Origin of the sequence: Bradyrhizobium sp. SRL28, from assembly GCF_018596315.1 — a bacterium.
Lineage (GTDB): Bacteria > Pseudomonadota > Alphaproteobacteria > Rhizobiales > Xanthobacteraceae > Bradyrhizobium.
This window is the reverse complement of the sequence record NZ_JAHEAG010000042.1, coordinates 1-48,371: the sequence shown is the minus strand read 5'-3', so window position 1 is coordinate 48,371 and position 48,371 is coordinate 1. Positions and strand designations below refer to the sequence as shown.

Genomic DNA, 48,371 nt, shown 5'->3' with positions numbered 1-48,371 from the left:
TGTGCAGTGCTCTGCGTCGAGTGCCGCTCCGTTGCTGTTTAGAACCGCGTCGGCCGTCGAGAGGAATGCCGGAAAAACGTCCGCGATGAAGGTTCCCAACAGACGCACCCGCCCGTTCTCACCCATGAGGATTTCCCTCATGGCTGGTTCGAACGTGCTCGCCTGCGGCTCAATCATGAGCTGCGCGAGAGCGATCCGCGATTGCAGATACATGCACTTCGTATTAAGTGCCCAGCCGGTATGCAGCCGTAGTGCGGCCTCTTCGGCCTTCCGCATCTCGGGCGTAGTGCTTGGCAAGTTGGCAGTGGCCGCGCAGACGGACTGCATCCGTTCCGAGCGCAATGCCTTCTTTCCCCACCACTCCATGCAGGCCAGGTAGTGCTTCGCCACGCTGGAAACCGCTCGGCTCAGCTGGCCGGGCGGCGCGTTGGATTGGCGCATCTGGTCGAGCACGGCTGCTGCTTTCTTCCTGCTCGCCTCCAAGTCGTGGATAGTCCAGGTGGCCACGGCGTTGCATTCGTCCGCCGCATCGAGCGTCTCGTCGCGGAGTCGGCGAGCCTGCTTGTCGGACAGAATGCTACGCGCCATACCTCGGGGCAGGCCCGCGTAGTAGTCCAGAACTGCTGAGCCTGCCTTGACGACTTGATCGATCAGCTCTTGCGCCTCCGACGGGTTCCGGGCTTGCGTGGCCACATTACGACAAGCATCAAGGTCCTCAAGCAGGCTGCGCATTTTTCGCTTTGCTGCCTTGTTCTCGTCGCCTCTTGGGGCTGCCACACCCGAAGTTGGTGGCTGGCTGGCGACCGGCGCCGTTCTATCTTGAGGCCCGGAGCGCATCCGCTCCACGACGGAGTCGAATGATTGCCTGCCTTGCCCGGGGGCGGGACCGGGCTCCGGGCTCAAACTGCTCGATCCCCACGTGCTGTCGGCTCCTGCAGCCCCAACGTGCGATTTGCCAGGTCGGTCAATGCCCGTCATATTCCATCTCCGATATGGGCGAGAATGCGCAGCTTGTCTGGATAGACAGGCTGGCTGACGAGTAGCTGACGAAGGGCGTTTTTCCGGATGCACAAGAAAACCCAGGTACCGTCGGTTGCAATTCCATGGGGTCTGGCGTGCTACTGGAGGCAACGGGGATGACCGCGTCATGTAGGATAGTCAGCTGCAGTGCATCACCGCGACCTGGTGCTGCCTCGCCGTGACCGCCATAAGGATCCGCGCTGTCAGGCTGCGACAGAATCGGCCGTGACGGCGATCCTTGAGACTCCGCCCTATGCCGGCTGCTTTGTCTATAGGGACTTGGCAAAGACCATCCCGAATACCGGAGCGCCGCCACGAGAATGCTCGCGTCCTGAAACGGACTGGTGGATTGTGGTGAGGCAAAAATACCCGGCGAATATCGATTGGCAGACCTTCGGCTGCCGCACGTCCTGTTCTCCGGGAAGGAGATGCGAGTCCGAAGAGCTTACTGATCCAGCGGTGATGCACCAATCCTGACCAGACGCAGAACGTCGGTCAAAACAACATTTTCTTGCCCCACGTCCGAATTCGATGTTGCGCAGCTCTTTTCCAAAGCACAATCTTGCCGAAGCTGCCGCCCATCCCAGCCCAGTCAGAAGCGGCGCGGGATCGCCTCCAATGTCCTGGTTACATCCTCGCCCAGCTTCGACAACCGCGCCCCGCCACAGCAGGCGCAGGTGGTCGGGGGTATAGAGCGGCAATCTGGGTGCGAAGAGCGCGACAACCCGATTGACGCACTTCCACACTGTTTGCCGCGCGGCACGGGGGGATCGATGACGACGCGCTCGCGTTCGATGTCATCCGGCCAGGCCTTGCGTACCGGCCGCTTGCGCGTGAACGCGCGCACGGTCTGGGTTTTCGCCGCCGCGGCCCGAGCTGCAAGCTCATCCTCGGTCGCCGACATTACCAGATCTTTCAACTGCTCGATCAGCCGCGCCGTGGGTTCGGAGCGCGACCCATGCAACTCGCGTTTCAGCTTTTCGATCCTGAGCTGCAGATGAGCGATCAGCGCTTCGGTGTCGGACAGCTTTGCCTTCGCGCTGGCGGCTTCAGCCACGGCCGCATCACGCTCAGCCTCGACCCTTTGCCGCGCTTCACGCTCGACCAGCAGCGCCGCCTGGGCTCTCGCGAGGTCCGAAGGAAGATCATCCGACTTCAAATTCATGAAGCGAGTGAAATCAGATTGGCTGGCAAGTTCAATCACAAAATGCTTATCCAACTCGCGTTGGACGCCACGTTCCTTGAGGATTGCGCCAGTCGATTCCAGACAAGAGATAGCTCAATTGCGCCGGAGAGATCGTCACTGCTTCCCCTGCAACCGAAGGCGAGATGAACCTTCATCTCTCAAGTCTTTTTGTAAACAGGCATGCCCCCTGGCCATCATGCCAAATACCTTCAAAAGATCGCCGCGTTTTCCCCTGAAGCAAAAAAGATTTCCGCCAAGAGGATCTTGCTTGAGCACTTCCTGCACGCGGAGAGCCAAACTCGGAAAGCCGCACCGCATGTCGGTGTAGCCGGTCGCAAGCCACACACGAACGCCCGTCGGAATTGGGATCATCGTCCCTCCAGCACTCTTAAGACCCGCGATAGAGCGGCGATGTCGACATCCACTCCAACGATCAGACGAACACCGCTGCCGAGCACGATCTCTATCCGTCCAACAACCTGCTCGCAGCGAGCGGCGTCACGGCTCCCATTTCTCGTTGGATCCGGCTCAATCAGAGTCGCAATAAACCCGTGTTCGCCATCTTTGGGTTAAGCGCTCCAAGAGCGCCCTGTCGCGCCAGGCGTCGCCATCCGAACAGTTGGCCAGGAAAAAGTCCGTGGCGGCGAGTAACAGGATCGCCACAGCAATAACTCTCCTCCACAATCCGCTGCTTCGCTTCAATACTGAACCGCCGCCGTCCTGTGTCGACAACCTCCATAACTGTCGCGGCCGCCCTCGGATGCGTACCTACCGACCGTGCTGCTGGCTGAATATTTCCCACCTCTCGCGTGCGATCTCGCGAATGGGCCGCCGAAGGTGCTCTCCCGCGATATCCTCCGGCGTCCCCCATGTGCTGCGGACTCTTGAGGATTCCCTTGAGGCGGCAAATCAGATCCAAGGCCGGTTTTTCGGCAGACAGTCTCGGTGTGTGGGCCGTCATTCCCAACAACCCGTCACCGGCGCTCAAATATCCGCTCGAAGCATCCAATGCCGAGGAACATCTTGTGGAATGCTGCTTGCAAGCTCAAGCAGTTCCGACGCGTAGCAACCCACTTCGAAAAAAATGCCCGAAGCTATTGCGCCTTCGCAACTCTCGCAGCCATCATGCTATGGATGCGATAAGTGTCCACACGACCTTGGCCGGAATGGCAGCAAGTTACATCAACGCGACGTCTGTGCCGCGATCACCAACTGAACCTTTGGCGGGCAGCAAGCAGCGGCTCTCCGGCTTGAGCCAGATGCGTCAGTGCGACCACGAGGTGTTACGGATATTGGTGACCAGTGGCCAGTTGCGCGGCGATGGCGGTCTGCCAACGCGTATCAGCATCATCTCGCGCCCTGTATCTGTGTTGCCGATAACCGAGCGCCGGGGAGTCCGGCAAAAAGCCCGGCATCGGCGGGTCGATACAGCGGTTGATCACGCGTCGCCCCGTGCTCTCCTTCGATAAAAACAACTGATCGAAATGACGATAAGAAGCAGCTTGCCGAAGCTGCCGCTTTTTTGAGCGTGGCTTTACAAGGCACCAACTCTGCGATCAATACTGAACGTACCGAACCGGTTGCTAATTCTGTGATAAACAAAGCGCCATCTTGACCCAAGGCAACGCTCGTACACGTCGAGCCAGCGCAGGACTGATGCGGAGCGATGCACTCGCCATCCGATGCTAGGACGAAGACGTGGCCCAGCTATGCATGAGCTACGAACAGCGTCTGGCGTCCATTGCCAGCACGTCCGGACCGCTCGTCCCGAAGAATGAGCTAAACCTGCCGATCTTACGGCACACCCCAGACGTTGTCGGACGCGAGAATGCTGCCAGGCCATTCCGCCAACCGTTATTGACGATCAAGGACCAGGAGCCACCGGGTGCAAGCCTGAAGATGCGGCCAAGGAAATGTCGATCAGATAGAGATTTCCCTACGCGTCGAACGACGGCCCTCGATGAAGCAGTCAGCCGGCTTGCCTCCACGGTTGACGTCCGCCCAATCCGAGCGGACTCCGGGCCGACGCAATTTGGCGGGCATGGCCGAAAAGACGCGCGTTCGGTGAGCTGCGGTGGTCCCTCAAGGTACATCATGGCGCTTCCTTCAGGCTGCGCTTTGGCTGCCCCTGATATTTGTAGGCGAACTGCTTGGGCATCGGCCCTTTATTGCGGTCCTTGCGTCCGGTCTGCTCCCATGCATGGGCCAGGATGCCTACCGCGCGTGACAAGCAGAAGATGCCGCGAGCTAGGGGTGCAGCAAAGCCCAGCTCCCCGTAGACGACTGCAGTGGCTCCATCGATGTTCATCGGGATGAGCTTGCCTTTGCGCTCGCGCATGACGCGCTCGATCGCGCGCGCAGCGCTGGCATAGCAACCGCTGACGACATCGCCACTGACCGCTGCATCGACTAGTGCGAGCAGCGGGTCAACGCGCGGGTCGACGGGATGAAACCGGTGACCGAAGCCGGGCAGATATTTGCTGCGCGTGGCGGTGAAATGGTCGATCGCCTCAGCGGCAGCCTCATCGATATCCTTGGTCTCGCTGCGGCGCAGGACCTCGTCATAGAGCTCAATCGCCTGCTCCCCCGCTCCGCCATGCAGGTCGTCGAGCGTGTTGATCGCGGAAGCCATCGCGCCGTTGAGCGGCACCCCACAACTGACAGCCATCTGCGCGATGGCGATGGAAGGTGCATGCGGGCCATGATCTACTGATGCAACCAGCGCAGCCTGCAACAGCCGCTCCTGCGCCGGTGTGGGTAGCTCGCCGCGCAGCATCAGCCAGATTATCGCGGTGAAGGAAATATGACCAATTAATTCCTCGATCGTGTATCCGCGGTAGGCGATCCGCCCGGGCGCAATGTCGCAGATGGAGGTCCGCCACCAATGGGCGGCCTGCTCTCGCAGCTCCGTTTCGCTCATTCTGTTTTCCAATCTCGTCAGCCTATGTCCTGCCGAAGCTTGCTTGCGTGCAACTCCTGCCCGTTACGCTGCTCCATCCGTCGCCGGGCGGACCCGCGAAAAATGTGCTCCTCCTTGACGTGGCGCTCCGGCGGCACCGCTTGCGATAAGGTGCTCAATTTCTGGATAGGTATGACCGAGCCGAGCCAGCCATCGCTCTGTGTCCGCACCGAGCAAGGGGGGGAGCGCGGGGACAGGAAACGCCTCATCCAGCCGAAAGCCGGGGCGCGTAATGCGTAATGGTGGTTCGCCAGCCCTGTCGAGCGGCAGCGTCTCGACAAAGCCGCGCTCCAGCAACTGCGGCTCGCGCAAAACTTGCGGAACGGTCAGCACACAGCCGGCAGGGACGCCGGCGGCATTCAACAGCGCCTCCCACTCGTCCGCAGGCCTGCAGCTCAACGCCGCATTCAACTCATCGCTAAGCGCCCAGCGGTTCAATTTACGTGCTTCGCGCTTTGCGAAGCGCGGATCTGTCTTCAGATCCGGCCGGCCGACCAGATCGCAAAGGGTCCGGTACTGCTTCTGCTCGTTGGCGGCTATATTCAGCGGGCCGGTCGCGGTGCGGAACGTGCCGGAGGGTGCAGCCGTGAAATTCTCGTTCCCCATCGGCTGCGGCTCGACTCCGCCGTTCAGATGATTGGAAACCACCCATCCCATGGCCGCGATTGTCGCCTCGAGCAGCGACACGTCGATGAACCGACCCCTGCCAATTTGCTGCTGCTCGACGAGCGCCGCGGAGATGGCAAAGGCGGCTGTTAGCCCGGCAATGGTGTCGGAGATCGGGAAGCCGGTCCGCAGCGGAGCCGTGGCTGCATCACCGGTAACACTCATCGCGCCGGAAAGGCCCTGGACGATCTGGTCGTAGGCCGGGCGGGCGGACCAAGGACCGTTTTGCCCAAAGCCTGAGATCGCGCAATAGATGAGGCGCGGGTTGCGCTTGCACAACGCGTCAAAACCGAGACCAAGCCGCTCCATGACCTTGGGCCGGAAGTTTTCGAGAAGGACGTCGGCCTCGGACACCAGCCTGAAAAACACTTCCCTTCCCGCTTCAGACTTCAGATCGAGCGCCACCGACTGCTTACCGGCGTTCACGGCGACGAAGGAGAGGCCCTGAAGCCGCTCTGCCCTTTGCGGATCGGCGCCAAGGCGCCGCGCGAGATCGCCTCCGTTGGGGTTTTCGATCTTGATAACCTCCGCGCCCAGGCGCGCGAGATGGTAGCCGCAGAACGGGCCGGCCAACACGTTCGACAGGTCGAGGACACGGATACCGGTTAGCGGCAGGGACATCTGACGAAGCCTTCTTTGCGGTATCTTCGGCCGCTGCGGTTGAAGGTTTTGCTGAGGTCGATGTTGACGGTGGCGATCCTAGGGTCGAAATCGCTCAACACAGCCAGCGGTACCTTGGCCGCCTCGGCGTCCATCAGGCCGCTCTGGGAAAACAGCGCTTTCGACGCTTTCAGGACATCGATGTTCACCTCGCGATTATCGGTCTTGTATCGGGCCGGGACAACGAGCTGCTCCGTTGATACCGAGTTGATCCAGGAGCCGTGATGCCGAGCCTCAGGCCCTTGAGGTCGGCGCCGCTCTTCACCTTGTCGGCGAGATCGCTGCGCCGAGAAGAATGCCGGGTATGTCGTTGAGCACGAAGACGCAGGAGATCTCCTCGCCCTGCGCCTGCATCTGGATCGTGTGATCATAGAACCGCACGACGCCGTCCACCGAGCCACCAATCAGCGCTTGCAGCGCCTTGGAGCCGCCGGCCTGGAAATTCTCGAACAGTGACGTCGAGTCCTTCTTCTTTGAAGGTACCGAGCTTTACGCCCAATTCAGCAGGCATGTAATTGAGAATGTGGGAGCCGACGACGATCTTCAGTTTCGCCCTTTCAGGTTCGCCGGCGTCAGCCGATAAGAGGCAGAGGCCAACGGCCGCCGCAACACCAAAGATCAGTCGGATTAAACCGCGCATATACACCTCCATCATTGGCCAAGTACATGTTCAAGCTGCATGAGCCGGCGCTGGCCGACAGACCAACAACCTCTTTTCGGCACGATCGACGAGCGTGTCGAGCGCAACCACGAATGCGGACAGCACGATGATTCCAGCGAACACGCCCGTCGCATCGAGCACCCCTTCCTGCGCGATCAGGTGCCCCAACCCGGCGGATGAGCCGAGATACTCCGTAACCGCGGCGCCCACGACCGCCATGCCGACGGACACTCGCAGGCTCGACAGGATCCAGGTGGTGGCAGAGGGCAGATAGACGTGGCGCAACAGCGAGGATTTCGAATCGCGTAGCAGTCGCGCGCTCGCCAGGACGACTGGATTGACCTCGCGCACGCCTTGGAAAGTGTTGAAGAACGCAACGAACAGCACGAGGGTCACGCCGAGCGCAACCTTCGAGGTCAGCCCCAGACCGAACCAGATGACGAAGATCGGCCCCAGCAGGATACGCGGGATCGCGTTGAACATGATGAAGCGCTGAACGACATCAGCGGCAAACGGGCTTAATCCCACCCAGATCCCAAGCGCAGTGCCGATCGCAATCCCGACGACGAATGATAGGATCGTCTCGACCAGCGTTATGCCAACATCGCCCCAGAAATCCGCGGTCGACGTCCAGTTCCTAATCCTGCCGACCAGGGTCGACGGCGCCGGAAAGAAGAAGGCGTCGATGAGGCCTAATCGCACCCCCAGCTCCCAGATCAGGACAAGAGCGAGAACGATCGCGACTTGCGTGACAACGACCTTATTTCTGCGCGGCATAGCTCCTCTCCACTTCAGCGCCCAAGCAGCGACCAGATTTCGCGATAGAGCGCGACGAACTCGTCCTGGTCTGCAGCGCGGAGACGTCCCGGGGACGAGGCAGCGTGATCCTGACCTCGCCGACCATCCGGCTGGCAGGGCCTGCGGACATCACGGCGACGCGGGTCGGCCAGCGTAATCGCCTCGTCGAAATGATGGGTGATGAAGATCAAGGAGCGGCGCTCGGCCTGCCAGAGATCGGGCAGGATGCGGTGCGTCAGCCGGCGCGTGTGAACGTCGAGCGTCGAGAAGGGCTCGTCCATCAGAACGATTCTCGGCTCCATGATGAGCGTCTGCGCCATCGCCGCGCGCTTGCGTTGCCCGCCTGATAGCTGATGCGGATAACGCTGCTCAAATCCCGTCAGGCCGACTTTGGCGGGCCACTGCCGAACCTCGGCGCGCGTCTCCTCGAGTGACTTGCCCAGAAAGGCGAGCCCGAGCCCAACGTTGTCCTGCGCGGTCTTCCACGGCAGTAGGACCCCCTGTTGGAGCATGTAGCCGGACTGATCATTCAGTCCCGTGAGCGGCTTGCCGAAAATCTGAACGTCTCCCGAGGCGGGTTTTGAGAGACCTGTGGCAGTGCTCAGGATGGTGGACTTGCCGCAACCGGTTGGTCCCATGACCGCAACGAACTCCGCGTCGCCTACTTGGAGGTTCACGCTTTTGACTGCGATGAATGCGCCGAAGGGGATCATTACCTCGCGCAAGTCAACGACCAGCGTTGGCTGCCCTTCGCGCTTCAGAACTCGTTCTGTTATATGCAATCCATAGTCATGTGTGTGAGAAGAGTCAATCTATTCTGCCGTACAGAACCGTTTACCTCCTTCTGTAATGGATTCTGGCGCCTTAATCTGGCAGTGGTTCTATTCTACAGAACTGGAGCAGAGATGAGCAAGACAGGAGTTGACGCGGTCAGGAGAGCGCTCGCGATCCTGAAAAGTTTCAACGCGGAGCGGTCTGCGATCACGCTGACGCAGATTGCGGAGATGACGGACCTCTACAAGAGCACAGTACTCCGATTGGCCTCTTCGTTGGAGGCTGACGGCTTTCTCGTCCGCGGCGCGGACCGGTTGTTTCGACCGGGACCGGAGTTGTGGCGTCTTGGGGCGCTCTATCAGCGCGGTCTGGATCTTGGCGAAGTCATCCGGCCATCGCTTCGTCGCCTGGTTGAGGCAACGGGGGAAACTGCATCCTTTTATGTTGCAGATGGCGACGAACGCATCTGTCTTTACCGCGTCAATTCTCCACGTTCAGTTCGACATCATCTCGAAGAAGGCCAGCGATTGCCGATTGATCGCGGCGCCGCCGGGCGAATTCTTACTGCATACCGCGAGCCAACGAACGTAGAAGGGAAGAAGATCCGCGATAAAGGCTTTTATGTTTCGATCGGAGAGCGGGATCCGGAGGTCGCCGCGGCGGCCGTGCCGTTGATGGACGTCCACGGCAAACTGAGGGGCGCCCTTTCGCTATCAGCGATCAGGACGCGCTTCGATGCCGACGCCCGCAAGTCGGCAATCGATGCTCTCAAATCGGAAGCCAAAGCCTTAGCGGGGTTGCTGCCTGCGAGCGAATGCTGATCATTGAGGGCGTCCGCTTTGCGCCATTTGTAAAGAAGTCGACGCGGCTTCGGCAAAGGCTGGCGGTGTCTTATGGCGCAGCATGAGGCAATCAGGCAGTTCACGACTGTTCAGAGGCAGAGCAGCCACGTTGAACGATCGAGTACAGAGATGATGGACGCGAACGACATTCACATTCGATTCGATGCGCCCGCCATGCTTCGCAAATGGCCCTCCATAAACAATGAGCGCCGTGCAGACAGAAGCACCTATCTGCTGGCGGAAGGCACGCTGGACGACTGCATACGAAAGTTTATGACCAGGCCTGAGGCCACACGTCATCTTTACGAAATCCACACAGCGCCACAGCCTCCGCTCGTAACGGAAGTCTTGTCAGCCGATCACATCACGGAGCTCGCCAGATTCCGAAGTTTCCTCTGATCGGGATGTTCCTGTCGGCACTTCTGGGTCAGGCGAAGGTCAGCCTCAAAATCGATGTTCGGAGGACACGCAGCGCGCAACGCACGCCGAATGAATTAGTCTCAGATCAAGGACAACAATTCCGCTTCGCCCTCGAAGGCAGAGCTGAGCGTAGGTGCCGCTTTCGTCCTTGAGACCGGCTGCCCGGAGCATAGGCTCTTATTCAATCAGAAGCGATCATGCAGCTGCCGGCTGCGCGTCTTGTCGCCGACCGTCTCAGCCACGAACTGTCCCGGTCCTCGCGGCGGGCCCTCGGGCTGCCGTCGCCCCATCGCCATGATGGCGGTGCCCATCGCGCTGGAGCTGAGGGTGATGATGAAGCCGAACAGGAGCAGCCCGAGCGCGATGCCGGGGGTGTTATCGGCCAGGATGAGGTCTCGTATGTTGCCGGGATTGAGCAGCATGAGGCCACCGACCAGGAGCACCGCCAGCGACACGCCCGCGGCAAAGTTGATCGCGAGCAGCCGGACCAGCGGCGCTTCGAAAACAAGGGACCTGGGCGGCGACGGCGCCTCTTCCTGCATGTCGTCTTCCATCGCAAGAAAGCTATCGCATTTTTCGACCGATCGACCGCCGGCTCGGCTGGTGAAAGAATCCGCTCGCGGCGTTCACACCATGCGACAATAAGCATCAGGCGGCCGACCGCCACCTCGCCGTCCTCGAAATTGCTTCTCCGAACGTCTGCACGGCCACCACACGCGCCGCTGCCAGATTGCCTCGTGGTCGCGTCCATCGAACCCGAATAGGGCCGCAGTGATCGCTTCCAGCGCTGTGCTCGGAATCAATCAAGGGTTGCTTGGTTGATGACCTCGGAGTTCTCGCAGAGTTTGGGCCTGACTGACGTCTATGCATCGACAATGCTTCTGTAATGGTACTCAGTCGCGCCGTAACAATCAGTGCCTTCAAATAGACGCTGGACCAAATCGGGAGAATTGAAAACGAAAACTTGGCGACCGCCAGCTCCGTACCTGTGCGTCGATGTGGCTTACTCCCAACATAAAGGCAGCAAAGTCCACTCGGTCCCGTATTCTGGGGAGCTCTAATTTATGATATGAGACGGTCAATTTCCCACCCGCGCATTCACTCTTAAGCAAGGCCCATGAGCAACCGCACACGTTTGCAAGCTGCCCCCCGAGCGATTCAACGATCAGGCGCTCCTCGCCCTGCCCTCAGACGGCAAGGCGAGGTAAGCGGTACTGAACTTTCGCTCCTACTCAGTAGCCGGTAGTGCCGTGCGATTCTTCAAGGACCCTCGGCCGTTCTAGCCGCAACTATCGCATGCTGCGGTATGCTCCCAAACCGCATCGAAGAGTCGCGAATTTCTTTGGCCTTAGTCTCTCCCCTTGGCATCGGCGCTTTTTATCCGTAAGCCCAAGATCCTGTCGTGCGGCTCATGTTCAGCTCCTTCAAATTGGCCCCCTATTGCCCTATGGCGGGAAAGAGCAAGGGCGGTGCCAGCACGTCTCGCGCGCATTAAGCGCCTGATTGCGCGTTGAAACAGTTCGCGATGCGCAAATGGCGCGCGGTGTTGTGAAGCTCACAGGTTTTGTGTGCCCCTGTCAGAAACCGGACAAGGATCGAGAGGCTGGCGCAGCTGGACCTTGCCCACGGCCTTAATCCAGGTTGAAGTTCGCTCTGGCCCAAAACAAGGACCATGAAGCGTAACCGCTTTCGGAAGAGCAGATCATCGGGATTTAAAAGGAGCACGAGGCTGGCGTTTCGGCCGCGGATCTGTGTTGGAAGCACGGCGTCAGTGACGCCAATATCTACAAATGGAAAGCCAAGCTCGGCAGGATGGAGGTCTCGGAGGCCAAACGCCTGAAGAGGTTGGAGGACGAAAACACGTGGCTGAGGCGGCTGCTGTGGGATGCGACCGTGTTCTGCAAGAACCGGGATCGGCTGCTGGACGGCGATATCGCGGCCAAGTTCTTGTCACTGTGCTGAACCTGCCGCACGTGCGTGTGGCTCTTGTCCAGCGAGCACTTCTCGGTCGATGACACGCTGATCGAGGTCTCGGCCTCCGTGAAGAGCATCAAGCCGAAGGGCGGTTCGGGGAAGCCGACAGCGCAAGGCGGGGCTCAATGCTAAAGCCCCTCACTTGGATAAGCAACACTAAGCCCGCGGGGATGCGGCCAATCATGCTTAGCGGTTTATGCCGCACGTGGCGTAAGGCCGTATCGATCAGGGACGCGATGACGGCCGATGCTCGGCGCTGCCGTCCGAAGCGACGCAATAGTGCTCGGAGCCTGGGTATGCGATCGAAGCCTTCTACCCATTTCACCTTCTTCGCGAAAGTGTTTAGCTGAAGCCATTCAGGCTTTGAGGTTTCACGGTATGAGAGCATCGATCTGAGACATCGGCCAGCCCCGCGCGTCCGGTTCGAAAGTTTGTGTGAACCAGGCATGCGGATCGACGTCATTCATCTTCGCGCGTCTGCAGAACCGTGGCGATGGTCGCCCAGGTCCGGCCGCCACCATGGCTGTCCGCCGAGAGCGCATTTTCTTCATGACGAAGGAGTCGTTCAGCGTGTTCTTTGCAGAGCGTCAGATCGTTTGCCGTTGTGGGATCGCGGCGCGACTTCACCTGGAAGATCGCTTCCGCCGCAATTCGGCCGGAGGTCATCGCAAGATTCGGACTTCCGACATGCGCAAACCATCAAACACTGTGCTGCATGAAGCCTACTTGCCGACGGCCCGCCGGAGAAATGGACGAATTCGGCAGTAAAGCAAGTTCCGATTATCACCCCTTTTCCCGTTTTCTCCTCCGGCGGCTGCGCTTTGACAGTTTCGGGGACTTGTTTTCCGGAGCCGCACAAAAAGCCCCGTAACAAACCTTCTCACCCTTGTAGTTGGCCAAGGCCTGGAGCAACAACGACAGAACGTGCTGTTTCAGTTCGTCCGGGATAGGCTCCGGACCGTCCAGCGACTTCAGTGCCAGCTCGATCAACTCGATCGCGCGATCCTTGTTGCCGCTCTCGTAATAATACTGAGCAAGCGCCCCATACGAGAGGAACTTGGGGCCGTCGCCGCGGTGCGGAGGGTTCAGTGCCAGGATGTGTTCGGACAGCTCCTTGCCCATCGCCAAGCGCTCGGCAGGCGGAAAGTAGGAGTTGTCGTTCGTCGGATCGAACAGTTGGCGCATCGCCCCGGCCATCCACACCTCGGATTTTTTGTCGATTGCGTTACGAACCAATTGGCGCAGAACCGGCAAGCCGGTCCGCATGTCGTGCATTTTGTGAAGCAACAGATCCGCATGAAGCACGCGGAAGTTGATGTCGTCCGGCATCATAGCGACGGCCTCTTCGACCGCCGAAAGCGCCGTCGCCCAATCCTCGGCCTTCATCGCCGGCGCGAGTATGGCGAAGATCGGCTTGGTCAACGCTCGCTCGCGCGTCGTTTCGCGCGTTCTGCGTTCGCCTTCGGCGATCCGCTCGATATCGGCGGCTTTAGCTTCTTCGCTGGTGCGCCAGGTGCCGTTAAGAACTTTCGGCAAAACGTCATCGAGTTGCGTCGGACGACCGATAAAGGCAATGTGGCCGTCACGGTCGACAACGAACGAGGTGGGAATCTCGCCGGAAAAACTGGCGTCCATCCAAAGCTTGTTCATTTCGCCTGTGTAGTCGAACCCGATCCTATAGTTCAGATTCGAGAACTTTTCGGTCAACCACGCGTCCAACTTGGTTCGGACCTCGTCCGCCGTTCGAGCTCGTTCGTGAGCTGCGACTCCGAGGACCTCAAGTCCGCTGTCTTTGTATTTCTCTTGCAGTTGCACCAGATGGGGCATCGCCGCCACACATGATCCGCACCAAGTTGCCCAAAATTCGACGATGTATACTTTCCCGGACTGTAAGTTTGTGAGGGGCTGGCCACGAAGCCAATTCTCCACCTTGATCGGAGGAGCTGGGGACTCCATACGCAGTACCATGTTGCTCTCCAAAGCTAATTGCCAAAGGTTGCGCGACTTTATGCGCGAGCTTGTTTCTCTCTCGGAAACGGGCCACACGGATTCAAGGAGAGCACCGCTCGTCTTGCGCGTCGGTGTGCACAGCCTTCACTCAGTGTTCCTGCATCTCAATAGCAACGGCCGTGCCAGTACCGTCAACGCGCGTTAAGCGCCTGATTACGCTTTGAAAAACTCCAACGCCCCAAGACGACCGGTGTTTTGAACCTGGCGGGCTTTGTGCCGCTGTCAGAAATTGGACACGAAGCGCGCTTCGCGCCGCCGGAAAAGCTTGTTTGGTGCTGTGACGGAACTTGCTAATCCCACTCCCCGCCAGGCAGGATTAGGGGCGAGCGACGATGCAGATCGGAGTCGAAACAGCCAAAGCCGTCGACGTGGATCGACCCGCGAGGACGGCTCGCGCAATGGAGCGGAATCGACGGACGCGGCCCTGCCATCGCGAGGCAACCCTGGGCGCGATCCGCCGCGGTGCCGCGCTATGCTCGCGTCATCACCGAGCCCGACAAGGTCATGCCTCGGTTGAGGTGCATTGAACGTCAGGGGAGGCGAAACTCAGCGAACGAGTTGGAGGCCGGGGCGCGGATATGACGTGGCGAGCGAACCGGTAGCGACCTTAACGCGCGGCCACATAAACCAGGCCCAAGCTGCGATTTGAAGAACTCCACAGCCAAATGCGATCTGAGGGGCGATGATTGGATCGTGCGCGCGCCTTAAAACGACCAGTGCTCGTCATCGCGCCAGTCAGTTCCTGCACCACACACTGGTACTCCATATCAGTTCTGCTGTCCGGCCAGTAGCACCCGGGGTGCCTGACAATTATCCCATTCTGGTCCATCCGCCCGCGGCTTTGCCCCCTCGCGATCGCGCCGTTGCGCTTCGCTAACGGTTCGCTGTCATGCGGCTGGATAGAGGTCTTCCACCCTCAAGCTGTTGTTCATACTCGGCGCTCATAAAACCGCTCGGCAAAACCGGGCGATTTTCTCCTCGTCTTGTGGAGCCGCCTTTTCAGACGTTATTCCGGGCGCTCGCGAAAGCGAGCCGGCAATCCAGAGGTCGCGGCGAGAGATTCCAGGTTCCAAATCCAAGTCGGCTGCCGACTTGGACGACTAAGACTCGCGAATTCGGGTACACCCGAATTCGACGCCCCCCCGGAATGACGGAGAAATGGAGCCGCCTACCCCGTCGTGTTCGCGGCCTCGACGTCAGCGGGATCGATTTTCTGGTTGAGCCGCGCATGCAGGGTGGCCTGGTCGAGTTCGCCTTCCCACCAGGACACGAACACCGCGGCAAGACCGTTGCCGGTGATGTTGGTATCCGAAGCTTCATCGAGGAGGATAAACGTTCAACCCGAAACTGAGGGAAGCCCGCGCTCATCGCCTGCTCTACCGGTGTCCCGCTTTAATCGGAAGAGGGGCTCGCGGTCATGAGCATGCCGGCGTCGACCGCTGCACTCGGTGCCCCGTGCCGGCTTCGGCTCACCATGTCACGCTCCCACGAGTGCATTCTTCGGTTGAGGCGATGCGCCCTAGCCCACGGCGGATCGGGGCGGCCCCAAGTCGTCGCAGCCAAGCACATGAAGAATTGGCGGAAAGCGGCGGCGGCGTACTCGCCGCGGGGGCTACGGCCCGCCATCCGTCGTTTTCCGGCGTGATGGCTCAACCCCGCAACAAGGCGCGTCATTTTGGTTGCATTCGCAACCGATAGACGCGGGAACCATGAAAGCCACTGTCCATCAGAAGATCACGGACCAGATCGTCAGTGACCTGCAACGACAATGGCCATTTCGATGAAAGCCGAGCATCGAGAAAGGCGCCATCTCGCGTCCTTGCGCCGCAACGGACTCGGTATCGGGCACCAATATCGTGGTACCGTGGTCAGCGGTCGGCCGAAAAAGGAGACGCCGCCCGATCGCAGCGCGGAATTTCGTCGTGGCGTGTTTTCTAACCGAGATGCTGAAGCGAGCTACTGCAAGGAATGGAACGATGCGGCCAATTGTAGAACGCAAACCCGTTATCCCGAAGGACGAAGGGACGACGGACTTGCGAAGGTATCGGTCTGAGGATCGATCAGCTCCCACAAAGCTCGCCGCGGGATCAGACGTCGATCGCGATGGTGATCTATAGCACCATCGCTTCAGTGAAGCAGGTCGATCCGCTTTTGATCAAGTCGGCGCGGACAATGGGAGCAACGCCGCAGCAATTCTTCCGCAAGGTCATCGTTCCTGCCGCGCTTCCGAGCATCTTTGTCGGCATTCGACTCGCCAGCGCGTCCGCAATGCTGGTGGGTTGCGTCCGAGATGGTCGGCGTGACGGCTGGTCTCGGCTATCTCATCATCAACAGCCAGTACAGCTTCCTGACCCCGCAAATGTATTTCGGCATCATTGGCATCACTGTGATCGGGCTTGCCTTCAATGCCGTTCTCGAGGCGCTGGAGCGGCGCTTTATGCGACGGAAGGCGCCGGTGACGACATAGGGCGGTACGAGCGGCTCCGATGCAACGACGTTGTCGCGATTTGCAACATGGGGTAATTCCGGGATCGAGCCAGACAAAGGCAAGGGAATCAGCTCTCCAGGAACGTATGAGGCCGGCCTCATGTGGCCTCGCAACGATGGAGAGCGGCAATGGAGTATTATGTCGGACTGGACGTGTCGTTGAAGCAAACATCGATCTGCGTGGTGGACCAGTCGGGATCGGTCGTGCGAGAGGGCGTCGTCGATTCAGATCCTGAGGCGATCTCCGTTTACGTGCGGTCAAAGGCGCCGGGCGCGGTACGTATCGGCCTCGAGACCGGACCGACATCCACGTGGCTTTGGACTGAGCTTAAGCGACTTGGCCTGCCAGTGATCTGCATTGACGCGCGCCATGCCAAGGCGGTGCTCAAGGTGCAGATCAACAAGAGCGACCGCAACGATGCTATCGGGATCGCCCGCATCATGCAGACCGGTTGGTTCAAGGAGGTGCACGTCAAGGATATCGACAGCCACTCGGTCAGAGCACTGCTGGCCAGCCGGGCGATGCTGGTCAAGATCAAGCGCGATCTCGAGAACTATGTTCGCGGCCTTCTCAAGAACCTCGGTCTCGTCATCGGCCGCGCCAAGTTCAATGTCTTCGCCGTGCGCGCCGAGGAGTTGATCGAGGGCCGTCCTGAGCTGATAGCTGCGGTCAGACCGCTGCTCGAAGCGCGCAAGGTCGTCGAGCAACAGGTCAGCGAGCTTGACCGCAAGGTTGTGAAGCTGGTGCGCCGTGACGCCCAGGTCCGCCGGTTTATGACCGTCCCTGGAGTCGGTCCGATCACCGCGCTCGCCTTCAAGGCAACGATTGACGATCCGGCACGGTTTGCGCGATCGAGAAGCGTGGGTGCTTATGTTGGGTTAACCAGTAGACGCCATGCGTCAGGAGAGGTCGATTGGACAGGTCGCATCTCGAAGTGCGGCGACGCGATGCTGCGAAGTTATCTATTTGAAGCAGCCGGGGTTCTGCTGACCCGCGTCCCAAAATGGTCCGCCGTGAAGGCCTGGGGGGCAAAGCTCGCCAAGCGCAACGGGCTCCGCAAGGCCAAGGTAGCGGTCGCTCGTAAGCTCGCGGTCATTCTGCATCGCATGTGGATCGAAGGGACCGAGTTTAACTGGTCGAGGAAGGAGATTGCTGCTTAGCAAGAAAAATACTGAAGATCCTGCCAAACGGCGGGAAACGACGTCCCTGCCGGGACGATGGCGATGGTGAGTTCGTCCGATTTTTTGCGAGCGCCGAAAGGGCGACCGCGATTGCAACATTGAACCGCCAGCGTCACCTTACGCCATCATGCGGAGGGCTTACCCCTACCGCGGAGAGAACAGTGGGCCCGGCAAGGATGATGGTTGGAGAACTTGACACCCAGACCCGGAATTAGAGAACCTCATCGGCTAACGCTCAAGAAAAGCGCAACCGTCGGATCGCCGCGCTTTCTTTAGGAAGCAGGAACACCGAGTAGGAGGAGCGCAATTGGACGGGCAGAGCGAGCGAGGCTCGTATTAACAGCTATTTGCCGGTTCTGCGCGACGGCGGTTACGGCAGCAATCATCAAAACATCAGGTGCGCGATCGTCATGATGGGCGGGGCACAAAACCTCACGGCCCGAAGCGCACGACCCGCGTCCGATGTCTGACATCGAACAAGGCCGCCAGCTACAAACGCACCGCCGTGTTGAGCCGCCGAGGCAATCTTAGGCCGAATCAGGTGCGTATGTGCGTTGGTAGTGCTGGCACGGTCGTTGCTACGGGAGCAACACGGTGTCAGGCGGAGTGCATGCAGACGCGCTCTCGTTCATTGAACTCGTGCCCCGTTTCTTAGAGACAAACGAGCTCGCGCATACGGTCGCGCGAAGGTTTGGGAATAGCTTTGGAGAACAACGTGATCCTTCGTATCGACTCGCCAGCTCCTCCGATGAGGGTGGAAAGCTGGGTGCGTGGCGAGCCCCTCACCAACTTTAAGCTGGGAACGCTGTATATTGTCGAGTTTTGGGCGACTTGGTGCCGCGGATGTGTGGCGGTGATGCCCCATCTCGCGGAACTGCAAAAAAAATACAAAAATAGCGCAGTTGAGGTCATCGCAGTTGCAGCTTCCGAGCGAGGCTCAACGGCCGAGGAGGCGCGAACGAACTTGGACGCGTGGTTGACCGAAAAAGGCTCCAAGCTGAATTTTCGGATCGCGTTCGATTACGCGGGAAAAATGAAGAAGCTTTGGATGGCGCCCAGTTTTTCTGCCACTATCCCTACGTCATTCGTCATCGACCGTGACGATCACGTCGCCTTTATCGGTCACCCGATGCAACTGTATGACGTGTTTACAAAAATGTTAAACGGCACCTGGCGCACCAGCGATGAAGCCACGGATGCGGAGCGAATCGCTGAAGCAGAATCTAGAATGCGCGAGAAAGCCCAGATGCAAGCGTTCTGGGCCAAACTTGGGCCGGCGCTGAAGGCGCAGGATTGGTCGACGGCGCTTTCGGCCGCTAAAGAGGGCGTTGCAGTGACGCCGGACGACATCAGGGTTCGCGTAGTTCATGCGGATCTGCTCCTGCACAAAATCCATGACATGCAGACGGGGTTAACCGTTATGCGTCAATTGGCTCGCGATGCGATCGACAAAAAATCTGAGGACTGGATGGTCGGGGCGATCCGCCAACTCTTCGATCCAGCGGAGGACAACTCTGATTTCCCGCATTCTGATCGCTTTGCGATGGGCAAGGAGTTGGCCGAACACATCCTCGCGCTGAATTCTCCAGAAGGCAGCGCCCTCCCCAAGTTTCTGTCCTATGGGGCGGTCGCTCAGTATTATTACGAAAGCGGCAACAAGGATCGTGCGGTCGAGTTAGTCGAGTCGGCGGTGAAGTCGCTGGATAGCCCGGGGCGGCCAATGGGGGCTGAAGAGAAGGCGCACTACCTGCGGCTGTTGCTTAAGGCCTTGGCCAAGTACAAGGATGAGGAGGCAAAGCCGTTCTGGGGGACGAAGAACGCCTTGGCCTGAATTTAAGAAAATGCGGCTCGCAAGGACGAGCGGTGGCCCAAGAGCGGGTGCCGCGGAACGCCCAAGGTGCGCCGAAGATGGCGGTGAGGCAGCTTGCCGCATGGAGAGGACGAGGACATGAACGGGTCGCAATTCGATCGCGCAAACATCGTGGCAGAAGAGCTGTCGGCGACCGTCGCCTCGAAAACGACTGATCCGATTCAGGAACACAATTCGCGTCCGCCGGCCGAAGGCCTCTACGATCCGAGCCTGGAGAAGGATTCCTGCGGCGTCGGCTTCATCGCCAACATCAAGGGCAAGAAGTCGCACGAGATCGTCTCGGACGCGCTCAACATCCTTTGCAATCTCGAGCACCGCGGCGCGGTCGGCGCCGACCCGCGCGCCGGCGACGGCGCCGGCATTTTGGTGCAGATCCCGCACGCCTTCTTCAGCCGCAAGGCCGGGGAGCTCGGCTTTACGCTGCCGGCTCCGGGCGAATACGCCATCGGCGCGCTGTTCATGCCGCGCGACACCGCCTGGCGCAACGTCATCAAGAGCATCATCGCCGACCAGATCAAGGCGGAAGGCCTGACCCTGCTCGGCTGGCGCGACGTGCCGACCGACAACTCCTCGCTCGGCGTCACCGTGAAGCCGACCGAGCCCGCCTGCATGCAGGTGTTCATCGGCCGCAATGGCACCGCCAAGACCGAGGACGATTTCGAGCGCCATCTCTACATTCTGCGCAAGTCGATCTCGCAGGCGATCTACCAGCGCCGTGACCGCGGCCTCGCGGACTATTACCCATGCTCGATGTCCTGCCGTACCGTGATCTACAAGGGCATGTTCCTCGCCGACCAGCTCGGCAAGTGCTATCCCGACCTGCATGAGGCGGACTTCGAGAGCGCCCTGGCGCTGGTGCATCAGCGGTTCTCGACCAACACCTTGCCGGCATGGTCGCTGGCGCATCCCTATCGGATGATCGCGCATAACGGCGAGATCAACACGCTGCGCGGCAACACCAACTGGATGGCGGCGCGTCAGGCGTCCGTAAGCTCGGAGCTCTACGGCAAGGACATCAACCGGCTCTGGCCCATCTCTTATGAAGGCCAGTCGGACACCGCCTGCTTCGACAACGCCCTCGAATTCCTGGTGCAGGGCGGCTACTCGCTGCCGCACGCCGTCATGATGATGATTCCGGAGGCGTGGGCCGGCAATCCCTTGATGGATGAGAAGCGCCGCGCCTTCTACGAATATCACGCAGCCCTGATGGAGCCGTGGGACGGCCCGGCAGCGATCGCCTTCACGGACGGACGCCAGATCGGCGCCACGCTCGACCGCAACGGCCTGCGGCCGGCGCGCTATCTCGTGACCAAGGACGACCGCATCGTGATGGCGTCCGAGATGGGCGTGCTGACGATCCCCGAGGACCAGATCATCACCAAGTGGCGGCTGCAGCCCGGCAAGATGCTGCTGGTCGACCTCGAACAAGGACACCTGATTCCCGACGACGAGATCAAGGCGACGCTGGCCAAGAGCCATCCCTACAAGGAATGGCTCGAGCGGACCCAGATCGTGCTGGAGGAACTGCCGAAGGTGCCGACCACCGGCGTGCGCTCCAACCTGTCGCTGCTCGATCGCCAACAGGCGTTCGGCTACAGCCAGGAAGACATCACCATCCTGATGACGCCGATGGCCTCCATTGGCGAGGAAGCCGCGGGCTCGATGGGCAACGACACGCCAATCTCGGCGTTGTCGGACAAGGCCAAGCCGCTGTTCACCTACTTTAAGCAGAACTTTGCGCAGGTCACCAACCCGCCGATCGACCCGATCCGCGAGGAGCTGGTGATGAGCCTGGTCTCGATCATTGGACCGCGGCCGAACCTGTTCGACCTCCAGGGCCTTGCCACCACCAAGCGTCTTGAAGCGCGGCAGCCGATCCTGACCGACGCGGATCTGGAAAAGATCCGTTCGATCTCGGACGTGGCCGAATCCCACTTCAAGTCGCGCACGCTCGACACCACCTTCCACGCCGGTCTCGGTGCGGCCGGCATGGACCAGGTGCTCGACGAGCTCTGCGCACGCGCCGAAAGCGCGGTGCGCGAGGGCGTCAACATCATCATACTGTCCGACCGCATGGTCGGCTCCGACCGCGTGCCGATTCCGTCGCTGCTCGCCTGCGCCGCCGTGCATCATCATTTGATCCGCACCGGCCTGCGCACCTCGGTCGGCCTCGTCGTCGAATCCGGCGAGCCGCGCGAAGTGCATCACTTCGCCTGCCTTGCCGGCTACGGCGCAGAGGCGATCAACCCCTACCTCGCGTTCGAGACCATCATCGCGATGAAGGACCGCCTGCCCGGCTCGCTCGACGACTATGAGATCGTCAAGCGCTACATCAAATCGATCGGCAAGGGCCTGCTCAAGGTGATGTCCAAGATGGGCATCTCGACCTACCAGTCCTATTGCGGCGCCCAGATCTTCGATGCCGTCGGCCTCAAGGCCGACTTCGTCGCGAAATTCTTCGCCGGCACCCATACCCGCGTCGAGGGCGTGGGTCTCGCTGAGATCGCCGAAGAGGCCGTGCGCCGCCATGCCGACGCGTTCGGCGAGGCGCTGGTCTACAAGACCGCGCTCGACGTCGGCGGCGAATATGCCTATCGCAGCCGCGGCGAGGACCATGCCTGGACCGCGGAATCGGTGGGCCTGCTCCAGCATGCCGCGCGCGGCAATTCGCTGGAGTGCTATCGCGCCTTCGCCAAGATCCTGAACGAGCAGTCCGAGCGGCTGCTGACGCTGCGCGGCCTGTTCCGGCTCAAGACCGCCGAGGACGAGAAGCGCAAGCCGGTGCCGCTCGACCAGGTCGAGCCGGCCAAGGACATCGTCAGGCGTTTCGCCACGGGCGCGATGAGCTTCGGCTCGATCTCGCGCGAGGCGCACACCACGCTCGCGATCGCCATGAACCGAATCGGCGGCAAGTCCAATACCGGCGAAGGCGGCGAAGAGGCCGATCGCTTCAAGCCGATGCCGAACGGAGATTCCATGCGCTCGGCGATCAAGCAGGTCGCCTCGGGCCGCTTCGGCGTGACCACGGAGTATCTCGTCAACTCCGACATGATGCAGATCAAGATGGCGCAGGGCGCCAAGCCCGGCGAAGGCGGCCAGCTGCCCGGCCACAAGGTCGACGCGACCATCGCAAAGGTCCGGCATTCGACGCCCGGCGTCGGCCTGATCTCGCCGCCGCCGCACCACGACATCTACTCGATCGAGGATTTGGCGCAGCTCATCTACGACCTCAAGAACGTCAACCCGACGGGCGACGTCTCGGTCAAGCTCGTCTCCGAGATCGGCGTCGGCACGGTCGCCGCAGGCGTCGCCAAGGCACGCGCCGACCATGTCACCATCGCCGGCTTCGAGGGCGGCACCGGCGCGTCGCCGCTGACCTCGATCAAGCACGCCGGCAGCCCCTGGGAAATTGGTCTCGCCGAAACCCACCAGACGCTGGTGCGCGAGCGGCTGCGCAGCCGCATCGTGGTCCAGGTCGACGGCGGCTTCCGCACCGGGCGTGACGTCGTGATCGGCGCGCTGCTTGGCGCGGACGAGTTCGGCTTCGCCACCGCGCCGCTGATCGCGGCCGGCTGCATCATGATGCGCAAGTGCCATCTCAACACCTGCCCGGTCGGCGTCGCGACCCAGGACCCGGTCCTGCGCAAGCGCTTCGCCGGCCAGCCCGAGCACGTCATCAACTACTTCTTCTTCGTCGCCGAGGAAGTCCGCGAGATCATGGCGTCGCTCGGCTTCCGCACCTTCAACGAGATGATCGGCCAGACTCAGCTGCTCGACCAGACCAAGCTGGTCGCGCACTGGAAGGCCAAGGGCCTCGACTTCTCGAAGCTGTTCGTGCGGCAGAAGGAAGAGAAGGGCCAGAAGATCTACCATTCCGAGCGCCAGAACCATCATCTGGAAGCGGTGCTGGATCGCGCGCTGATCGAGAAGGCCACGCCCGCGCTCGACCGCGGCGCGCCGGTCAAGATCGAGGCAGGGATCAGCAGCACCAACCGTTCCGCCGGCGCGATGCTGTCGGGCGCGGTCGCCAAGATCTACGGCCATGCCGGGCTGCCGCATAACACCATCCATGTCAGCCTCAAGGGCACCGCGGGCCAGGCCTTCGGCGCCTGGCTGGCGCAAGGCGTCACTTTCGAGCTCGAAGGCGAAGCCAACGACTATGTCGGCAAGGGCCTCTCCGGCGGCAAGATCATCGTCAAGCCGCCGAAGAACAGCAGCATCGTGCCGGAAGAAAGCATCATCGTCGGCAACACCGTGATGTACGGCGCCATTCAAGGCGAGTGCTACTTCCGCGGCGTCGCCGGCGAACGGTTTGCCGTGCGCAACTCGGGCGCGGTCGCCGTGGTCGAAGGCGCGGGCGATCATTGCTGCGAATATATGACCGGCGGCATCGTGGTCGTGCTCGGCAAGACCGGACGCAACTTCGCGGCCGGCATGTCCGGCGGCATCGCCTATGTGCTCGACGAGAGCGGCAATTTCGACAGATTGTGCAACCTCCCGATGGCCGAGCCCGAGCCGGTGCTGTCGGAAGAGCTGATCAACGCCGGCACCTATCATCACTCCGGTGACCTCGAGGCGCATGGCCGGGTCGACGTGTTCAAGAACCTGCTCGACTCCGACGTCGAGCGGCTGCACGTCCTGATCTCGCGCCACGCCAAGGCGACCGGCTCCAGGCGCGCTGCCGACATCCTTGCCAATTGGAAGGGCTGGCTGCCCAAATTCCGCAAGCTGATGCCGGACGAGTACCGGCGTGCGCTGCGCGAAATGGCCGCCAACGCGGACGCCGAGCCGAAAATCGCGATCAGGGCGTAGGCAATCACACCCCATCATTGCAAGCGCAGCGAAGAGAGTGGATAGCGATCAGATCTGGCCAGACTGAAGTTGCGAGAAACCACCCAACATCGAGACGACGATGTTGCTCGATCATCCTTCCGACGGACCGACCGCTATCAGGACGCAGTTTGGCGCAATTTTTGTGTTTTGGAACTGAGCCGTTCGACGTGGCTGGTCACGTCGCCTTCGCCCGGGAAGGGCGAGAAGACGTCCAGGCTTAGAATGTGAGTTTGATCTGGCACGTAAACCACATCGCCAAACCGGCTCGAATCTTGGATCGCTGACGATAAGGAGTTCTCCGGCCCAGTTACGCCCGACCACGAAAGCCTGATGGCGCGCTCGATCACGTCAAGGTCAAGCCGCTTCGCGCAGAACCGACAATTGCTTATGCGCCTTCAATCGTCTGAAGCCCTTTCCTCTGCAGGGCGGCAGGCTCGCGTTCAACGTTAATACCGGCGAAGGAACGCCTGGCCTTGTGGTTGGTGGCGTGACTCTCCTCGGCGGACTGCTTATCCTCGTGGGGTTGATTTGGGAGATCGTTCGCTACCGAACGGAACAACGCCGGCTATCTCGGAAGAAAGTCATTGTGATCGAATCACGCGGTCTCCGTGACGGCGTTGGCAAGGCGCTAGCCGATGCCGTGCCGACGAACCTGGAAGGCCATCGCGATCCCGTGATTCTCGATTTGCGCCAGGGTGTGATCGACGGCCATATCGTGAGCCCACAGGCAGCCGTCGACAAACTCATTTCTCTTCCCGTCGATCTGGCGAGGCGCGAAACCGGCTTGGATCGAAGTGATCTGCTGCGCATCTATGGCGGTTTGGCGCCGGTGCCATTGACGTTCCTGACGGGCGTGCTGATCGACGACGAGACGTCGACACTTATCTTCGATTGAAACCGCCATCAGCAAAAATGGCGTCCTCTGGATGCGGCCGACGACCAAAAGCGTTTTGCCATTGATGGAATCGATGAGCGCGCGGCTGGCGCTGAAGAAGTCGCTCTGCTTGTTTCCGTGTCGTATCAGGTTCATGCGGTCGGCGTCGCCAAGAAGCTCGCCGGCATTGCGCAGATATCCGGACGGTGGTCTTCCGGACAGCCATTGGTCAGAAGACAAGCAGCGAGCACTGGGTCAGCAGTTTCTTGAAACAGCGATCCGCTCAGGTAACCTGGGCATCCGTCGCATCCATCTTTTTCTGGCAGCCCAGAACAGCGTCGTTTTTCCGTTTCGGATGCCTGTACGACAAGCGCAACCTCCCCGAATTGATCGTGTATCAGTACCAAAGGGAAGCGAACCCGCCTTACCCGTGGGGTATTCTCATGCCCGTCAGCGGACGCCTCAAGCCCGAAATCATCTGATATGAGATCCCCATCGGCCTGAGAGATGATCGGCGAACGTCCATGAATGAGCGCGAGGTATCTGAACTCTGGAAGCAAGCCATTCTGGCAAAGCTCTATGAGCGGCAGCCACGCCCTGTTGACGTCGCGGTCGATGACGCGAATGCCGCCGCAAAAGCGACCGTTCCAGATGAGAACGAACTGTTCGATGCCATCATGGATGACCTACGACGCGATGGCTTGATCACGCACAGCACGCAACGCGCGCCGGAAGGAATGGTCTTCGACGCGAAATTGACGGCCACGGGAATCAAGCACTACGAGAAAACCCATCTCTCGGCCGCACCACGCAATGCGCTCATTCTTGCCGCGCTGGATCGGATCCGCGACATTTTGATCGGCGTCGCGACCGGCGGGCCAAGAATTCAGCAGGTCGACGCGGAGTACCGCACGCTCTTCGGGGAGCTCAGCGATCAACTCACCGCTCAGGGCATAGAGAACCCAGTTCCGTTTTCCGATCTTTGGCAGTGGTATGGCCGCTGGAGCAGTGGCGACCTTCCAAGCTATCAGTCACGCCGCCAATTCATCGCCGAGTTGATCGATCCCCTTGCTGCTCGGCTTCGCTCTGGACGCGCGCCCGCTGTCATTTCTCCTACGGGCTGGAGTCTTGTCGACCAGCAGATCGGCATTGCTCGCAAGAAGCTGGAAGCCGCGCAGACTGAGGTTGAATATCAGAGCGTGGGACTCGTCTGCCGTGAGGCCCTTCTTTCACTAGCCAAGGAAGTCTTCGTGGCCGCGCGACACCCGATCCTCGACGGCAAGGCCGTTGGTGCTTCAGACTTCAAGAGGATGATAGAGGCGTATATCGCTGTCGAGCTTGCAGGCGGTGCGGTCGAGGAACTCAGAAAGCACGCGCGCTCGGCCCTCGATCTTGCCAATCACACCACGCACAAGCGAACCGCTGGTTTCCGAGATGCGGCGATAAGCCTGGAAGCGACGGCCTCCGTCGTGAACATTATTGCGATCGTCTCCGGGCGACGCGATCCATAACCAGCGTGCTTTATGGCTTCCTCCTGAGAAGGGCAAAGGGAAGGACCGACGGCTGTCAGTCTGGCTTTTCTTCGAACGGATCCCCCTCAATCCAGGACTCGACATTTTCGACATGCGCATCCCAAAATGCGGAAAGCGTTTCGATATCCTGAGGCAGCAGCCATGCGGCCTCGAGATTGTCGAAGTGATTGAACTGGGGGATCGGGAGCAACCCGCTCGATCCCTCCCACAGGATGGGGCCGTATATCGCAGCCGCAGCGCGGCAAATGCCCTCATGGCAGCGCGCAAGCTTGTCGAGAGAAAAGCCGTTCTGACCGTCCAACAAAGTACTGCGCGAATGCTCGTCGGCGGCGTGAGCAATGAACTTGTTGCCGAACTCGGCAATGTCTTGCCACCCGCTTTTAGTCAGCATGGCCTCTATTTTGTCGAAGACGTCATCAGCGATGACATCACTCGGCGACCGCTGATCGTGCGCAACGCCGGACAACTTGTCGAACCGTTCGTGGACCATTTGCGAAACTGACCACGCCTGTGGTCCTGTTGTCGGCAACCACTGTGTATGGACGCCACCGCCCCGTTTGACGAGGCTCTCCATATAGGCGCGTTCGCCGGGTTCTGGATTATATGGCAGGCCATCGTAGGCGACATAATCCTCTCGCGTGATGAGTTCGCGGTGTGCCTTGATGTCATCGAGCACTCGGCGCAATGAGATGACCTGCCGTGCAGGCTTCGACGCCGCCTTGTCCATCAGCCTGCGGATCGACAGAGTCTGCACGGCGACGAAGCCTTGATCCATGAACTGGGCGATGGACCAGTTTCGCGCCGACGACTTGTAGCCGCCCAACCGTGACAGTCGCCGGGATTCATTTGCCACCCGAAAGACTGCGTCGTTCCAAAGCATCGCTGTGATCTGTTTCGAGACGGCGTGGTCCGGGTCGCCTGCAAGCATGTAGAGCCATCCGGTGCGCTTCTCTCGATACTGCCTGAGTCGACTCTTGTCAGCCACATCGCAATCGTCAATGCCGTACTGGAAATTCATGCTGATCCGCACCCACGAGCCGTTCATCCAAAGTTGAGTCTTATTGGACAATTCACGCGGGCGTTTGTCATCTGTGGAATAAGGGCATGGAAGCGCTCCCGCGCCCGAGCTCAAGGCTGCAGCACCGTTGAATTTTGTTCCTCATATGTTCATAATAGGTAACATGCGAACACGCGGTGGGGATGATCTATGGGGTTGCGATACAAGGGGCGGGCATTCAACGCAGGGGACTTCGCGAAGGACATCGAGTCGGCCGCGATCGAGGCTATCAAGGAAGAGCTGAGGGAGCGCTTCAGTACGATTCGCCATCCCAACACCGGTGAATTCCCGGCCGTGCTCGTCCATGGAGAAGCGCTCGACGATTTGCGTTTGAGCATCGAGGGCTCGCCGCAGCTCCTCGCGATCGTCAAGGAACGCATGAGCGCTGAAGAACTGGAAGCCACCGCCTTTTTGCCGGTGCAGAGTGGCTCGCCCAAAGCCTTCCTTAGCTATTCGTTTGAAGACCGTGATATGGCCGAGAAAGTGGCCCGAGGATTAATGGCGAGCGGCATCGACACTTGGTGGGCCGAATGGGAGATCCGCTCCGGCGACAGCCTGCGCCGGAAGATCGACGAAGGGTTGGGAAACTGCACCCATTTCCTCGTGCTGCTGACGCCCAGCGCGATGAAAAAGCCCTGGGTTCAGCAGGAAATGGATGCAGGTTTGGTCCGACGCATTTCCGGACAGGCACGCTTCATCGCGCTCCGCCATGGTCTCGCGGCGAGCGAGCTCCCGCCACTCTTGTCGGGCATGCTTTCGCCGGAGCTATACGTCTCGCACTTCGATCAAGGGGTGCGCGACCTTGTGAATGACATTCATGGTGTCTCCCGTAAGCCCCCGCTTGGCCCGATATCCAGCAGCATCGACCTGCCGGCCATCGGCTATTCGAAAATCGCAACGGCGATCGCCAAGGTCTTCGTCGAGGAAACTAAGGATGCAATGTTTGGTGATCCTCAGAAAAGCACAGGCGAGTTGGCAACGGCGGTCGATGTGTCGGAAGACGACATCGAAGACGCATTGCATGAGCTGCGCGACCTGGTGACGGTCAGTTTCGACCGTGTTCTCCCAAAGGCGGATCTCTTCGCCACGTTCGACAAACACTTCATGGAATGGTCGCCCCAGGAGGACGCACTGCGGATTGCGGCTGACCTCGTCAATGATCCGTCGATGCCGATTGATACCGGACAGGTCGCTCAGCGCTATGGGTGGGAACCGAGGCGGATGAACCCGGCACTGGCCTACCTTTTGGCGAGAAAGCTGATCGTCGACTATCAGGTGCTTGCCAGTCAGTTCAACTCGATCCGTATCGTGAAGACGGACGCCACACGCCGCTTCGTAAAAAGCCGAAGCTGATTGAGGTCGCAGTCACAAAGTAGCCATTCGGTCGAGAGACTCGAATAGCCGCACCTAGGAGCCTGTCCAGTTAGCATCGGGAAGCCGGTTTTATCCGAATGATAGCGACTCATGCGGCCCTCGCCAGCTTGACGAGGTTGTGAGCGGTGCAAATCAGGGCCCATTCGGGCTTCACTTTGTCGATGCCGCGCAGCAGGAATTGCCTGAACCCTCTTGCCTGTTTGATCTGTCCGAACACGGGTTCGACGATCTGCTTACGCAAGCGGTAGCGACTTCGGTAGCCGGCGCGCTTGAGCTTGGTGCTCATCCTGGCGATCAGCGAGCCGGGTCTTGAAGGCTTTTTCGCGGTGGCGGACTTGGTGCCGTGCTTCTGCCTTCCGGTGGCGATGTAGCCCTCGATGCGCCGCCGTTTGATCGTGCGAAGATTGGCGGCGGAGCAGTAGCCGGCGTCGGCCGATACTTCGTCGGGATTGGTCCCCAGATTGGCCCTGATCCCGTCGAGCAACGGCGCCAGTTGCGCCTGATCGCTGGAGGAACTGGTCAGCGTCTGCGCCACGATGATCTGATGGGCACCATCGACCGCGGCCTGGGCGTTGTAGCCCTGGATGTAACCGTCCTTGGTCTTCAGGATGCGGCTTTCCGGGTCGGTGAAATTGCGTTGCGCCTTGCCGTCGGGCTCCGTTTTCGTCGGCGTCTTGCCGTTCTTTTTGCCCCCTTCGGCGATGCGGCGCTCCTCGGCTTCGGCCCGCGCCTTGCGCTCCGCCTCGGCTGCGGCCTTGGCTTCGGCCTCCAGCGCGGCCTTGGCCTCGCGGATCTTCTCAAGCCGCTTCTGCTTGTCGGCCACCCAATCGGGCATCTCGTCGCCGCGCTTGTCGCCGTAGAGCTTATCCTCCTGCGCATCGGCGGCCTCCGCCGCCTTGAGCCAGCGGTCGACCTCCGCTGCAAGCTCCGCTTCCCGCTTCTTCATGCGATCATAGCTCATCGCCTTGTGCTTGGACGCGTTCGCCTTGATCTTGGTGCCGTCGAGCGCCACGTGCCCGAGCTTCACCAACCCGGCCTTCTCGGCCAGCTTCAACACCTGCACGAACAGGTCGGCCAGCGCCTTCAGGTGCCGCCGCCGGAACTCCGAGATCGTGCGGAAGTCCGCCGGGTCGCCGGCCACGATCATCATGAAATCCGCCCGCTCCACCGTCGCCCTGGCGATCCGCCGCGACGAGTAGATACCGCTCGCGTAGCCGTGCAGAAGCAGCGCCGTCATCATCCGCGGATCGAACGGCGGCTGCCCCAGCCCGCTTCGGTAGCTGCCTATGATCGCCGATAGATCAAGGCTTTCCCTGACCAGCGACACGATCAGCCGCGAAACGTGGTCCCTCGGCACATAATCCTGCACGCTCGGCGGCAGAAGCTGGGCCTCGTCGATCTTCCAGGGGCGAAATTCCTTGCTCATGGCTGCGCAAGGAATCAGACTCGCTCCCTCTTGACCAGTCACTACTCAGACAGGCTCCTAGTTGGCGCGCTGATCTTCGAAGAGCTGGAAATTGGCGCCACTGAAGACGAGCTGTCTGCGGAGCAGGCTGTAAGACGACGAGTGTGCGAGGATTTTACGCGAAAGGCGTCCCGAACGCCAGACCGTCGCCAGTTTTTCTTCAGTGGACCCCACTGACGCTGCAGCTTCGAGAGACGTCGATGGGCTTCCATCGACGCATTATGAGTCTTCCGAGACTCGTCAGTTTATGGACAGCTAAGTCTTATAGCATTGAGATACTGTCTATCTGGACTGAGAGGTCCGCTTGATCTGCTGCAGAGGAGAAGGGGATGTATTGCTTTAACGAAACGACCCTAAACCCTTTCGTTAACCGTAGATTCCGTCCGGACGTACTAGTCTTGCTGCAACTGCCCTGTGGGCGAATGGCGCAGCGTGTTAACCGCGCTCCGTGATCGCCTGCTTCGTCGGTCGGTGATCACCATCCATGGTGAGAGCTACCGACTTCGAGAAGCACCGCTCCGGCGCATTTCCTTCACTTGGCTACCGAAGAGACGCATCGATGAATGCAGAACGGGCCCAGCTTGGCGCTGGCACTCCTTCCGAGACTTCCGAATCCGAAACCTCCGAACCAGGGTCCCCGGCCGCGGCGCAGTGGGTCGAAGCCTTGTGGGGGGCGGAGGCGTCCGCCGCCCACCCCGCCTCGTCGCAGGACCAGGTCCTGGCGGGTCCGGCTGCCGAAGAGGGGCAGGGCGAAGACGAGGATCGGCAAGAGGCGGTAAGTCGAACGAGGGCTTGGCGGGATGCAGGCGATGTCGATGAGCCGCTGGATCTGTCGTCGCTTTCCCTGACCGCCTTGTCCGCGCCCCTCCCGCCCGAGCTCCAGCGCCTGAACGTCGACAACAATCAGCTGACCAGCTTGCCTGACCTTCCAGCCGATCTCCAGCGGCTGTACGCCAGCAACAATCGGCTGACCAGCTTGCCCGACCTTCCAGCCGGGCTCCGGCGGCTCTACGCCATCAGCAACGGGCTGACCAGCCTGCCCGCAGACCTGCCGCCCGGGCTCCGGCGCCTGAACGTCGACAACAACCAGCTGACCAGTCTTCCCGATACCCTTCCGGCAACGCTTCAGGAGCTCCACGCCAGCGGCAACCGGCTGACCAGTCTGCCCGACCTTCCAGCCGGGCTCCAGCGCCTGAACGTCGACTACAATCAGCTGACCAATCTGCCCGAGCCCCTCCCGGCCGAGCTCGAATGGCTTAGCGTTACCCACAACCAGCTGACGAGCCTGCCCGGGATGGTCCCCGCCGAGCTCCTATGGCTCGGCGCCAGCAACAACCAGCTGACCAGCGTGCCAGAGACCCTGCTGACGCAGCTGGGCCGTGAGTCCAGCGTTGATCTGGAGAATAATCCGCTGCCCGAGGGGGTACTGACCAACCTGGCGACAGCCATGCATGCCGGGGACTATGCCGGCCCGCAGATCTTTTTGTCTATGGCCGAGGAAGCGGTGGAAGTCGAGCCGCGGCCTCTGCACGAGGTTGTCGCGCACTGGCTCGAGGGCGATACTGGGACGGTGGCCGCCTGGCAGCGCTTCGCCGAAGAGCCAGGTGCCCAGGACTACGCACGCTTCCTCGACAGGCTCCGTGGCACGGTGAACTATGGCAACGAGGCGTTCCGGCAGGCGGTGGCCGAGGATCTGCGGCAAGCGGCGGCCAGGCCGCGATTGCGCGAGCACTATTTCGAGCAGGCTTTAGGAGCGAGCGACAGCTGCGAGGATCGCATCACTTTGGCCTGGAACGGCATGCAGACCGCACGCCTGAACGCTGATGTCGAGGACGGAGCCTATGACGGGCGGCTCGACGAATTGCTCCAACACGGCCGTGTGATGTTCCGCTTGGAGGCGCTGGACGGGATCGCGCGCGAGACGGTCAACTCGCTCCGCCGTGCCGACCCGGACGCCGACATCGACGAGATCGAGGTCTATCTTGCCTACCAGACCCAGCTGCGCGCCCCCCTGGAGCTGCGGCACGTCGCCCCAGACATGCGCTTCTTGAACATCTCTCACGTGACAGAAGACGACGTTGCCATGGCCGCGACATCGGTGCGGGACCAGGAGGCGACGGGATTCGGGGACTATCTGGCAAGGCGCTGGCAACCTTGGGAGAGCGTGGTGAGACGCATCGCCCCCGGTGACCATGCAGTGATGCAGGAGCGGCTCATCGATGCGATGGGAGAGGAGTTCGACAGCCGCCTGAATAGACGGCTCGCCGAGCATGGCTTGACAGACGATGCCGATGCCGAGCGGGTGCTCGGAGCCGAGATCCGCAACGAGATCGCCCGCGAGATCAAGAGCGCGGTAATGCACAAGGTGCTCGCGGATCGCGGCCTCGAGCTGTGAAGCGGCCGTTCATGCGAGGGCTGTCAATCGCTGTTTCGGCCGTCGCCGCGGTCGATTGCGCGCTCGAGATGAGAAACTATGCCTGCCTGGCAGCTCCGCCGCCGCAGCAGCAAGCCGAGCTAGCCGACCGCGAGCCCCAATATCGCCACGGTCAATGAAGACTGCGATGGCGATAGGCCGCCGAGAAACGCCTGCAGGGGAGAGCTTGCTGCCACCTGTCGTGAGACCCAGTTCGATCATGAAATGATGAATTGGAATGACGTGGCCGGTAGAGGAGGGGCGGATTGCTCAACAGCAATACCTCATTCCAGCGCATCGAACGGTGTGAGAGCGAACTAAGCGAATTCGCCGGCGGTTCTGATATGCGCAGCAATTTAGCTGACGGACCTTGCCCGACCGCATTGACAATATTTTTCGATAAACCAGCGCGCATTAGGGCCATGGAGCAAGAGCGGAGCCAAATGGGGGGTGCCGCGCACGTTATGCGAGACTCGAAAATCGGCTTGTGCACCAGCGTTTGCTACTGTCCGAAAGCAAACGCGCATGATGTGTGGAACCCGACAAGCTGTTGCGAACGCGACATTGGGCCGCAAAAACGTCCGAGCGTTCCTCTGCATCGCACTGGCCCAAATCCTGCATCGCGTTCACGGTCGAGGGCAAGGGAATGGGAGGCGCGTTTGAGTCTCGATCTGAGAAATGACGAAGCGGTCGCCGGTCCACCGTCCGCGACCGACGTGGGCTGTCCGTTTCACACCGATAGAGTCCGCATCCAGCAGGGAGAACAGAAGACGTTGGTGCTAACCGGCGCGTCGCGCGGCATTGGTCACGCCACCGGAAAGCTGTTTTCGGAAGCGGGCTGGCGCATCATTTCTTGCGCGCGCCGACCGTTCGATGGCGGGCGCTGCCCGTGGGAGTCAGGGGCCGACAACCATGTCCAGGTCGACCTCAGCAACCATCGGATGCTGGCGCGCGCCATCGCCGAGGTCAAGGAGCGCCTCGCGGGCGCGCCATTGCACGCATTGATCAACAATGCCGGCATTTCACCGAAGACGCCGAATGGCGCACGGCTGACGTCCTTGACGACGTCAGTCGAAACCTGGATGAGGGTGTTCCACCTCAATCTGGTGGCGCCGATCCTGCTCGCGCAAGGCCTGTTTGACGAGCTGAAAGCAGCGACCGGATCAATTGTCAACGTATCGCAGGCTCGCGGGTGCACCCGTTTGCCGGCTCTGCCTATGCGACATCGAAAGCTGCGCTCGCGTGTCTCACACGCGAGATGGCGTACGACTATGCACCGCATGGCATTCGCGTGAATGCGATTGCGCCCGGCGAGATCAAGACAGACATTTTGTCGCCGAACACGGAAGCGCGCCTTCCAAATATTCCGCTGCGCCGAGTGGGCACACCCGAAGAAGTCGCGAAGGTCATCTTCTTCCTTTGCTCGGATGCGGCAAGTTATGTCACAGGCACCGAGGTGCCGCTCAATGGTGGCCAACACCTGTGATAGACTGCACCTGCAACAAACAAATCGCAGCTGATTTGATCTACATCAATGGAATTCGTGTTCCCACGGGATGCGAGCGACAAGTGCGGAAGAGCAGAGAATAATAAGCAAGTCAAAGCACTGTAAGTTTACCGTCATGCCGCGCTCAACGCGCTGTAAGTTTTACCATCGTGCCATAATAAGAGGTTATCTTTTGCGTCATCCTAAAATGGCGGCGAGATCGAGGATGACATGCAACACAATATTCGCAAATCCGAACAGGAGGACAGGGAGGATGGTCATAACAACGGAGACGTCGTCATGCTGCATATCCCTTCCGTACGCGAAAGGCCTAACTCAAACTCCGAGACGGACGACGCGGTACCTGATGTGCCGTTGTACGAGAGCGCGATTATCGGGATCTTCGAAATATCGAAAGTACTCACCGCCCCCTGCCGGCTGGAAGTCACGCTGGCCAACGTCGTCGATCTTCTGCAATCGTTTGTGCAGATGCGGCACGGCATCGTCTCTCTGTTCCACGATGATGGCGTGCCGGATATTACCGTGGGCGCCGGCTGGAGCGAAGGCAGCGACGAGCGCTACCGGATGCGCCTGCCGCAGAAGGCAATCGACGAGATCGTGACGTCGGACAAGCCGCTCGTCGCCGAAAACGTAGCAGTGCATCCGGCCTTTAGTGCTGCGGACAAGGAGGTGCTCGGGGCCTCCGACGACATGCGAGTGTCGTTCATCGGCGTTCCCATTCGCATCGATGCGAATGTCGTGGGCACGCTGACGATCGACCGCATCCTGGACAACGCGTCGAGCGCCCGGCTCGATTACGACGTACGGCTGCTCACAATGATCGCCAATCTAGTGGGGCAGACAGTGACGCTGCATCGCCTGTTCGCGTGTGACCGCGAGCGATTGATGGCGGAGAAGGACCGGCTGCAAAAGGAATTGTCCGAGCTCAAGCAGCCTGCGCGGGAGCGCAAGAAGGTTCATGTCGAGGGGATTATTGGCGACAGCCCGGCGCTGCGCAAGCTGCTCGAGAAGATCGCGGTCGTAGCCAAATCAAACAGCACGATGCTGTTGCGCGGCGAGTCCGGTACCGGAAAGGAGCTGGTCGCCAAGGCCATTCACGAGCGGTCGGCGCGCGCCAAGCGGCCCTTCATAAAACTCAATTGCGCGGCGCTGACTGAGACGGTACTGGAATCCGAATTGTTCGGTCATGAGAAGGGTGCCTTTACCGGCGCGTTCAGTACGCGCAAGGGTCGCTTCGAGCTCGCCGACAAGGGGACGCTATTTCTGGACGAGATCGGCGAGATATCGGCCTCGTTCCAGGCAAAGCTACTGCGCGTGCTGCAGGAGCAGGAATTCGAGCGCGTCGGCGGCAACCAGACCATTAAGGTCGATGTTCGCGTGATTGCCGCGACGAATAAGAACCTGGAAGAGGCGGTGGCAAGGAACGAGTTCCGCGCCGACCTCTATTATCGCATCAGCGTGGTTCCCTTGCTGCTGCCGCCGTTGCGCGAAAGGCGCGGTGATATCCCGCTCCTCGCCACCAAGTTTCTCAGGAATTTCAACAGCGAGAACGGCCGTACGCTCACCTTCGATACGAGTGCGATTGAAGTACTGATGAACTGCGGTTTTCCCGGAAATGTCCGCGAGCTTGAGAATTGCGTGCAGCGGACCGCGACTCTGGCACCGGGACCATCGATCGTGAGAGACGACTTTGCCTGCTGCCACGGCCAGTGCCTTTCCGCGATGCTGTGGAAGAGCGGATCGGACGAGATGCCCCTGCAGCAGGGGCCGATCGTACCAGTGCCCGCCAAGCCGGCCACATCGCCGGCCGAGGCTGCTACATCGGTCCCGCCTTTCGGCAGCGAGCTGGCTCCGCTAGCGCCAGTCGGCGCAGCCCTCGTAGGTGGTGCGAAGATGACAGATCGCGAGCGTGTCATCGCGGCCATGGAAAGATCCGGCTGGGTGCAGGCGAAGGCGGCGCGCCTGCTTGGACTTACGCCGCGCCAGATTGGCTACGCCCTGAGGAAATATGGCATCGAGATCAAGCACTTCTGAAAGGAGTGTCGGACTTGGGGTATGTCGGGGCCGTGACCATCGCCGTTGGGGCGAATAGCTGGAGAAACAGAAATAGAGGCTTGGTTGGTTTGGCGCGGACTTGGACCCGATCACGATCGGCTGCGACCCCCGCGTTGGCCCGATTTTGTCATCCTCGAGATCAGCCCGCGCGACCACCGGCGGTCCCATGCCCGCAACGGTCGTGCGAACGCGGCGCTGTCATCGCGAATTCGTTGGCCGTGTCGCCATCGACCATTAGCTCACGCCGGATATAGTCAGCGAGACCATCGGGTGTTCGACCTCGTTCAATTTGCCCGGCGTCATATGCAGCGACCGCTGCGCGATGCGGGCCTGCGCGCGAAGGGACCGCCGTGTGCCAAGCGGTCGCAGGCGCCGCAAGCTTATTGCGGCGCTGGTCTTGCTCCTAGCGATGCGAAGCATCGTCCAGTGCAAGTCGGCTCAGGGCTTACGCTCTCTCGTGAGCGCAGCGGCCGCTGCGGAGACTCGGGATCCCGTATGGATCGACTCGAGCAAAGCGCATCCCGTTTTGAGCCGCTCTCCTTGATCCAGATCAACGACAAATCACGCCGCGCGAACCGAGCTGTCGTAGTCAGGACGAATGTCGCAATTCCGCCGGCGAACGTCAGGCTACAGTGACATGACGCTTCCCAAAGGCCATTGTATTGCTGCCTGATTTTGAAATTCGCGCAATGGTACGACACTTGCTGTTCTCTTCGCCAGCCGTTGCAACGTCTGGAGAAGCACATGCACAACGTCGTCTGCATCAAGCAGGTTCCCGACTCCGCGCAGATCCGCGTGCACCCCGTGACCAACACGATCATGCGTCAGGGCGTGCCGACCATCATTAATCCATACGACCTCTTCGCGCTCGAGGCCGCGTTGGAGCTGCGCGATAAGTTCGGCGGCGAGATCACCGTCCTTACAATGGGGCCGTCATCAGCCGAGGACTCATTACGCAGAGCGCTGACCTTTGGCGCCGATCGCGCCGTACTGCTCACCGACCGCTGCTTTGCGGGCGCCGATACGTTGGCAACGACTTACGCGCTGGCGACCGCCATCCGCAAAATCGGCAAGGAATATGGCCCGCCGGACCTCATCTTCACCGGTAAGCAGACCATCGACGGCGACACCGCGCAGGTTGGGCCCGGCGTCGCGAAGCGGCTCGGTGTGCTGCAGCTTACCTACGTCGCAAAGATCAGGGCCCTGGATCTCACCGCACGCACAATTGAAACGGAACGGCGCTCCGAAGGTGGCGTCCAGGTCCTTCGCACCAGGCTGCCGTGTCTCATCACCATGCTGGAGGCAACCAACCAGATTCGCCGCGGCGCCATGGCCGATGCATTGCGTGCCGCCCGGGCGCCGATCGTGAAATGGAGTGCGCAGGAGGCCGGTGTCGAGGACATCTCCAAATGCGGTCTCAAGGGCTCGCCGACCGTCGTCAAGCGTGTCTTCGCGCCGTCCGCGCGTGCTGAGAAGGCGGTGCTGGTAGAGGCCGCCGAGCAGCCGGCGCAAGCATTGATCGACGCCATCTTCAACCACCAGCCCAAGCTTGAAACCGATCTTGCGGCGCTAGCCCGCGATGCCTGATCTGAAGGGTCTTGGCGATGAGCGATGTGATAGGAGCTCCCGCGTTCCCTGCGCAACGGCGTGCCGCCAAGAAGGCGCTGCCGGGGCATTCAACGCTGACAAGCATGTCTGGGTCTTCATCGAACAGGAGCGCGGGCAGGTGCATCCAATCTCCTGGAAGCTGATGGGCGCGGGCCGCCGGCTCGCCGAGAAGCGGAAGATTGATCTCGCGGCGGTCGTGATCGGTCGGGAGGGCGAGGCGACACGCAGCGCCAGACCATCGCCTCTAACCGTACCAGGCCGCGCTGATGCTCCAGCGCGGCTTCGGTGCATCCATGTTTCCAACCCACTCAAACGGTACGCCAGGCACACCCCAGCACCCCAGCAAGGAGATTTTGAAATGTTTATCGCAATGAACCGGTTCCAGGTGAAGATTGGCTCTGAAGCGGCCTTCGAGACGGTCTGGCGCACGCGCGAATCCTATCTCAGCAGCATGGCCGGCTTCGTCGAGTTTAACCTGCTCAAGGGCCCCGTCGCCGAGGACCACACGCTGTATTCCTCGCATACGGCCTGGGTCGACAAGGCTGCCTTCGAAGCCTGGACCAAATCAGACGAGTTCCGCCGGGCGCACGCCCGCGCCGACAACAAGACCGGCGAAAGCCTCTATCTCGGCCATCCCAAGTTCGAGGGATTCGACGTGATCCTGAGCGAGCGCAAATCCAGCGCCGCCGCGTAAGGGGAGGGTGCGATGTCGAGCACGGACTTTGCCGGCCTCAAGGCCCATATGGCGGAGAACCCAGGCGCTGTCATCGAGGACGTGGCGCGGGAGCGGAAAGTGAGCCCGCGCGCCGTTCTGGAGGCGATGCCTGAATCGATGGTGCGCATCGGCGCCGGCGGCGAATTTGGCGCTGCCATGAACGATGTCGCGCAATGGGGCGAGGTGACGCTGATCGTCCATACCGACGATGCGATCTTCGAATTCACGGGCTCGATCCCGGCGGGCGAGGTCGGACGCGGCTATTTCAACCTGATGCAGCCGAAGGGATTGCACGGCCATCTCCGGCACGAGCGCTGCGCGGCCATCGCCTTTGTCGAGCGTCCCTTCATGGGCAAGTCGTCGGCCTTCATCGCCTTCATCAATGTCGACGGCGGCATCATGTTCAAGGTGTTCGTCGGCCGCGACGAGACGCGCGCGCTGCGCGGCGACCAGTTGCAGCGCTTTCACGCGCTTAGCGAGAGGATCGCGCCCGCCCGCGCGGCGTAGCCGATCCGCATTGTCAGCCCCGGGAGACGATCATGCAGCGAACAGTGCTGGATGTTATGACCCGTTGGTGTGGCGCGGCCGGTGTGGCCGCCTTGCCGGGTACGGCGCTGGCTGCCACCGACGTCGCGCTGCTGCCGCGCAACCTGTCGCCCTGGAACATGTTTGTGAATGCCGACATCGTGGTGCAGGCGGTCATGGTGGGGCTTGCCTTCGCCTCGCTGGTGACGTGGACGATCTGGCTTGCCAAGACCATTGAAGTCCGCCGCAAGACGGCGACCGCCAGGCGGCGCCTGAGCCTGCTGGAAACCGATACGGTGCTGGCCAAGGCCGAGCAGGAAAGCCGCGGCGGCCACGATGCCGTGGCGCAGATCATCCAGTCCGCCGCGCGCGAGGCCAGCCTCTCCGGCGGCCATTTTGACGACGGCCTCAAGGAGCGCGTCGCGCTGCGGCTGGAGCGGGTCGAGGCCGCGATGTCGCGGCAGATCGCGCGCGGCACCGGCGTGCTCGCGACCATCGGCGCCACCGCGCCGTTCGTCGGCCTGTTCGGAACGGTCTGGGGTATCATGAATTCGTTCATCGGCATTTCCGAGGCCCACACCACCAATCTCGCCGTCGTTGCTCCCGGCATCGCCGAGGCCTTGCTCGCAACCGCGCTGGGTCTGGTGGCGGCAATTCCGGCAGTCGTGATCTACAATCATCTCACCCGCACCATCGCGGCCCACCGCGCGCTGCTCGGCGACGCCTCGGCGATGGTGCTGCTGCTGATCAGGCGGGAGGGCGACCGCGGCTCGTTCCGCCTCGCGCGCGCCGCCGAGTAAACGACGGAGTGTAAAGCGATGGGCGCAAAGCTCGGTCAGGCAATCGGCGGACGGACGCGCGGCGGCGACGATCTTGTCGAGGCTCACGAGATCAACGTCACGCCGTTCATCGATGTGATGCTGGTGCTCCTGATCATCTTCATGGTCGCAGCCCCGCTTGCTACCGTCGATCTCGGCGTCGATCTCCCGGCGAGCGCAGTCGAGCCACAGCCGCGCCCGGACAAGCCGGTATTCGTCACCGTGAAGCCGGATCTTTCAGTCGCGGTCGGCGAGGACGTGATCGCGCGCGACACGCTGACCTCAACGCTCGACAGCGCCACGAACGGGAAGAAGGACGAGCGCATCTATCTGCGTGCCGACAAGGCCGTCAGCTATGGCGACCTGATGGAGGTGATGAACCTGCTGCGGAATGCCGGCTATCTCAAGATCGCGCTGGTCGGTCTCGACGGGCGAAGCTGACCGCCATGAACGCGTTTGCGCTGCACGAGGTTTCCGATCAGGCCGCCGTCCGGCGCTGGGGCGCGTCGGCCTTTGCGATCGCGGCTGCGCATGCCGCGCTGATCGCGTTGGCGTTGAACTGGTACACCCAGCGGCCGGTGCCCGGCGTTTCCCTGCCGGCGATCATGGTCGACATGGCGCCGGTTTCCTCCGCGCCGCAACCGACGCAAATGGATCTCGCGCCGGGACCCGTCATGCAGCAGGCCGATGCTTCGCCGCCGGAGCCCGCGGCTGCGGAAGCCGTGCAGGAACAGATTGCGCCGACACCGCCGCGGGAGAAGCCTGATGTCGTAGCCCCGCCGGAGCAGAAGACCGAGCCGACCCCGCCGAAGCCGGAGCCCGTCAAGGCCGAGCCTGAGAAAAAGCCGTCGCCGGTAAAACCGAAAGTGGTTCGCCGCGACGCGAAGAAGCCTTCCGACGCGCCGCCTGCGCCGCGAACAACGGCCTCGCCCAAGGCCGAGCGCCAGGCGCCGGCCGTGTCCGCCGCCAACGCCGGCGCATCGACGACCGCCCTTGCTTCCTACCGACAGATGGTCGCCGCGCATCTGCAACGCTTCAAGCAATACCCGCCCGCCGCCAAGGCCGCAGGCCAGCAGGGCACCGCCCGCGTCAGCTTCACGCTCAGCCGAAGCGGCGCGGTGCTTTCCGTCGGCCTCGGCGGCTCGTCCGGCCATGCGGCGCTGGACGCCGAGACGCTGGCGATGGTGCGCCGCGCCCAGCCGTTTCCCGCGTTCCCTGCCAAGGTGAAGCAGGCTTCGATGCCGTTCAGCGCGCCCGTGGCGTTCTATATCCGGTAGGTCTCCACCTCGCCCCGTAAGAACGGGGAGAGGGAATAGAACCACTTCAAACGTCGATAGCTCATTCCTTCACCGCCCCTGTCAGCGACGACACGTAGTAATCCACGAACAGCGAATAAAACAGCGCGACTGGCAGCGAGCCGAGCAGCGAGCCCGCCATCAGCGCGCCCCACTGGTAGACGTCGCCGGTGACGAGCTCGGTCAGGATCGCGACCGGCACCGTCTTGTTGGCGCCGCTCTGGATGAAGGCGAGCGCGTAGATGAACTCGTTCCACGACAGCGTAAAGGAGAAGATGCCGGCCGAGATCAGGCCGGGCACGGCGAGCGGCAGCGTGATCCGCCGCAGGATCTGCAGCCGTGTGGCGCCGTCCACCAGCGCGCATTCCTCCAGCTCATACGGGATCGACTTGAAATAGCCGATCAGGAGCCAGGTGCAGAACGGCACCAGGAAGGTCGGATACACCAGGATCAGCGCTATCGGCGAGTCGAACAAGCCGAATTGCACGATCACGGTGGCCAGTGGGATGAACAGGATCGAAGGCGGCACCAGATAGGCGAGATAGATGCCGAGCCCCACATAGGGACTGCCGCGGAAGCGGAGGCGCTCGATCGCGTAGGCAGCGAGCGTCGAGGCAAACAGCGACAGGAAGGTGGAGCCAATCGCCACGAACATCGTCGTCTTGAGCCAGGTCGGATAGGCGGTATTGAACAGCAAATGCTTGATATGGGCGAGCGTCGGCGAGGAGATCCAGAACGGATTGTGCTCCTTGAAGTTCAGAAGCTCGGCGTTCGGCTTGAACGAGGTGATCGCCATCCAGTAGAACGGGAACAGCAGGATCAGCACGAAGCAGGACGGCGGCAGATAGATCATCATCACCCGCCGCGCCCGCGAATCCCACGCCATCGTATCGGGCGTGGTGCTGCCGACGTTGGTCGATTGCTGGGCGGCTAAGTCAGTCATTGGCTTCTCCCTGCTGCCATTTGCGGCGCGCGAGGCCGAAGTAGCTGAACAGTGTCGCGAACACCAGGAACGGGATCATCGACACCGCGATCGCCGCGCCCTCGCCGAGCTCGCCGCCGGCGATGCCGCGCTGAAAAGCGAGCGTCGCCAAAAGATGCATGGAGTTGACCGGCCCGCCGCGGGTGATGGCGTAGACCAGCTGGAAATCCGTAAAGGTGAAGATGATCGAGAACGTCATCACAATCGCGTGGATCGGCATCATCATCGGGAAGGTAATGTAGCGGAAGCGCTGCCAGGCGCTGGCGCCGTCCAGCATCGCCGCCTCATAGACCGAGGGATAGATGGTCTGCAGGCCTGCCAGGAGCGAGATCGCCCCGAAGGGGATGCCGCGCCAGATGTTGGCCACGATCAGCGAGAAGCGCGCCGGCCAGGGCGTGCCGAGGAAGTCGATATAGGTGGTGCGGATGTGCAGCACGTCGACCAGCAGATAGGAGATGATCGAAAACTGCGGATCGTAGATCCACCAGAACGCCAGTGCCGACAGCACCGTCGGCACGATCAACGGCAGCAGCACGATGGCGCGCAACAGGCTCTTGAGCGGAAAATGGTTGTTGAGGAGCAGCGCCAGCCAGAAGCCGAGCGCGAATTTCCCGAAGGTCGCTACGCCCGTGTAGAACACGCTGTAGAACACCGCGTTCCACCACAGGGGATCGCTCCAGAGATACTGGAAATTCTCCAGGCCGATGAAAATGCCGCGCTGGCCGATCGTGGTGTCGGTGAAGGCGAGCCAGACGCCGAGGCCCAGCGGATAGGTGAGGAATACCGCGAGCAGCCCGATCGCGGGCGCCAGGCACATCACGATCAGTGAATTCTTTTCCTACGCCGACGAAAGCGGCGCATTCTGGGGCATCCAGTTCCCGCCACTTCAACGATCGGAGGCCGGCTTGCCCTAACGCCCGCTCCAAAGAAGCAGCGGACCAATACGATGCGAAGACGCTGCCCTGCTTTCCGTTTTTGCAGAGTCGTATCCTTACACCTCCACCATCGACATATGGTTTCTGAAGATCATCGGCGCTGAGCCTGAGGCCATAGCGTTCGTAATAGTTCCGACGTGGATCGTAAGATGGGTGAATCGCCAGTGTCAGCAAGCGCCCGCCAGGACGTAACAGACCGACCATGTTGGCGCACATATCTTGCAGCTCAGGTCCGCTGCTAGCGTATTGCAGCACATGCACGGCAAGAACCAGGTCGAATTGACCTATCAAATCGGCGCTGAGACGAGTGACGAAGGAGATGCCCGGAGACTCCTTCTCCGCCCGACGCCGCGCGTAGTTGAGCATGCCTTTCGTCGGATCGTATCCTACAACCCGGCCCGCGCCGCGTTGCTTTAGCCAGCGGGAATACATCCCCCGTGCCGCACCCGAAGTCGAGGACTGAGAGACCCTCAACATCACCAATAGCCAGTAATACGCTTGGAATTTCGATCTCTTTTCGAAAGGGCCAGTGAACGGTGTCTTCATATAGAGTGGCAAGTTCATTCAATTGGCCCGCATTGTTTTTGGACATGAGGACACCTCTCTTTTCCTTACTTATACGGTATATTGGCGCGAACCTTGCGCATGAGCGTGGTCTCGGGATTTGGGAGTTCACAAGGAAGTGGGCGCTTGCAGGGCGTGAACGCCAAAAGCGCAATCCAGGAGCGCTCGTTGCAACGCGCGAGAAAGGTCCGCACGATGATCAACATGTAGCGCTCGCATTTCAGCTCCTCCTGTACGTGCCAAGAGTATTGAGCAAATCAACTCGACGAAGGTGGCCATCCCAGGTCGAATGCAGCGCAACCTTGTCGAGCTCCGTCAGCGCAAACCCATCTTGATGTCGCGGCGTCTCTCCCGCCCTCCGACAAGAACCAAAGCCGCTCCTGGGCAAACGCCACGCGGGCACCCAGCGACGGACGGGCGAAGCCTGAATTGGCGACCATCACTCAAGCGTGCGGCGTCTATGGCATCGATTCGAATCAATCGAGCAAGTTTCATCTGAACTCCGGGCTCGGTGCCTCCGAAACTGCGATGGACGTAATCGATCCTGCCCGTCTCCCAGCAATCGGCGTGCCGCAAAAGACATTGTGCGAGCCTTGCTTGAAAAAGGGCATAACCAGGTGCTTCGCGGCGCGCTGGAGGAAGAGTTGCATTCTACTGTCGGGTTCCGCTCATCATCGTCTCCAACCGGACGCGGCTGAATACGACAAGGCCAGCCTCAACTGACTACGGTCCGCTCACGCGCCGAATTCAGATCGTTCCTTGAGGATAAATGTGCCCTATGGCGACCTACCTAAGCGCACAGTATCGGAGCATCACCTGGTGTGATGCGGCTCGCGGCACGCGATCCAATGATGCTGTCGTTGGCCGCCGACGCTGCCGTGCTCCAGCGGCCGTCTCGAGGCCATGTGCCAATAGATGCCGATCCGGTACGAACGCGTCTGCTGATCACTGCAGCTCATGGCGAGACATGTCGTTCCTACGCCAAAACAGGGAAGCGGAGTTGCAACGAGTCAATAGGATCGGGGGTCGTGACGCCTGCGAATTCGCCAGGCCAACTTCCTGTTGAACACAACTACAGATAGCAGCGAGATTATTAGTCCAACTTTGACTGCATGGCTCAGGCTCCGGTGCGCAGACTATGTCCGATCCGCGCAACAGCTGCGGCTTCCTTGCATGTCATCACAGCAATCGGGGTGCCGGTCGCGAGAATTGGTGCGAGCCTTGCTTGACGTGAGCAAAAGGACCTGCGTCCGGACGACGGGGCGCTGGAATGAGAGTGCCACTTTGTCAGGTTTCCGACTTGGCGTCTCCAACCGGACACGGACCGAACGACAACATGGAGAGAGAAATGAAGGTGACCCCACCGACCTACCTCGCACGGCTGTTGGCGCTGGCAGGAGGCTGAAATGGAAATCCCTGCCTTGCTCCGGGGTGATCGCAGGCAAGCGCGGCTTTTTGGACGGGAAGGGCCGGTGTGCAAGCAAGCCCCCGCGTGTCGTACCACCGCCGCATTGGACAAATGCCGATCACTCGCTCAGATCGCGCCTGACAGCAATGCCCGACGAGAGCACCTGAAGCTGGCTCAGATATACAAGGCTATCGGGTGGGCCGCTCAGCGCTTGCAGGGGCTGCGCTACACGCAGGAGCGGCGGGCTTGTAACAGCTGGCTGACGCTCTCTCCTACATTAGCGCCCCGTCGAGGCTCCTGGGCGGAGAAGGAAGTGACCGCTAGAGCCGGAAAAGGACACAAGTCAACGCTTCAGAATTGTGAGGCGATGTCATTTTTCTTTCTGCCCCAGCAGTTTTCCAGTCTTGCGACTTATGAAGTGCAACTGCGAACAAGCAGGGCAGACAAGGCCTTGAAATTCTCGTTCCGTCGCCTCGGCATCAGCATCGAGCCACTTCTGAACCGTCATGTTGGTGATCGGGCAGGCGAAAGTGAAGGCGCGCATATCTTCCCTTTGGTATTGAGTGCTGGTCAGGCGCAAAAAGCGAAAGCCCGTGTGCTTGACCTCGCAACCACAATAGCGCAGGTGCGGAGCCCAGGCACTCGCTCCAACCCACTCTACGAAATCATCGTGGAATTGGCTTTGATCTCGCGCAAGCGAACCGACCCCGGTAGGAACTACAGCTCACAATCGAGAAACCAATGAGCACGCCTGCGAGACGACGGAATCATTTGGAGCAAGAAAATCCACACATCCGTGAACAAATAAGTTGAGCAAAGCACTATCGCACCAAAGTCTACCCGAAGCCGGAGGATACTAGATGGATCGACAAGATCGAGAGCCTTCAAGACGAAGTGATGCCTCTTTGCAGGAAAATGAACTCGTCTCTCGATCCGGGGGAACTGGTATCGGTTGGCGGTCCTAGGTCTAGGCCAAGAAAATCTCTCTCTCTCTGCATACCCGGGTTCGAATGACGTTATCCCAAGCTTCTTCCTCTAAACTGCATCAACCTTCAGAGATACCAGTTGGCGAGCACTTGGCTCGGCGAGCCCGGGCTCTGCTTGTCCCCCATCCGTTCGCTGCGGAGATGTCCAAAGATCAGGTTGCCAGTCTACTACCTGAATACTTAGCGATGTCGCAAGCGTTCCCGCACCTGCAGGCGGGATCGCAAAAGGATCTCATATTCGACGCAATACGTCGCAATCGAGACCTCCCGAGGGACGTTGAGTTGACCAGTGTGGTCGCAAATTTTATCTGCTGGGATGAAACGGGAGGTCACAGTCGGGTTCTCCAAGGCGGCAACGCTGCGCTACCCAGTATTCTGGACACAGAAAACTTCCACTCAAAGCTCTTTAGAACAGATGCGTCGCGCCTACTTGGCCGAGCAATACAGCCTAACTACAGTACCACAACGAGCCGGTACCTGCGTGCGCTATATCATGGCTTGTCGTCGAGAGACCCCATAGTGCGCTGCGCCTACATGGTTGCCTTTGAGCTACATGCTGCGGAAATGATCCAGGCGCTTTGGACCACTTTAGTCAGAACCTTTGATGCTCGGACTGATGATCTTGAGTATTTCCAGGTCCATGTCGGCGGCGAGGATCCTGCGGAGAAATATCACGGAGAGATGACAAGCAGGCTCATTAGCGAGCTGGTCCCTGCCGACTGCAGTAGCCGTTTCTTGGATGAATTCGACCACGCGTATGGTCTCAGCTTAGAGTGGTGCCGCAATCTAGTCGGAATTGATTCGCGTGACGGAGATGGTCGGCCGGAGGTTGAACACAGTGGCCGCTGTCACTGTGGGGCTGTCAAGTTCTACGTACGAGCGCCAGCAGAGATTTCTGCAGTGAAGTGCAATTGCTCAATCTGCCAAATGTCCGGATTTTTGCACATGCTCGTTGCTGACGACAAGCTCAGGATTGACTGCGGCGAAGAACTCCTCACTACATATCAGTTCAATAAGAACATCGCTCGGCATACGTTTTGTCGGGTTTGCGGCGTAAAGCCATTTTATCGGCCGCGATCGAATCCTTCAGGATTCAGCGTAAATGTTCGATGCCTAGATAAAACGACGATCGAAAGCATAAGAATAGATGATTTCGACGGCGAGAATTGGGATCTGGCGATCCGCTCGTTGCAGGCGGATTAGAAGAGTCGAATTTGAGTGAATCCGAAAGGCGCGAACAATGAGTGATAAACTTGGTCTGCTTTCAGAAGATGCCCTCGCGAAGTACCGCTCAGAGCTGGCAGATAAAGGTACGGTCCTGATTGCCCCCGAGACGCTGTTCACCAAAGATGAGTTGACGAGGATCGATCAGTTGCAGTCCGATATTCCCGAAGAAGAGGTTCAGAAGGGAGATGCCGGCGATTCTCACAATGTTTTTGTAAGACGAGTGCGGCTGGATCACGCCGGCCGTAATCCTAGCAACGTGAATGGTACAGCTTCAGCGCAGATCATCGAACTACTTGAAAGGACAGAGCGGGTCTCCGCGCTCAGGAAGATCTTCGGAGCGTCATCAGAATACGTCATTCGCCGATGCCAAATGCATCGCATGCCGCCTGGGTCCTTCATTGGCATCCATTTGGATGCTGAGAGCGACCCCGACTTCGAGTATTCTGTGATTGTTCAGCTAGCGACAGATTTTGAGGGCGGTGAGTTCGTCGTATATCCTACCGACCGTAAACTTCAAATGTTTCGCCCACCTTTAGGAACCGTACTGATCACCACATGTACGTTCCGGCATGAAGTAAGGCAGGTGTTCGCCGGGGAGCGTCGGTCACTCGTCTACTTTTGTTCAAAATACGGCGGTGCGAACCGCAGGATAATCGAAAACCCTGCCGCTCGCGCATGAGGTCGGCTAG

Annotated in this window: 36 protein-coding genes and 12 pseudogenes; 28 read left to right on the top strand and 20 right to left on the bottom strand. The window is 60.4% G+C overall.

The features are described 5' to 3' along the window. Nucleotides 1–978, bottom strand: a pseudogene (locus tag KIP88_RS38740) (hypothetical protein); the annotation flags it as partial. A 189-nt stretch (nt 979–1,167) separates the two neighbouring features. Between KIP88_RS38740 and KIP88_RS48655 the strand changes: the two are divergent. Further along, nucleotides 1,168–1,497 (top strand): recombinase family protein, encoded by a 330-nt coding sequence (locus KIP88_RS48655; RefSeq protein ID WP_374226563.1) that lies wholly within the window; start codon nt 1,168–1,170, stop codon nt 1,495–1,497. A 118-nt stretch (nt 1,498–1,615) separates the two neighbouring features. Here KIP88_RS48655 and KIP88_RS38735 read toward each other — a convergent pair. The 3 genes and pseudogenes from KIP88_RS38735 to KIP88_RS48650 form a co-directional block, all read right to left on the bottom strand. Further along, nucleotides 1,616–2,185, bottom strand: a pseudogene (locus KIP88_RS38735) (IS66 family transposase zinc-finger binding domain-containing protein); the annotation flags it as partial. Between the two features lie 135 nt (nt 2,186–2,320). Beyond that, complete coding sequence (gene tnpB / locus KIP88_RS38730) at nt 2,321–2,578, bottom strand: IS66 family insertion sequence element accessory protein TnpB (protein ID WP_374226562.1); 258 nt, start codon at nt 2,576–2,578, stop codon at nt 2,321–2,323. A gap of 160 nt (nt 2,579–2,738) precedes the next feature. Beyond that, nucleotides 2,739–2,945 (bottom strand): transposase, encoded by a 207-nt coding sequence (locus KIP88_RS48650; protein WP_214493425.1) that lies wholly within the window; start codon nt 2,943–2,945, stop codon nt 2,739–2,741. Nucleotides 2,946–3,150: 205 nt separating this feature from the next. Here KIP88_RS48650 and KIP88_RS38720 point away from each other — a divergent pair. Continuing rightward, nucleotides 3,151–3,349: pseudogene (locus KIP88_RS38720) on the top strand (IS5/IS1182 family transposase); the annotation flags it as partial. A gap of 949 nt (nt 3,350–4,298) precedes the next feature. Here the strand turns inward: KIP88_RS38720 and KIP88_RS38715 are convergent. The 6 genes and pseudogenes from KIP88_RS38715 to KIP88_RS38695 form a co-directional block, all read right to left on the bottom strand. Further along, entirely contained in the window at nt 4,299–5,126 is an 828-nt protein-coding gene (locus tag KIP88_RS38715; RefSeq protein ID WP_213251437.1) for a citryl-CoA lyase, read from the bottom strand. Nucleotides 5,127–5,189: 63 nt separating this feature from the next. Continuing rightward, nucleotides 5,190–6,452: a CaiB/BaiF CoA-transferase family protein gene (locus tag KIP88_RS38710; protein WP_214493424.1), complete on the bottom strand. Its 1,263-nt coding sequence runs from the start codon at nt 6,450–6,452 to the stop codon at nt 5,190–5,192. Further along, the gene (locus tag KIP88_RS47025) at nt 6,437–6,640 is read right to left on the bottom strand and encodes a hypothetical protein (protein ID WP_249791347.1); all 204 of its coding nucleotides are present in this window, start codon (nt 6,638–6,640) and stop codon (nt 6,437–6,439) included. The genes KIP88_RS38710 and KIP88_RS47025 overlap by 16 nt, the downstream gene beginning before the upstream one ends. Nucleotides 6,641–6,858: 218 nt before the next feature. Then, on the bottom strand, nt 6,859–7,131 hold the full coding sequence (locus KIP88_RS47020) for a hypothetical protein (protein ID WP_249791346.1): 273 nt from the start codon (nt 7,129–7,131) through the stop codon (nt 6,859–6,861). A 30-nt stretch (nt 7,132–7,161) separates the two neighbouring features. Next, complete coding sequence (locus tag KIP88_RS38700) at nt 7,162–7,929, bottom strand: ABC transporter permease (RefSeq protein ID WP_214493423.1); 768 nt, start codon at nt 7,927–7,929, stop codon at nt 7,162–7,164. Continuing rightward, a pseudogene (locus tag KIP88_RS38695) lies at nt 7,913–8,663 on the bottom strand (ABC transporter ATP-binding protein). Before KIP88_RS38695 ends, KIP88_RS38700 begins: the two are co-directional and overlap by 17 nt. Nucleotides 8,664–8,855: 192 nt before the next feature. Here KIP88_RS38695 and KIP88_RS38690 point away from each other — a divergent pair. Continuing rightward, nucleotides 8,856–9,545 (top strand): IclR family transcriptional regulator, encoded by a 690-nt coding sequence (locus KIP88_RS38690; RefSeq protein WP_214493422.1) that lies wholly within the window; start codon nt 8,856–8,858, stop codon nt 9,543–9,545. 626 nt (nt 9,546–10,171) lie between these two features. On the opposite strand, the gene KIP88_RS38685 is transcribed toward KIP88_RS38690, so the two are convergent. Beyond that, nucleotides 10,172–10,540: a hypothetical protein gene (locus tag KIP88_RS38685; RefSeq protein WP_214493421.1), complete on the bottom strand. Its 369-nt coding sequence runs from the start codon at nt 10,538–10,540 to the stop codon at nt 10,172–10,174. A 1,118-nt stretch (nt 10,541–11,658) separates the two neighbouring features. Between KIP88_RS38685 and KIP88_RS38680 the strand changes: the two are divergent. After that, nucleotides 11,659–11,876: pseudogene (locus tag KIP88_RS38680) on the top strand (transposase); the annotation flags it as partial. 455 nt (nt 11,877–12,331) lie between these two features. Here KIP88_RS38680 and KIP88_RS47015 read toward each other — a convergent pair. The 4 genes and pseudogenes from KIP88_RS47015 to KIP88_RS38665 form a co-directional block, all read right to left on the bottom strand. After that, nucleotides 12,332–12,503, bottom strand: a pseudogene (locus KIP88_RS47015) (transposase domain-containing protein); the annotation flags it as partial. Then, nucleotides 12,497–12,650 (bottom strand): annotated as a pseudogene (locus KIP88_RS47010) (FAD-dependent oxidoreductase); the annotation flags it as partial. The pseudogenes KIP88_RS47010 and KIP88_RS47015, both read right to left, overlap by 7 nt. Before the next feature lie 93 nt (nt 12,651–12,743). Further along, complete coding sequence (locus KIP88_RS38670; protein WP_214493420.1) at nt 12,744–13,928, bottom strand: TlpA disulfide reductase family protein; 1,185 nt, start codon at nt 13,926–13,928, stop codon at nt 12,744–12,746. A 1,210-nt stretch (nt 13,929–15,138) separates the two neighbouring features. Beyond that, nucleotides 15,139–15,276 (bottom strand): annotated as a pseudogene (locus KIP88_RS38665) (dicarboxylate/amino acid:cation symporter); the annotation flags it as partial. A gap of 462 nt (nt 15,277–15,738) precedes the next feature. On the opposite strand from KIP88_RS38665, the gene KIP88_RS38660 reads away from it, so the two are divergent. The 10 genes and pseudogenes from KIP88_RS38660 to KIP88_RS38620 all read left to right on the top strand — a co-directional run bounded on the left by KIP88_RS38660 (nt 15,739) and on the right by KIP88_RS38620 (nt 26,727). After that, on the top strand, nt 15,739–16,023 hold the full coding sequence (locus KIP88_RS38660; RefSeq protein WP_145963644.1) for a hypothetical protein: 285 nt from the start codon (nt 15,739–15,741) through the stop codon (nt 16,021–16,023). Between the two features lie 50 nt (nt 16,024–16,073). Continuing rightward, nucleotides 16,074–16,181: pseudogene (locus KIP88_RS47005) on the top strand (ABC transporter permease); the annotation flags it as partial. Between the two features lie 25 nt (nt 16,182–16,206). Continuing rightward, complete coding sequence (locus tag KIP88_RS38655; RefSeq protein ID WP_249791349.1) at nt 16,207–16,437, top strand: hypothetical protein; 231 nt, start codon at nt 16,207–16,209, stop codon at nt 16,435–16,437. Nucleotides 16,438–16,586: 149 nt separating this feature from the next. Then, nucleotides 16,587–17,618: an IS110 family transposase gene (locus KIP88_RS38650; protein WP_214493419.1), complete on the top strand. Its 1,032-nt coding sequence runs from the start codon at nt 16,587–16,589 to the stop codon at nt 17,616–17,618. Between the two features lie 736 nt (nt 17,619–18,354). Next, nucleotides 18,355–19,470 carry a TlpA disulfide reductase family protein gene (locus KIP88_RS38645; protein WP_308163738.1) on the top strand — a complete coding sequence of 372 codons (1,116 nt, stop codon included), beginning with the start codon at nt 18,355–18,357 and terminating at the stop codon, nt 19,468–19,470. A 117-nt stretch (nt 19,471–19,587) separates the two neighbouring features. Further along, a complete protein-coding gene (gene gltB, locus KIP88_RS38640) occupies nt 19,588–24,321 on the top strand; it encodes a glutamate synthase large subunit (RefSeq protein ID WP_214493418.1) in 4,734 nt (1,577 codons plus the stop codon). Between the two features lie 100 nt (nt 24,322–24,421). Further along, nucleotides 24,422–24,558 (top strand): annotated as a pseudogene (locus KIP88_RS38635) (IS110 family transposase); the annotation flags it as partial. A 259-nt stretch (nt 24,559–24,817) separates the two neighbouring features. Further along, a complete protein-coding gene (locus KIP88_RS48645) occupies nt 24,818–25,237 on the top strand; it encodes a hypothetical protein (protein WP_374226561.1) in 420 nt (139 codons plus the stop codon). A 31-nt stretch (nt 25,238–25,268) separates the two neighbouring features. Further along, a complete protein-coding gene (locus tag KIP88_RS48640) occupies nt 25,269–25,703 on the top strand; it encodes a hypothetical protein (protein ID WP_374226560.1) in 435 nt (144 codons plus the stop codon). Between the two features lie 37 nt (nt 25,704–25,740). Next, nucleotides 25,741–26,727, top strand: coding sequence for a hypothetical protein (locus KIP88_RS38620; protein ID WP_214493416.1), 987 nt, complete (start codon nt 25,741–25,743; stop codon nt 26,725–26,727). Between the two features lie 55 nt (nt 26,728–26,782). Here the strand turns inward: KIP88_RS38620 and KIP88_RS38615 are convergent, their stop codons facing one another. Beyond that, nucleotides 26,783–27,793: a hypothetical protein gene (locus KIP88_RS38615; RefSeq protein WP_214493415.1), complete on the bottom strand. Its 1,011-nt coding sequence runs from the start codon at nt 27,791–27,793 to the stop codon at nt 26,783–26,785. A gap of 162 nt (nt 27,794–27,955) precedes the next feature. Here KIP88_RS38615 and KIP88_RS38610 point away from each other — a divergent pair, with 162 nt between their 5' ends. Continuing rightward, nucleotides 27,956–29,158 (top strand): toll/interleukin-1 receptor domain-containing protein, encoded by a 1,203-nt coding sequence (locus KIP88_RS38610; protein WP_214493414.1) that lies wholly within the window; start codon nt 27,956–27,958, stop codon nt 29,156–29,158. A 109-nt stretch (nt 29,159–29,267) separates the two neighbouring features. Here KIP88_RS38610 and KIP88_RS38605 read toward each other — a convergent pair whose 3' ends face one another. Next, entirely contained in the window at nt 29,268–30,605 is a 1,338-nt protein-coding gene (locus tag KIP88_RS38605; RefSeq protein WP_214493413.1) for an IS1182 family transposase, read from the bottom strand. A 598-nt stretch (nt 30,606–31,203) separates the two neighbouring features. On the opposite strand from KIP88_RS38605, the gene KIP88_RS38600 reads away from it, so the two are divergent. The 9 genes and pseudogenes from KIP88_RS38600 (at nt 31,204) to KIP88_RS38560 (ending at nt 41,562) form a co-directional block, all read left to right on the top strand. Then, nucleotides 31,204–33,039 carry an NEL-type E3 ubiquitin ligase domain-containing protein gene (locus KIP88_RS38600; RefSeq protein WP_214493412.1) on the top strand — a complete coding sequence of 612 codons (1,836 nt, stop codon included), beginning with the start codon at nt 31,204–31,206 and terminating at the stop codon, nt 33,037–33,039. A 734-nt stretch (nt 33,040–33,773) separates the two neighbouring features. Continuing rightward, nucleotides 33,774–34,543: pseudogene (locus KIP88_RS38595) on the top strand (SDR family NAD(P)-dependent oxidoreductase). A gap of 231 nt (nt 34,544–34,774) precedes the next feature. Further along, nucleotides 34,775–36,598, top strand: coding sequence for a nif-specific transcriptional activator NifA (nifA, locus tag KIP88_RS38590; RefSeq protein ID WP_214493411.1), 1,824 nt, complete (start codon nt 34,775–34,777; stop codon nt 36,596–36,598). Between the two features lie 765 nt (nt 36,599–37,363). Then, entirely contained in the window at nt 37,364–38,206 is an 843-nt protein-coding gene (locus KIP88_RS38585) for an electron transfer flavoprotein subunit beta/FixA family protein (RefSeq protein WP_108521566.1), read from the top strand. A gap of 379 nt (nt 38,207–38,585) precedes the next feature. Further along, a complete protein-coding gene (locus KIP88_RS38580) occupies nt 38,586–38,921 on the top strand; it encodes an antibiotic biosynthesis monooxygenase (RefSeq protein WP_214493410.1) in 336 nt (111 codons plus the stop codon). Between the two features lie 12 nt (nt 38,922–38,933). Continuing rightward, on the top strand, nt 38,934–39,449 hold the full coding sequence (hutX, locus tag KIP88_RS38575) for a heme utilization cystosolic carrier protein HutX (protein WP_214493409.1): 516 nt from the start codon (nt 38,934–38,936) through the stop codon (nt 39,447–39,449). A gap of 56 nt (nt 39,450–39,505) precedes the next feature. Further along, a complete protein-coding gene (exbB, locus tag KIP88_RS38570) occupies nt 39,506–40,267 on the top strand; it encodes a tonB-system energizer ExbB (protein ID WP_214493427.1) in 762 nt (253 codons plus the stop codon). 18 nt (nt 40,268–40,285) lie between these two features. Beyond that, the gene (gene exbD / locus KIP88_RS38565) at nt 40,286–40,726 is read left to right on the top strand and encodes a TonB system transport protein ExbD (protein WP_214493408.1); all 441 of its coding nucleotides are present in this window, start codon (nt 40,286–40,288) and stop codon (nt 40,724–40,726) included. A gap of 5 nt (nt 40,727–40,731) precedes the next feature. Then, nucleotides 40,732–41,562: an energy transducer TonB gene (locus KIP88_RS38560; protein ID WP_214493407.1), complete on the top strand. Its 831-nt coding sequence runs from the start codon at nt 40,732–40,734 to the stop codon at nt 41,560–41,562. Between the two features lie 61 nt (nt 41,563–41,623). On the opposite strand, the gene KIP88_RS38555 is transcribed toward KIP88_RS38560, so the two are convergent. From KIP88_RS38555 to KIP88_RS48635, 3 genes and pseudogenes are all read right to left on the bottom strand, one after another. Continuing rightward, nucleotides 41,624–42,466 (bottom strand): carbohydrate ABC transporter permease, encoded by an 843-nt coding sequence (locus KIP88_RS38555; RefSeq protein WP_374226564.1) that lies wholly within the window; start codon nt 42,464–42,466, stop codon nt 41,624–41,626. A gap of 49 nt (nt 42,467–42,515) precedes the next feature. After that, the gene (locus tag KIP88_RS38550; RefSeq protein WP_214493426.1) at nt 42,516–43,379 is read right to left on the bottom strand and encodes a carbohydrate ABC transporter permease; all 864 of its coding nucleotides are present in this window, start codon (nt 43,377–43,379) and stop codon (nt 42,516–42,518) included. A gap of 298 nt (nt 43,380–43,677) precedes the next feature. Then, nucleotides 43,678–43,974 (bottom strand): annotated as a pseudogene (locus KIP88_RS48635) (class I SAM-dependent methyltransferase); the annotation flags it as partial. A 516-nt stretch (nt 43,975–44,490) separates the two neighbouring features. On the opposite strand from KIP88_RS48635, the gene KIP88_RS38540 reads away from it, so the two are divergent. From KIP88_RS38540 to KIP88_RS38525, 4 genes are all read left to right on the top strand, one after another. Beyond that, the gene (locus tag KIP88_RS38540; protein ID WP_214493405.1) at nt 44,491–44,784 is read left to right on the top strand and encodes a hypothetical protein; all 294 of its coding nucleotides are present in this window, start codon (nt 44,491–44,493) and stop codon (nt 44,782–44,784) included. A gap of 683 nt (nt 44,785–45,467) precedes the next feature. Continuing rightward, complete coding sequence (locus KIP88_RS38535; RefSeq protein ID WP_214493404.1) at nt 45,468–46,214, top strand: hypothetical protein; 747 nt, start codon at nt 45,468–45,470, stop codon at nt 46,212–46,214. 760 nt (nt 46,215–46,974) lie between these two features. Then, nucleotides 46,975–47,658: a GFA family protein gene (locus tag KIP88_RS47955; RefSeq protein ID WP_308163737.1), complete on the top strand. Its 684-nt coding sequence runs from the start codon at nt 46,975–46,977 to the stop codon at nt 47,656–47,658. Nucleotides 47,659–47,695: 37 nt separating this feature from the next. Next, nucleotides 47,696–48,361: a 2OG-Fe(II) oxygenase gene (locus KIP88_RS38525; protein ID WP_214493402.1), complete on the top strand. Its 666-nt coding sequence runs from the start codon at nt 47,696–47,698 to the stop codon at nt 48,359–48,361. Nucleotides 48,362–48,371 lie beyond the last annotated feature (10 nt).

Bases quoted from the DNA above. Each gene is read 5' to 3' on its own strand.
- tnpB (WP_374226562.1), bottom strand. From the start codon at position 2,578: ATGATCCCAATTCCGACGGGCGTTCGTGTGTGGCTTGCGACCGGCTAC.
- KIP88_RS48650 (WP_214493425.1), bottom strand. From the start codon at position 2,945: ATGGAGGTTGTCGACACAGGACGGCGGCGGTTCAGTATTGAAGCGAAG.
- KIP88_RS38715 (WP_213251437.1), bottom strand. From the start codon at position 5,126: ATGAGCGAAACGGAGCTGCGAGAGCAGGCCGCCCATTGGTGGCGGACC.
- KIP88_RS38710 (WP_214493424.1), bottom strand. From the start codon at position 6,452: ATGTCCCTGCCGCTAACCGGTATCCGTGTCCTCGACCTGTCGAACGTG.
- KIP88_RS47020 (WP_249791346.1), bottom strand. From the start codon at position 7,131: ATGCGCGGTTTAATCCGACTGATCTTTGGTGTTGCGGCGGCCGTTGGC.
- KIP88_RS38700 (WP_214493423.1), bottom strand. From the start codon at position 7,929: ATGCCGCGCAGAAATAAGGTCGTTGTCACGCAAGTCGCGATCGTTCTC.
- KIP88_RS38690 (WP_214493422.1), top strand. From the start codon at position 8,856: ATGAGCAAGACAGGAGTTGACGCGGTCAGGAGAGCGCTCGCGATCCTG.
- KIP88_RS38685 (WP_214493421.1), bottom strand. From the start codon at position 10,540: ATGGAAGACGACATGCAGGAAGAGGCGCCGTCGCCGCCCAGGTCCCTT.
- KIP88_RS38670 (WP_214493420.1), bottom strand. From the start codon at position 13,928: ATGGTACTGCGTATGGAGTCCCCAGCTCCTCCGATCAAGGTGGAGAAT.
- KIP88_RS38660 (WP_145963644.1), top strand. From the start codon at position 15,739: ATGGCCATTTCGATGAAAGCCGAGCATCGAGAAAGGCGCCATCTCGCG.
- KIP88_RS38650 (WP_214493419.1), top strand. From the start codon at position 16,587: ATGGAGTATTATGTCGGACTGGACGTGTCGTTGAAGCAAACATCGATC.
- gltB (WP_214493418.1), top strand. From the start codon at position 19,588: ATGAACGGGTCGCAATTCGATCGCGCAAACATCGTGGCAGAAGAGCTG.
- KIP88_RS48640 (WP_374226560.1), top strand. From the start codon at position 25,269: ATGCGGCCGACGACCAAAAGCGTTTTGCCATTGATGGAATCGATGAGC.
- KIP88_RS38620 (WP_214493416.1), top strand. From the start codon at position 25,741: ATGAATGAGCGCGAGGTATCTGAACTCTGGAAGCAAGCCATTCTGGCA.
- KIP88_RS38615 (WP_214493415.1), bottom strand. From the start codon at position 27,793: ATGAACGGCTCGTGGGTGCGGATCAGCATGAATTTCCAGTACGGCATT.
- KIP88_RS38610 (WP_214493414.1), top strand. From the start codon at position 27,956: ATGGGGTTGCGATACAAGGGGCGGGCATTCAACGCAGGGGACTTCGCG.
- KIP88_RS38605 (WP_214493413.1), bottom strand. From the start codon at position 30,605: ATGAGCAAGGAATTTCGCCCCTGGAAGATCGACGAGGCCCAGCTTCTG.
- KIP88_RS38600 (WP_214493412.1), top strand. From the start codon at position 31,204: ATGAATGCAGAACGGGCCCAGCTTGGCGCTGGCACTCCTTCCGAGACT.
- nifA (WP_214493411.1), top strand. From the start codon at position 34,775: ATGCAACACAATATTCGCAAATCCGAACAGGAGGACAGGGAGGATGGT.
- KIP88_RS38585 (WP_108521566.1), top strand. From the start codon at position 37,364: ATGCACAACGTCGTCTGCATCAAGCAGGTTCCCGACTCCGCGCAGATC.
- KIP88_RS38580 (WP_214493410.1), top strand. From the start codon at position 38,586: ATGTTTATCGCAATGAACCGGTTCCAGGTGAAGATTGGCTCTGAAGCG.
- hutX (WP_214493409.1), top strand. From the start codon at position 38,934: ATGTCGAGCACGGACTTTGCCGGCCTCAAGGCCCATATGGCGGAGAAC.
- exbB (WP_214493427.1), top strand. From the start codon at position 39,506: ATGACCCGTTGGTGTGGCGCGGCCGGTGTGGCCGCCTTGCCGGGTACG.
- exbD (WP_214493408.1), top strand. From the start codon at position 40,286: ATGGGCGCAAAGCTCGGTCAGGCAATCGGCGGACGGACGCGCGGCGGC.
- KIP88_RS38560 (WP_214493407.1), top strand. From the start codon at position 40,732: ATGAACGCGTTTGCGCTGCACGAGGTTTCCGATCAGGCCGCCGTCCGG.
- KIP88_RS38555 (WP_374226564.1), bottom strand. From the start codon at position 42,466: ATGGCGTGGGATTCGCGGGCGCGGCGGGTGATGATGATCTATCTGCCG.
- KIP88_RS38550 (WP_214493426.1), bottom strand. From the start codon at position 43,379: ATGTGCCTGGCGCCCGCGATCGGGCTGCTCGCGGTATTCCTCACCTAT.
- KIP88_RS38535 (WP_214493404.1), top strand. From the start codon at position 45,468: ATGGAAATCCCTGCCTTGCTCCGGGGTGATCGCAGGCAAGCGCGGCTT.
- KIP88_RS38525 (WP_214493402.1), top strand. From the start codon at position 47,696: ATGAGTGATAAACTTGGTCTGCTTTCAGAAGATGCCCTCGCGAAGTAC.